57 protein-coding genes (2 of these 57 only partly in view) are annotated in these 55513 nt (G+C 66.1%); 29 read left to right on the top strand and 28 right to left on the bottom strand.

Going from position 1 to position 55513, the window contains the following annotated elements; translation table 11 throughout:
* The 7 genes from V5B60_RS13480 to V5B60_RS13450 all read right to left on the bottom strand — a co-directional run.
* Positions 1-204, bottom strand: the 5' portion of a protein-coding gene (locus V5B60_RS13480; RefSeq protein WP_332347542.1) for a DoxX family protein. It extends 342 nt beyond the left edge of the window; 204 of the gene's 546 nt are visible here — the first part of the coding sequence; the start codon lies at positions 202-204; the stop codon falls past the left edge of the window.
* Complete coding sequence (locus tag V5B60_RS13475) at positions 201-995, bottom strand: DNA-binding domain-containing protein (RefSeq protein WP_332347541.1); 795 nt, start codon at positions 993-995, stop codon at positions 201-203. The genes V5B60_RS13480 and V5B60_RS13475 overlap by 4 nt, the downstream gene beginning before the upstream one ends.
* Positions 992-1897 carry an MNIO family bufferin maturase gene (bufB, locus tag V5B60_RS13470; RefSeq protein ID WP_332350565.1) on the bottom strand — a complete coding sequence of 302 codons (906 nt, stop codon included), beginning with the start codon at positions 1895-1897 and terminating at the stop codon, positions 992-994. Before bufB ends, V5B60_RS13475 begins: the two co-directional genes overlap by 4 nt.
* Positions 1898-1935: 38 nt before the next feature.
* The gene (locus V5B60_RS13465; RefSeq protein WP_332347540.1) at positions 1936-2247 is read right to left on the bottom strand and encodes a BufA1 family periplasmic bufferin-type metallophore; all 312 of its coding nucleotides are present in this window, start codon (positions 2245-2247) and stop codon (positions 1936-1938) included.
* Positions 2248-2815: 568 nt separating this feature from the next.
* Positions 2816-3418, bottom strand: coding sequence for a PEP-CTERM sorting domain-containing protein (locus tag V5B60_RS13460; RefSeq protein ID WP_332347539.1), 603 nt, complete (start codon positions 3416-3418; stop codon positions 2816-2818).
* Between the two features lie 397 nt (positions 3419-3815).
* A complete protein-coding gene (locus V5B60_RS13455; RefSeq protein ID WP_332347538.1) occupies positions 3816-4517 on the bottom strand; it encodes a pirin family protein in 702 nt (233 codons plus the stop codon).
* A 71-nt stretch (positions 4518-4588) separates the two neighbouring features.
* Entirely contained in the window at positions 4589-5395 is an 807-nt protein-coding gene (locus V5B60_RS13450; protein ID WP_332347537.1) for a DODA-type extradiol aromatic ring-opening family dioxygenase, read from the bottom strand.
* Positions 5396-5869: 474 nt separating this feature from the next.
* On the opposite strand from V5B60_RS13450, the gene V5B60_RS13445 reads away from it, so the two are divergent.
* On the top strand, positions 5870-6502 hold the full coding sequence (locus V5B60_RS13445) for a choice-of-anchor C family PEP-CTERM protein (RefSeq protein ID WP_332347536.1): 633 nt from the start codon (positions 5870-5872) through the stop codon (positions 6500-6502).
* Between the two features lie 145 nt (positions 6503-6647).
* The gene (locus V5B60_RS13440) at positions 6648-7010 is read left to right on the top strand and encodes a M10 family metallopeptidase C-terminal domain-containing protein (RefSeq protein WP_332347535.1); all 363 of its coding nucleotides are present in this window, start codon (positions 6648-6650) and stop codon (positions 7008-7010) included.
* On the opposite strand, the gene V5B60_RS13435 is transcribed toward V5B60_RS13440, so the two are convergent.
* Positions 7002-7382: a VOC family protein gene (locus tag V5B60_RS13435; protein ID WP_332347534.1), complete on the bottom strand. Its 381-nt coding sequence runs from the start codon at positions 7380-7382 to the stop codon at positions 7002-7004. The two genes, V5B60_RS13440 and V5B60_RS13435, sit on opposite strands and share 9 nt — an antisense overlap.
* Before the next feature lie 1072 nt (positions 7383-8454).
* Between V5B60_RS13435 and V5B60_RS13430 the strand changes: the two genes are divergently transcribed.
* The 7 genes from V5B60_RS13430 (at position 8455) to dsbD (ending at position 13651) form a co-directional block, all read left to right on the top strand.
* Positions 8455-8940, top strand: coding sequence for a DUF4124 domain-containing protein (locus V5B60_RS13430; protein WP_332347533.1), 486 nt, complete (start codon positions 8455-8457; stop codon positions 8938-8940).
* A gap of 550 nt (positions 8941-9490) precedes the next feature.
* The gene (locus V5B60_RS13425) at positions 9491-9700 is read left to right on the top strand and encodes a hypothetical protein (protein WP_332347532.1); all 210 of its coding nucleotides are present in this window, start codon (positions 9491-9493) and stop codon (positions 9698-9700) included.
* 92 nt (positions 9701-9792) lie between these two features.
* Complete coding sequence (locus V5B60_RS13420) at positions 9793-9936, top strand: hypothetical protein (protein ID WP_332347531.1); 144 nt, start codon at positions 9793-9795, stop codon at positions 9934-9936.
* Between the two features lie 85 nt (positions 9937-10021).
* Positions 10022-10489 (top strand): hypothetical protein, encoded by a 468-nt coding sequence (locus tag V5B60_RS13415; protein ID WP_332347530.1) that lies wholly within the window; start codon positions 10022-10024, stop codon positions 10487-10489.
* A 158-nt stretch (positions 10490-10647) separates the two neighbouring features.
* Positions 10648-11412: a class II aldolase/adducin family protein gene (locus V5B60_RS13410; protein ID WP_332347529.1), complete on the top strand. Its 765-nt coding sequence runs from the start codon at positions 10648-10650 to the stop codon at positions 11410-11412.
* Between the two features lie 122 nt (positions 11413-11534).
* A complete protein-coding gene (gene cutA, locus V5B60_RS13405) occupies positions 11535-11867 on the top strand; it encodes a divalent-cation tolerance protein CutA (protein ID WP_034939103.1) in 333 nt (110 codons plus the stop codon).
* A gap of 17 nt (positions 11868-11884) precedes the next feature.
* On the top strand, positions 11885-13651 hold the full coding sequence (gene dsbD, locus V5B60_RS13400) for a protein-disulfide reductase DsbD (RefSeq protein ID WP_332347528.1): 1767 nt from the start codon (positions 11885-11887) through the stop codon (positions 13649-13651).
* A 7-nt stretch (positions 13652-13658) separates the two neighbouring features.
* Here the strand turns inward: dsbD and V5B60_RS13395 are convergent, their stop codons facing one another.
* Positions 13659-15116, bottom strand: coding sequence for a hypothetical protein (locus V5B60_RS13395; RefSeq protein WP_332347527.1), 1458 nt, complete (start codon positions 15114-15116; stop codon positions 13659-13661).
* Entirely contained in the window at positions 15079-16986 is a 1908-nt protein-coding gene (locus tag V5B60_RS13390) for a potassium transporter Kup (RefSeq protein WP_332347526.1), read from the bottom strand. Before V5B60_RS13390 ends, V5B60_RS13395 begins: the two co-directional genes overlap by 38 nt.
* A gap of 192 nt (positions 16987-17178) precedes the next feature.
* Here V5B60_RS13390 and V5B60_RS13385 point away from each other — a divergent pair, with 192 nt between their 5' ends.
* Positions 17179-18555: a CorA family divalent cation transporter gene (locus tag V5B60_RS13385; RefSeq protein ID WP_332347525.1), complete on the top strand. Its 1377-nt coding sequence runs from the start codon at positions 17179-17181 to the stop codon at positions 18553-18555.
* Between the two features lie 18 nt (positions 18556-18573).
* Here V5B60_RS13385 and hemL read toward each other — a convergent pair whose 3' ends face one another.
* The 3 genes from hemL to thiD are packed head-to-tail and all read right to left on the bottom strand — an operon-like array spanning position 18574 to position 21341.
* The gene (hemL, locus tag V5B60_RS13380) at positions 18574-19854 is read right to left on the bottom strand and encodes a glutamate-1-semialdehyde 2,1-aminomutase (RefSeq protein ID WP_332347524.1); all 1281 of its coding nucleotides are present in this window, start codon (positions 19852-19854) and stop codon (positions 18574-18576) included.
* Positions 19826-20488 carry a thiamine phosphate synthase gene (gene thiE, locus V5B60_RS13375; protein ID WP_332347523.1) on the bottom strand — a complete coding sequence of 221 codons (663 nt, stop codon included), beginning with the start codon at positions 20486-20488 and terminating at the stop codon, positions 19826-19828. Before thiE ends, hemL begins: the two co-directional genes overlap by 29 nt.
* Positions 20481-21341 carry a bifunctional hydroxymethylpyrimidine kinase/phosphomethylpyrimidine kinase gene (gene thiD / locus V5B60_RS13370; RefSeq protein ID WP_332347522.1) on the bottom strand — a complete coding sequence of 287 codons (861 nt, stop codon included), beginning with the start codon at positions 21339-21341 and terminating at the stop codon, positions 20481-20483. Before thiD ends, thiE begins: the two co-directional genes overlap by 8 nt.
* 117 nt (positions 21342-21458) lie before the next feature.
* Between thiD and V5B60_RS13365 the strand changes: the two genes are divergently transcribed.
* The 6 genes from V5B60_RS13365 to V5B60_RS13340 all read left to right on the top strand — a co-directional run bounded on the left by V5B60_RS13365 (position 21459) and on the right by V5B60_RS13340 (position 30728).
* Positions 21459-21647, top strand: coding sequence for a rubredoxin (locus V5B60_RS13365; protein ID WP_332347521.1), 189 nt, complete (start codon positions 21459-21461; stop codon positions 21645-21647).
* A 131-nt stretch (positions 21648-21778) separates the two neighbouring features.
* A complete protein-coding gene (locus V5B60_RS13360; RefSeq protein ID WP_434735379.1) occupies positions 21779-22138 on the top strand; it encodes a response regulator in 360 nt (119 codons plus the stop codon).
* A gap of 50 nt (positions 22139-22188) precedes the next feature.
* On the top strand, positions 22189-22551 hold the full coding sequence (locus V5B60_RS13355) for a response regulator transcription factor (RefSeq protein ID WP_332347519.1): 363 nt from the start codon (positions 22189-22191) through the stop codon (positions 22549-22551).
* Between the two features lie 15 nt (positions 22552-22566).
* Positions 22567-23073 (top strand): chemotaxis protein CheW, encoded by a 507-nt coding sequence (locus V5B60_RS13350; RefSeq protein ID WP_332347518.1) that lies wholly within the window; start codon positions 22567-22569, stop codon positions 23071-23073.
* A 72-nt stretch (positions 23074-23145) separates the two neighbouring features.
* Complete coding sequence (locus V5B60_RS13345; RefSeq protein ID WP_332347517.1) at positions 23146-25320, top strand: methyl-accepting chemotaxis protein; 2175 nt, start codon at positions 23146-23148, stop codon at positions 25318-25320.
* Positions 25321-25346: 26 nt separating this feature from the next.
* Positions 25347-30728, top strand: a complete 5382-nt coding sequence (locus tag V5B60_RS13340; protein ID WP_332347516.1) for a hybrid sensor histidine kinase/response regulator — start codon at positions 25347-25349, stop codon at positions 30726-30728.
* Here the strand turns inward: V5B60_RS13340 and V5B60_RS13335 are convergent.
* A complete protein-coding gene (locus V5B60_RS13335; RefSeq protein WP_332347515.1) occupies positions 30694-32154 on the bottom strand; it encodes a cryptochrome/photolyase family protein in 1461 nt (486 codons plus the stop codon). The genes V5B60_RS13340 and V5B60_RS13335 overlap by 35 nt on opposite strands.
* A gap of 47 nt (positions 32155-32201) precedes the next feature.
* Here V5B60_RS13335 and V5B60_RS13330 point away from each other — a divergent pair, with 47 nt between their 5' ends.
* The 5 genes from V5B60_RS13330 to V5B60_RS13310 are packed head-to-tail and all read left to right on the top strand — an operon-like array spanning position 32202 to position 35965.
* Positions 32202-32762 (top strand): YqgE/AlgH family protein, encoded by a 561-nt coding sequence (locus V5B60_RS13330; protein WP_332347514.1) that lies wholly within the window; start codon positions 32202-32204, stop codon positions 32760-32762.
* Positions 32755-33210: a Holliday junction resolvase RuvX gene (gene ruvX, locus V5B60_RS13325; protein ID WP_332347513.1), complete on the top strand. Its 456-nt coding sequence runs from the start codon at positions 32755-32757 to the stop codon at positions 33208-33210. The genes V5B60_RS13330 and ruvX overlap by 8 nt, the downstream gene beginning before the upstream one ends.
* An 18-nt stretch (positions 33211-33228) precedes the next feature.
* Positions 33229-33753: a bifunctional pyr operon transcriptional regulator/uracil phosphoribosyltransferase PyrR gene (gene pyrR, locus V5B60_RS13320; protein ID WP_332347512.1), complete on the top strand. Its 525-nt coding sequence runs from the start codon at positions 33229-33231 to the stop codon at positions 33751-33753.
* Entirely contained in the window at positions 33746-34705 is a 960-nt protein-coding gene (locus V5B60_RS13315) for an aspartate carbamoyltransferase catalytic subunit (RefSeq protein WP_332347511.1), read from the top strand. The genes pyrR and V5B60_RS13315 overlap by 8 nt, the downstream gene beginning before the upstream one ends.
* A gap of 3 nt (positions 34706-34708) precedes the next feature.
* Positions 34709-35965 carry a dihydroorotase gene (locus V5B60_RS13310; RefSeq protein WP_332347510.1) on the top strand — a complete coding sequence of 419 codons (1257 nt, stop codon included), beginning with the start codon at positions 34709-34711 and terminating at the stop codon, positions 35963-35965.
* A gap of 33 nt (positions 35966-35998) precedes the next feature.
* On the opposite strand, the gene V5B60_RS13305 is transcribed toward V5B60_RS13310, so the two are convergent.
* The 4 genes from V5B60_RS13305 to V5B60_RS13290 are packed head-to-tail and all read right to left on the bottom strand — an operon-like array spanning position 35999 to position 38327.
* Positions 35999-36289: a DUF167 domain-containing protein gene (locus V5B60_RS13305; protein ID WP_332347509.1), complete on the bottom strand. Its 291-nt coding sequence runs from the start codon at positions 36287-36289 to the stop codon at positions 35999-36001.
* A 3-nt stretch (positions 36290-36292) separates the two neighbouring features.
* Positions 36293-36832, bottom strand: coding sequence for a YggT family protein (locus V5B60_RS13300; protein ID WP_332347508.1), 540 nt, complete (start codon positions 36830-36832; stop codon positions 36293-36295).
* Positions 36832-37647: a pyrroline-5-carboxylate reductase gene (proC, locus tag V5B60_RS13295; RefSeq protein WP_332347507.1), complete on the bottom strand. Its 816-nt coding sequence runs from the start codon at positions 37645-37647 to the stop codon at positions 36832-36834. Before proC ends, V5B60_RS13300 begins: the two co-directional genes overlap by 1 nt.
* Positions 37644-38327, bottom strand: coding sequence for a YggS family pyridoxal phosphate-dependent enzyme (locus V5B60_RS13290; RefSeq protein ID WP_332347506.1), 684 nt, complete (start codon positions 38325-38327; stop codon positions 37644-37646). Before V5B60_RS13290 ends, proC begins: the two co-directional genes overlap by 4 nt.
* A gap of 69 nt (positions 38328-38396) precedes the next feature.
* Between V5B60_RS13290 and V5B60_RS13285 the strand changes: the two genes are divergently transcribed.
* Together V5B60_RS13285 and V5B60_RS13280 are read left to right on the top strand one after the other, a co-directional pair.
* A complete protein-coding gene (locus tag V5B60_RS13285) occupies positions 38397-39443 on the top strand; it encodes a type IV pilus twitching motility protein PilT (RefSeq protein ID WP_034939169.1) in 1047 nt (348 codons plus the stop codon).
* A gap of 26 nt (positions 39444-39469) precedes the next feature.
* Positions 39470-40609, top strand: a complete 1140-nt coding sequence (locus V5B60_RS13280) for a PilT/PilU family type 4a pilus ATPase (protein WP_332347505.1) — start codon at positions 39470-39472, stop codon at positions 40607-40609.
* 42 nt (positions 40610-40651) lie between these two features.
* Here the strand turns inward: V5B60_RS13280 and V5B60_RS13275 are convergent, their stop codons facing one another.
* Genes V5B60_RS13275 through V5B60_RS13265 form a run of 3 tightly spaced genes read right to left on the bottom strand, consistent with a single transcriptional unit; the run spans position 40652 to position 43081 of the window.
* Positions 40652-41791, bottom strand: a complete 1140-nt coding sequence (locus V5B60_RS13275; RefSeq protein WP_332347504.1) for a THUMP domain-containing class I SAM-dependent RNA methyltransferase — start codon at positions 41789-41791, stop codon at positions 40652-40654.
* A 19-nt stretch (positions 41792-41810) separates the two neighbouring features.
* Positions 41811-42227 (bottom strand): CopD family protein, encoded by a 417-nt coding sequence (locus V5B60_RS13270; protein WP_332347503.1) that lies wholly within the window; start codon positions 42225-42227, stop codon positions 41811-41813.
* Positions 42221-43081 carry an NAD-dependent epimerase/dehydratase family protein gene (locus V5B60_RS13265; protein ID WP_332347502.1) on the bottom strand — a complete coding sequence of 287 codons (861 nt, stop codon included), beginning with the start codon at positions 43079-43081 and terminating at the stop codon, positions 42221-42223. Before V5B60_RS13265 ends, V5B60_RS13270 begins: the two co-directional genes overlap by 7 nt.
* A gap of 84 nt (positions 43082-43165) precedes the next feature.
* On the opposite strand from V5B60_RS13265, the gene V5B60_RS13260 reads away from it, so the two are divergent.
* Together V5B60_RS13260 and V5B60_RS13255 are read left to right on the top strand one after the other, a co-directional pair.
* Complete coding sequence (locus V5B60_RS13260) at positions 43166-44239, top strand: CDP-6-deoxy-delta-3,4-glucoseen reductase (protein ID WP_332347501.1); 1074 nt, start codon at positions 43166-43168, stop codon at positions 44237-44239.
* The gene (locus tag V5B60_RS13255; protein WP_332347500.1) at positions 44232-45407 is read left to right on the top strand and encodes an EAL and HDOD domain-containing protein; all 1176 of its coding nucleotides are present in this window, start codon (positions 44232-44234) and stop codon (positions 45405-45407) included. Before V5B60_RS13260 ends, V5B60_RS13255 begins: the two co-directional genes overlap by 8 nt.
* A 102-nt stretch (positions 45408-45509) precedes the next feature.
* Here V5B60_RS13255 and V5B60_RS13250 read toward each other — a convergent pair whose 3' ends face one another.
* The 5 genes from V5B60_RS13250 to V5B60_RS13230 form a co-directional block, all read right to left on the bottom strand.
* Positions 45510-46214, bottom strand: coding sequence for an ABC transporter ATP-binding protein (locus tag V5B60_RS13250; RefSeq protein WP_332350563.1), 705 nt, complete (start codon positions 46212-46214; stop codon positions 45510-45512).
* A 24-nt stretch (positions 46215-46238) separates the two neighbouring features.
* Positions 46239-47009, bottom strand: a complete 771-nt coding sequence (locus V5B60_RS13245; RefSeq protein ID WP_332347499.1) for an ABC transporter ATP-binding protein — start codon at positions 47007-47009, stop codon at positions 46239-46241.
* Between the two features lie 2 nt (positions 47010-47011).
* On the bottom strand, positions 47012-48088 hold the full coding sequence (locus V5B60_RS13240) for an ABC transporter permease subunit (protein ID WP_332347498.1): 1077 nt from the start codon (positions 48086-48088) through the stop codon (positions 47012-47014).
* Entirely contained in the window at positions 48085-49008 is a 924-nt protein-coding gene (locus tag V5B60_RS13235) for a branched-chain amino acid ABC transporter permease (RefSeq protein ID WP_332347497.1), read from the bottom strand. Before V5B60_RS13235 ends, V5B60_RS13240 begins: the two co-directional genes overlap by 4 nt.
* 169 nt (positions 49009-49177) lie before the next feature.
* Positions 49178-50386 carry a branched-chain amino acid ABC transporter substrate-binding protein gene (locus tag V5B60_RS13230; RefSeq protein ID WP_332350561.1) on the bottom strand — a complete coding sequence of 403 codons (1209 nt, stop codon included), beginning with the start codon at positions 50384-50386 and terminating at the stop codon, positions 49178-49180.
* On the opposite strand from V5B60_RS13230, the gene V5B60_RS13225 reads away from it, so the two are divergent.
* Entirely contained in the window at positions 50286-50624 is a 339-nt protein-coding gene (locus tag V5B60_RS13225) for a hypothetical protein (protein WP_332350705.1), read from the top strand. The two genes, V5B60_RS13230 and V5B60_RS13225, sit on opposite strands and share 101 nt — an antisense overlap.
* Here V5B60_RS13225 and V5B60_RS13220 read toward each other — a convergent pair.
* Together V5B60_RS13220 and ilvD are read right to left on the bottom strand one after the other, a co-directional pair.
* On the bottom strand, positions 50611-50916 hold the full coding sequence (locus V5B60_RS13220) for a c-type cytochrome (RefSeq protein WP_332347496.1): 306 nt from the start codon (positions 50914-50916) through the stop codon (positions 50611-50613). The two genes, V5B60_RS13225 and V5B60_RS13220, sit on opposite strands and share 14 nt — an antisense overlap.
* 191 nt (positions 50917-51107) lie before the next feature.
* Positions 51108-52964 carry a dihydroxy-acid dehydratase gene (gene ilvD / locus V5B60_RS13215; protein WP_332347495.1) on the bottom strand — a complete coding sequence of 619 codons (1857 nt, stop codon included), beginning with the start codon at positions 52962-52964 and terminating at the stop codon, positions 51108-51110.
* Positions 52965-53047: 83 nt separating this feature from the next.
* Here ilvD and lgt point away from each other — a divergent pair, with 83 nt between their 5' ends.
* The 3 genes in view from lgt to V5B60_RS13200 are tightly spaced (at most 50 nt apart) and all read left to right on the top strand, a layout consistent with a single transcriptional unit that may run on beyond the window.
* Entirely contained in the window at positions 53048-53845 is a 798-nt protein-coding gene (gene lgt, locus V5B60_RS13210) for a prolipoprotein diacylglyceryl transferase (protein ID WP_332347494.1), read from the top strand.
* 37 nt (positions 53846-53882) lie between these two features.
* The gene (locus V5B60_RS13205; protein WP_332347493.1) at positions 53883-55268 is read left to right on the top strand and encodes a malonyl-CoA decarboxylase; all 1386 of its coding nucleotides are present in this window, start codon (positions 53883-53885) and stop codon (positions 55266-55268) included.
* A gap of 50 nt (positions 55269-55318) precedes the next feature.
* Positions 55319-55513, top strand: partial view of a VOC family protein gene (locus tag V5B60_RS13200; protein WP_332347492.1) — the beginning only. Its footprint extends 279 nt past the window's final position; only the first 195 of its 474 coding nucleotides appear in the window; it begins with the start codon at positions 55319-55321; its stop codon lies beyond the right edge, outside the window.

The raw sequence follows: 55513 nt of genomic DNA, 5'->3' as shown, positions 1-55513 counted from the left end.
CGAATCGGCAAGCCGTGGCCAGCCGAACTCGAACTCGCCGCTGACGAAATTGATGGCCATGCCCTGCACCTTGGTCTGGCCGGACGCCCAGAAGGTGGCAGCGAGCGCGAAGCGGGCGAGGAAGGCGATCAGCGAGTCGGGAATGCGGCTGAGCTGATCGACGGACTTGCGCACCAGGCAGCGGTCGGAATGGTGGGCGGTCATGGTTGTTCTCCTTGCTGTTCAGGGGACTGCCCGATGCCGACCAGCAGATCGTGTCCGATCAGGAGGCCGAGGGCGGGCGCGGGGTCGAAGGGCGCCTCTGCCATTGAGGCTTCCAGCACGGCGTCGCCGAGCGCCGCGCCGAGCTGCAGCGCGGCGATGAAGCGGCCGGCTGCCCGCGGCACCGTCATCACGGCAAGCGACAGCCCCTGGCGCAGCACCAGCGCGCATTCCGGTTGCAGCGGGTCAATGGTGGCGAGGTCACCGCCGCCCTGGTGCGCGCCCCACAGCGAAACGATGGCAAACGGCGAGTCGATCAGCCGCAGCGAGGGCTGCAGGTGCAGGCGCAAGCTGGGCAGAATCAGGGGCTCGGCAAGGCACGCGGCGACATCGGCCAGTGCAGCCGGTGCAACATCGGCGGCGTGGAAGGCAAGCACGCGTGCGTATTCCAAGCGCGCGATGTCGGCGAGGTAGGGCACGCTGGCCGCGGGCGGAAAGGCGGCGGCGAAATCGGCAAAGGCATCGCCATACCAGGCGAGCACCGGAGAACGCGGCGGCGACCGGCGCACGAACTCGCTCGCCATGGCGCGGAAAAAGCTTTCGCCGACCAGTTGTCGAACGACCGGGAAGGTCTCCGACAGGGCGTCGATCAGCGAGACGGTGACGTTGTTGCGGTAGACGGCGAAGCGCTGCGCCGGGTCGGAGCCATTCCAGCTGACGAGGCCGTCCGGCGCCGGCTGCCCCGGGTCGAGCAGCGCGGCGGCGAATGCGCGATTGTCGGCGACGCGGGTCATGCCGCCTGCGCCCGCAGCGGGGGAAGCGCACGGCACGCGTCGAGCCTCCGGCCGGCCGCCAGCGCCTCGGCCAGCAGCACCGGAAAGGCAGGCAGGTCGTTGTCGCGCTCGAGCAGCGTCGCCACCGGACCGATGAGCCGCAGCGCTTCGTCATACAGCGCCCATACCGCTTCGGCCACCGGTGCCCCGTGGCTGTCGATGAGGAGTGGCGCGCCAAGGCTGTCGACCTGCCGCGCGAAACCGGCGAGGTGGATTTCGCCGACCGCCGCCAGCGGCAACGCCCGCAGGTAGGCCTGCACGTCGCGCCCGTGGTTGGTGCACGAGACGTAGGCGTTGTTCAGGTCGAGCAGCAGGCCGCAACCGGTGCGTGCGACGACTTCGCCGATGAACGTGGCTTCGTCACGATCGGAGGCGGCAAACTCGACGTAGGTGGCAGGGTTCTCGAGCAGCATGCGGCGCCCGAGGCGGCTCTGCACGCGGTCGATGTGCTCGCAGACGCGCCGCAGCGTCGCCGCATCGAACGGTGCCGGCAGCAGATCGTTGTAGAACGTGCCGCCGTGCGACGACCAGGCCAGGTGCTCGGAGAACGATTCCGGCTGGTAACGGCCGATCAGCGCGGCCAAGCGGTCGAGGTGGAGTTCGTCGAGCGGCGCCTCACCGCCGATCGACAGGCCGACGCCATGGATCGACAGCGCATGGTCGGTGCGGAGGCGGCCGAGGTAATGGTGGAAGGGTCCGCCCGGCACCATGTAGTTCTCGGCGTGGATCTCGAAGAAGCCGAGCGCCGGTTTCGTTTCGAGCACGTCGAGGAAGTGCTCGGGCTTGAGCCCGAGGCCCGCTGCGGCGGGCAGCGAGGGCTCTCCGCAGCGGGCGGCGGCAAACGCCGCCCGTGGCTTGCCCACGTCAGACACGAAAAGGCCCCGGATCCCGGATCGGCCGCTCAGGCCTTCTTCTCCTTGAATTCCTTGAGCTGCCCCGTGCCGGTCGGCGAGGTCGGTGACGCGGTCTTCTCGCAGGTGCCCGCGGGGACGTAGGTCCAGGCATTGCCCTGGTAGTCCTTCGTCGAGCTGCCCGCGCACGAGGTACCGGCCCCGGCCTTGCAGTCATTCTTGCCCTTCATGGCGACGCCGTAGCACTTCTCCTTGGCCGCATCGGCGGCGATCGCCGGTGCGGCAGCCATGGTCAGGGCAGCGCCCAGGGCAAGGGCAAGAGCGGCAGCGGAAGCGTGGCGGGTGGTGTCGTTCTGGTGCATGGTGAGGCTCCTTCTCGATCGGTCAAATGGGTCGATGGACCATTCGCGGCAGCGTGGTCCGCTCATTGGACGAACTGATCGACGAATCCTTACAGATGCCGAGTGATCGCGGCGTTCCGTCAGCGTGCACGCGCTGCCGGAACGAAGTGAGGCGATGGCTTGGTCTCTCGTGGTGTCGCCGCTTGGAGTCAACGAGTGGCTTCGGCGCCGGTCGAGCGTGTGGTGCCGGAAATCTGCCGTGATCACGGCCGCGAGAATCGTGGCGGCGCAGTGGAGATGGAGGGCCTTGGCAAGGATGCCGAGGCTTTGCCTCTGGACAGGTTGCCTTGGCAAGAGGCCATGCCCATTGCTGGCGAATGCGCGGGCCTCCAGCCTTGTCCGGGGTGATCGCAGCGTCGAGGGGGGAACGGAGGACCAGGGGCAAGTGCTACGTGCTGTCAGCGCCCCCCGGCCGTTTCGGTGACTTCAGCCCGGAGCGGCGGCGCGCCGGTCTCCACTTCGGCGCGGCCGCCGCGGGCCAACCCGGGCGCATCCGCGCCGTCGAGGGGCGATCGCTCAGGGCGTACGGTCAGTTGCGCCGACGCCTGGCGGCGATGCCGGCGACAACCGCGGCGGCCAGCAGGCCGAGCGTGCCGGGTACCGGCACGTCATTCGACTCGACCGTGATCACCACGTTGTCGAGAATGGCGCCCATGTTGTCACCACCGTCGTTCGCGAACGACAGGCTGTAATTGCCCGACGATCCAGGCGTGAACAGCAACGACAGATTGGCGTACGCGGTCTGCGAGGCCGGCATGCTGAAGCCCAGTACCGATGTCCCGAAAGTGACCGTCCCCGTCTCGGTACCCGCGCCGCGACGGTTTCCGGCAAGATCGAAGCTCAGCGTGTAGGTGTTGCCGCCAGTGAGCGAAAACACCCGCGACAGGACTCCCGCGTCGCTGCTGCTGCCATCGAGGTCAATGCACTTCTCGGCGCCCACCGGAGCACACAGTCCGGGAAAATAAGCGGGACCCACGATGTCGACGGTGCCACCCGACACCGTCCAACCGCTCGGTGCGACATTGGGGCCCACACCGTTCGACTGGAAGTCATCGCTGAAGAATGGCGCTGCATGCGCGCTACCGGTAACGGTCGCGGCAACGACAGCAGCGACAAGAAGCTTCGATTTCATGGATGTTGACTCCTCAAGAAAGCAATCATGGCTGTCCGGCCAAGCCGTGATGAACAGCCCAGGAAATGTTACGGGATTCGTCTTAGCAAGTTCCGGGCCAGCCACTCAACCGCTCATCAATTCCCATTATCTCAGTGGCTTGGATACGGGTTCGGGCAGCGCCTGCGCTGTGCTGTAAAGGAATCCGACACATGCCATGCGGCAGACCGTGATTTTTTTCTCGTCACGCGACCGCGTCGCCGCGGCGACGAAGACGACCTCGCCTGGCGCCCGTGGCACTGCCGTGATGCACATCGATTGGCCCGAGCGCTCACCGCTTCCTCGCGTCGGGCCATGGCGGGAGTGGAAGGCGATGCCCATCCCGCTCGCGGCGAGCCTCGTGGTCGGGGTGGTGAAATCAGGGAGCGAGATCGAAAACCAGGACTTCGGCAGCGTCCCCTTCGCCGAGAGCGAGATGCTCCTCAGCGGCCAGCAAAGCGGCATCACCGGCCTGCAGCAGATGCCCATTGACGACGAGCCGACCACGGACGACATGCACGTAGGCCTTGCGTGTCGGGTCGAGCGCCAGGCGCGCCGACTCGGCGCCGTCGAAAAGCCCGGCGTGGATGGCGGCATCGGCATGGATGGTCAGCGAGCCGGCAGCGCCGTCCGGCGAAGCGGTCAGGCGCAGGCGGCCGCGCTTCTCGCTGGCCGGGAAGTGCCGCTGCTCGTAGCCCGGTTCGATTCCCTCGCGGCGCGGCTCGATCCAGATCTGCAGCAGATGGGTGGCCTGGTCCGGCGCGTGGTTGAACTCGCTGTGGCGGACACCTCGCCCGGCGCTCATGCGCTGCACGTCCCCCGGCGCGATGTCGGTGCCGTTGCCGAGGCTGTCCCTGTGCCCAAGCAGCCCGGCGGTGACATAGGTGACGATTTCCATGTCGCGGTGGCCGTGCATGCCGAAGCCGCCGCCGACGGCGATCAGGTCGTCGTTGAGGACGCGCAGCTTGCCCCAGCCCATGTGCGCCGGGTCGTGGTAGTCGGCAAACGAGAACGAGTGATGGCTTTGCAGCCAGCCGTGGTCGGCGTGGCCGCGATCTTCCGCCTTGCGTATCTGCAACATGGGCTTCTCCTGTGGTGGCAGCGGCGAGGCGCTGCTGATGGATCGATGGCAGTGCTGGCGGCATCACCGCATCACCGCCCGGAGGGGGCAAAGGAATAGGCGTCCATGGCAATGACGAAATCGTCGACGCCGGCGTGGATGCGCTGCACGCGCGGCGAATCGCCGCCCGCCCCGAGCGCGACGAAGAGCGGCAGCAGGTGCTCCTCGCTCGGGTGAGCGGCAACGGCGCCCGGTGCCAAGTGGCGGTAGTCGAGCACGGCGGCCGTGTCAACCGCCTGCAGGCGCTCGGCCAGCCACGCCGGGAACTGGCGGACATGGTCCGGGATCGGGCCGCCGTCGCGTGCCGCCCGCTGGTATTCGTGCAGGTTGTGCGTGACGTTGCCGGACGCGATGACCAGGAAACCGCGTCGCAACAGCGGGCTGAGCGCCCTGCCGAGCAGCCAGGCCTGTCGCGGACCGCCACGGCTCTGGATCGACAGCGGGATGACCGGCCAATCCGCCTGCGGAAACATCAGGCGCAACGGCACCCAGGCGCCATGGTCGAGGCCGCGCGCCGGAGCACGTTCGGCCGCCATCCCGCTGCCGCGGATCGCCGCCACGACTTCCTCTGCCGCCTCGCGGCTGCCGCTGGCGGGATACCGGATTGCGTACAGTGCCGGCGCGAAGCCGTGAAAGTCGTGCAGGGTCTGCGGGCGCTCGGCGAAACCGACCGTCGGCAAGGCCGTATCCCAATGAGCGCTGACGATGACGATCGCGCGTGCGGGCGGCAGGGTGCGCGCCAGGTCGGCGATGGCCGCGCCGGCAGCGCCGGGGTGCAGCGCGAAGGTCGGCGCGCCGTGCGGTACGAAGAGGGCGGGTTGCGTGGCGATCGATTCCATCTGGCAGGGTCCTGATGCGACGGACGGACTGTAGCCCTTCCCGAGCGGCCAACATAGATGACGATCGGGAAATCATCATTGCTGCGACAGCAACAACCGGATCACGTGCCGTTTCGATGGCGGTGACTGGTGGTGGGTGGTGCTGCGCGGGCAGGAGCGAGCGACGGAACCCGGCTCGCGGGCCACCGCGAACGTGCGAGACGGCGCCGCGTCGCGTCTGAATGAGCCCCGCCGTGAGCTTTCGCACGCAGCACCAACGGGAAAGGACGGATGCTGCGAGCCATGGCCTCGGATGGCGTTTCGCGAAGGCCCTGATTTCCCGCCGCAACCTCCTGAGCATCGGTCGAACGTGGCGAGCAAGCGCGCACCGCGTCTGCGCTGCGCCCGCTGCTCGCTGCCGAACGGGTCATGCCCCGCGCAGCGGAGCGGCAGGAGTCGCGATTTCTTTCACGACACGACAAAGGAAGATTCCGGATGAACATACGTACCATCGCCCGCCTGCTGACGCTCGTCGGCGCCCTGTCGGCCAGCGCTCTGGCGCAGGCTGCACCGTTCCAGAACGGCAGCTTCGAAACCGCTCCGATCAACCCGGGCACGTTCACCACACTCGGACTCAACAACAGCCAGATCACCGGCTGGACCGTCAGCGGCGGCAACATCGACTACATCGGCACCTACTGGCAGGCAGCCCAGGGGAACCGCAGCATCGACCTCGCCGGCAACACCCTCGGCACGATCAGCCAGACTTTCGACACCCAGGTCGGCTGGCTGTATACCGTCCAGTTCGCGATGGCCGGCAACACCGACGGCGGTCCGGCAACGAAGCTGTTGAAAGTCGTCGCCGGCGACGAGGACGACCAGTTTTCGTTCAACCAGAGCGGCAAGTCACGATCGAACATGGGCTGGCTGGACTACAGCTTCCAGTTCACTGCCGACGCGGCGCAGACGACGCTGAGCTTTTCGGCGCTCAACGGCACCTGCTGCTACGGCCCCGCGCTCGACAACGTGCGCATCACCGCCCAACCGGGCTCTGTGCCGGAGCCTGCCTCGGCACTGCTCGTCGGTCTGTCGCTCGCCGGTCTCGGCTGGTCGCGCAAGCATCGGTAGGGCATCCAGCGGCGGCCGCCGATCGCCACGGGGCTTGTCGAACAGGCGACCGGCAAGCCCGTGAGGGTCCATACCGGCACACCTTCTGCCCCCACCCGCGCGCGCTGCCGCCGGTCTCCCCAGTCCGGCCAGCAGCGAGGCCAGGGTGCCCGGCTCGGGGGTTGGCAACGACACCATTTCAGCTGCGGGCGGTGACGATCTGCCCGACGGCGGTGCCGGGAGCGACACGCTGCTCGGCGGTCTCGGTAACGACACGCTCACAGGCAGCAGCGGCGCCGACATCTTCCGGTTCGATACCCTGCCCCACTCCGCAACCAACCGCGATACGATCAGCGACTTCAGCGTCCTCGACGACACGATCGAACTCGATAACGCCATCTTCACCTCGCTGTTGAGCCCCGGCACCCTGGCTGCCGGCTCGTTCCGCTCGGGCGATGGTTTCGCGAGCGCCGCCGACGCCAACGATTACTTGTCAGGCGGCGCAACCCGACCTTGCGAGCTACGGTAGGTCTTCGTGAAGACAGAGGTAGTTGCCTTCTGTGTCCTTGAACCACGCAGCCTTCTCGGAACCGAGTACACAGACATGTTCCACGGTCTTGAAGCCCGGCAGGTCGTAGTCTTCGAACACCACGCCTGCCCGCTTCAGTTCAGCGACGCTCGCGGCGATGTCGGCGACTCGGAAGCTGATTGCCGTGTGTTCGGCCTTGGTCCCCTCCGGCTTGGGGAACAAAGCCAGCGTGGTCCCGCCCACCGCATACTCAAACTTGCCGTCGGGCTTGAAGTTCCCTGGCTTCAATCCAAGGCTGCCCTCGTAGAAGGATCGGGCCCGGGCCATGTCCTTTACCGGAAGCATGGTGGTCACGGATGCGTTGGCCAGCATATGCACTCCTTTCGCTCCAAATGGCTGCACCCGACCCAGAGCAACCTCCTGGAACATCGGCAGTCAGTTACGCAGCTTAGCTCCAGCGGCACCTTTGCGCTACTCCACCAAGCGCCGCCCCGCGCTCGAGCCAACCCGCTCCGGCATGGCACTTGGCCCGCGAGGCGCTTTGCTTCCTCATCCGCCTCACGGGCCATGCGTCACGCCTGCGCGTGTGGCTCAACTCGTACGATCGACGACAGCGGTTCCGGCGCCCTGTACTGCGACGCCAGCGGCAACGCCGGCGCGAGCCCGCTGCAGATCGCCACCCTTGCTGCGGGTCCCATGCTGAGCAACCTCGACTTCGTCGTCATCTGTTCCCTGCCGCCCGGCAGGCCCCGGTGCGGTGTGCCGGGCGGCAGCGACAAGTCCGACGGCAGCGAGCAGAGACCAACACGCGACCGTCCCCGGAATGGTGATGATGGCAGTGTCGATCTTCGACGCGCATGTGAGCAACTTGGCGATGTCGTGCGACTGACTCTCGCTCAGTTTGAACTGCGGTATCAAGCGGCGGCGAGCGACACCCTCGGCCGGACAGCTGTGGAGGAAGGCCATGGCCAAGGCCTTGCCTGCCGACGACGCGGGGAATGACTGGCTCCTTCGGAAGACCCGCCGGTACATGGCCCACGATGCTGCGCCGCGCGAATTCCGGCGCCGACCGGTCGTGCTGAGATTCGACCTCGAACCAGAGCAGCCGGGCGTCGGGCGCGATGCCGCAAGCGGCAGCGCCGCCCCCCCGCCGCAATGCTGCGGCACCGACGAGACACGTTGTCGCACCCCGAGAAGCGTCCGCCATACGGCCGATCTGTGTCCGACCAGAGCACGTCCGGAGGAACTTGACGCCGCTACCGGGCGATTCTATGCTGCTCATGACCGCAGTGATTTTTCCGGGTGTCGGATGCGGCACCGCCACTCCGGGCGCCTTGCCGTTGCGCCGGAGGATTCCCGCGACGTGGCGGTCCTGTCGTTGGGCTCGTCGCCGCCAACGGTCATGGCCGCCTTCGTGCCATCCGGGTCGCCAGAGAGGTGATGGATGTATCCGCAAGCCCTGCTCTTCGCCCTGCTCGTCGTGACGACGGCGGTATCGGGTGGCGAGGTTTACAAGTGGGTCGACGAGAAGGGCGTGACCCACTTCTCGGAATTGCCGCCACCGGGACAGCAGGCGGTGAAACCCCGGCAGCCACTGGCAGCACAAGGGCAGCCGCAAGCAGCCCCGGCCAGTGCCGACGATGGCGCCAGGCCGGCGGGCAAGACGTGGCAGGAGAAGGAAACGGAGTTTCGCCAGCGGCAGATCGAACGGGATGCCGCTGCCCGCAAGCAGGAGGAGCAGGACGCGGCGGCGAAGCGACTGCAGCGCGACTGCCTGCTCGCCCGAAAATCTCTCGAGAACCTGCAGAATGCCAACGCCGTCGCCCGCTACGACGACCGCGGCGAGCGCGTCTATCTTGACGACAGGCAACGGGCGGCGCTGATCCAGCAACACGGGCAGGAGATCGACGCACGCTGCGCCGGCAGGTAGCTGCAAGTCACTGGCTGCCGGCAGCCGGTCCTCCCCCGCCATTGAAGATCGGCAGCGAGCAGGTCGGGCTGCTTCCGACGGCCCGCAGTGCGTCGCAGGATGCTCGGCAGATTCGATTCGAGGAGCAGACCGGCTACCTGGTCGAACGCCTGATCATTCGTCACCAGCACGGCGTCGACGCTCAGCAGCCGGCGCGATCTCCGCAGGCAGGACCTGTCTTCTCCTGCCACGGACCGTCGGGGTACACTGGCCGAATGTTCTATCTCGACCCGTTCGCAGCCCTGCAGGAACATCGCGTTGACTACGTTCTGGTGGGCGGCCTGACATTGAACGTCCATGGTCTCGAGCGTGCAACGATGGCTGTCGACCTGATGCTCGCCCTCGATGAAGACAATCTCGCGCGCTTTGTCACGGCCGCCGGGGAACTCGGCCGTACGGCGATATCGCTGGCGAGCATCGACGACCTGATCCGCCTCAAGCGAGCGACAGGCCGCCAACGCGACGCCGCCGATGCCGAGGCGCTGCTTCGCTCGCAGGCATTGGGGCGCGCGTGCAGGCGCCGGCCAGGATTGATGCGGCGGACTTTGCCTACGAGACCTCGGACGAGCGCCTGCTTGCCTACAGCGCGTTGCCCATCATCGACCGGCTGCGCTGGCTCGACGAGATTCGCCAGTGCACGCTGGCCGTGCGCGCCGCACCTGAATCTGTCGCGCGGCGTCAGACTCGCGGGGAACAGGAATCCAGCGAGTCCTTTCGGTGAATCCTTTGGTCCCCACCGGGCGAAGCAATGGCGTTCCCCAGATGTGGACAAGACCAGTTGGGCGAATTCCGTTGCTTCGCCATTCATCTTCATTGTCCGAACAACGGCGCATCGTCGCCAAAGTCGACGAGTTGCTGGCTCTCGTCGACCGCCTCGAGTCCGACCTTGCCGAATCGCGCGCGCAGCAGGAACGTCTCGCCACGACGCTGATCGAACCGGCATTGCAGGCTGCCTGAAAACAGCTCCAGCATGGGCCTCTCGACCGCAGCAGCGCCGAAGCCACGTTCACATCAACGATGGACCCCGCAGGTGCGACCTGCCATGCCGAAGGTGGAACCTTCCATCGCCAGCATGCAACGACCGACCTCACACATGGAAACTTCCATCGACAGGGTGCAGACTTCGATGCCGCAGGTGGAACCTTCCATCGCCCAGACGCAGCGACGAACCCCCTCGATACCAGCCTGCACCGATCTGGTGCAGACTTCGATGTCGCAAGCGGAACTTTTCATCTCTGCGATGCAACAGCGAAGCTCGGCGACGCAAGCTCGCATCGCTTTGGTGCAAAACTCGGCGCAGGCGATTCACTCGATGAACACGCGCGACGGAATTTTTCAATGGCAGCACGCAACGATGAGCCCGCAACAATGGAAAGTTGTGTCGAGCGCATGCGAGGATGGTCCCGGTGGATTGAAGATTCCATCCGCCGGCTCACGTGCCGGTCGCCGGGGAGCGGCAGCAATCCCGCTGCCGCATGCCGCCGCTGGCGCAGGAAGCGGCCAAGCCTGAGCGGAACGGCAGCGCCGGCTGGTGGACGGCGGATCGCTGGCGCCGTCGCCGGCGTCGGCCGGCGGCCGGCGGCCGTTGCGCTGCCGCCCCCCAGCTCGGCGCAGCCAGACGCCGGCGCGAGCGATACGACAGAACGAGAACCGAACGAGGAGAAAACGATGAACCTTTCCGCAAGCACCCTCCGCTCCCGCTGCAGCGATGCCGAATGGCAGCAGCGCGTCGATCTCGCCGCCTGCTATCGCCTGGTGGCGCTGTTCGGCTGGGACGACCTGATCTTCACCCACATCTCGGCCCGCGTCCCCGGCCCCGAGCACCATTTCCTGATCAATCCCTACGGGTTCATGTTCGACGAGATCACCGCATCGAGCCTGGTCAAGGTCGACGTGCACGGCAACAAGCTCGACGACACGCCACACGAGATCAACCCGGCCGGCTTCACCATCCACAGCGCGGTGCATGCGGCGCGTGACGATGCCATCTGCGTCCTCCACCTGCACAGCGTCAACGGCGTCGCGGTCTCGGCACAGGAGGCGGGCGTGCTGCCGCTGTCGCAGCACTCGATCTTTGTTCTCTCGTCGCTCGCCTACCACGACTACGAGGGGGTGGCGCTGGTCGATGACGAGAAGCCACGCCTGGTGCGCGACCTGGGCGACCGGCGTTTCCTGATGCTGCGCAACCATGGTCTGCTGACCGTCGGCCGATCGGTCGCCGAAGCCTTCGTCGCCATGTACTTCTTCGAGACGACTTGCCGCATGCAGGTCGGCGCGATGAGCCGTGGACAGCCGCTGCGGTACATCGCGCAACCGATCATCGACGGCGCGCAGGCGCAGTGGGAGCAGGTGACGCGCGGTGCCGGTGGCGGACTGGCGTGGCCGGCGCTGCTGCGCCGCCTGGCGCGCACCAATCCGGGCCATGATTCCTGAGACGAAGTGCAGGCGGCGCCAAAGAGCGCGGCAGACGGCAGGAGCGAACGTGCCGTCCTGACGATCAGGATGCACAGGGCAGGCACCGGCCTGGCTGCAGCGGTCACCGCCGATGCGGTAGAATGCGCCGCGTGACCGCCCTCCTCGTCCTCACCAATCTGCCCGACCAATCGGCCGCACGGTCGCTGGCGGAACGGCTCGTCGAAGCGCGCCTCGCTGCCTGCGTCAACATCCTGGCCCCCTGCCGCTCTGTTTACCGCTGGCAGGGAAAGGTCGAAACAGCCGACGAGGTGCCACTGCTGATCAAGACCAGCGCGGCGCGCCTCGCCGAGCTGACGGCGGCGATCCGCGCCAGCCATCCGTACGAGTTGCCGGAAGTGGTCGCGCTCGACATTGCCGCTGGCCTGCCCGAGTATCTCGCCTGGGTGGCGGCCGAAACCGCGCCGTCGACCTGAGCAATCCGAAGCTGCCAATGCTCCGCTGCCTGCTCTCGCTCCTGCTGCTGCTCGCCACGCTGGCCCAGGCGGAAGAGTTCCTCGACCCGGCGGTGGCCTTCAAGCCGAGCGTGCGTGCGCTCGACGGGCAGACGCTCGAGGTGCGCTTCAGCATCGCCAAGGGATATTACCTGTACCGCGACAAGTTCCGCTTCGCCGTCGAACCGGCGACGATCCGCCTCGGAACGCCGCTGCTGCCACCGGGCAAGGAAAAACACGACGAGACCTTCGGCCGTGTCGAGGTATTCTACGACCAGGTGCTCATCCGGCTGCCGGTCGAGCGCGACAGCCCGGGGCCGCTGCCGCTGACGCTGCGCGTGACCTCGCAGGGTTGCGCCGATGCCGGCATCTGCTATCCGCCGCAGCAGCACACGCTCGCCGTCGAGCTGCCCGATCCGGCGGCGGTGGGCGCGGTCGCCGCACCGGCAGCCGCCGGCACAGCCGGCGACGAGTCCGGCCGCATTGCGCAATTGTTCCGGCATGCCGGCTTCTGGTTGCTGATCGGCAGCTTCTTCGGTTTCGGTCTGCTGCTGTCACTGACCCCCTGCGTCTTTCCGATGATCCCGATCCTCTCGGGGATCATCGTCGGCGCCGGGCGCGACGGTCATGGCGTCTCGCATGCGCGCGGCTTCCTGCTCTCGCTGGCCTACGTGCTCGGCATGGCGGTGACCTACGCCGCCGCCGGTGTCGCCGCCGGCCTCACCGGCACCCTGCTCGCGACGACGCTGCAGAATCCCTGGGTCCTCGGCGCCTTCGCCGCCGTCTTCGTTCTCCTCTCGCTGTCGATGTTCGGCTTTTATGAGCTGCAGCTGCCGAGCATCGTGCAAAGCCGGGTATCGGTGGAAGCGAGCCACATCCGCGGCGGCTCGCTGCCCGGTGTCGCGGCGATGGGCGCGCTGTCGGCACTGATCGTCGGCCCGTGCGTCGCCGCGCCGCTGGCCGGGGCCCTGCTCTACATCGGCCAGAGCGGCGATGCGGTGCTCGGCGGCGCGGCGCTGTTCTCGCTGGCGCTCGGCATGGGTGCGCCGCTGCTCGTCGTCGGCGCCAGCGCCGGCACCCTGCTGCCGAAGTCGGGACCTTGGATGGAGGCGGTGAAGAAGGCCGTCGGCGTCATCCTGCTGGCGACCGCCGTCTGGCTGGTGTCGCCGGTGATCCCGCCGGTGCTGCAGATGCTGGCCTGGGCGCTGCTGCTGATCGTGCCGGCGATCTACCTGCACGCGCTCGACCCGCTGCCACCACACGCGAGGGGCTGGCAGCGCTTCTGGAAGGGAATCGGCATCGTCATGCTGCTCTTCGGCGCCGCGATGCTGCTCGGCACGCTCGCCGGTTCGCGTGACCCGCTGCAACCGCTCTCGGTGCTGCGCAGCAGCGCCGCCGGCAGCGATGCCCGGCACCTGCCTTTCGAGCGCGTGCGCACGGTCGAGGAACTCGACAGCCGGCTGGCCAGCGCCGGACGGCCGGTGATGCTCGATTTCTATGCCGACTGGTGCGTCTCGTGCAAGGAGATGGAGCGCTTCACCTTCGCCGATCCACGCGTGCAGGCGAAACTGGTGGGCTGGACCCTCCTGCAGGCCGACGTCACCGCCAACTCGGCAGCCGACCAGGCCCTCCTGCAACGCTTCAAGCTCTACGGCCCGCCGGGAATCATCTTCTTCGACCGGCAGGGACGGGAGATCGAAGGCATCCGCGTCGTCGGCTTCCAGAGTGCCGAGGAGTTTCTCGGCCTGCTGGCGCGCCTGAACTGACTCAGTCCTACTGCAGCGCGCCCGGCGACAACGGCTTGCCCGGCAGCAACGGCAGGGTCTTCGCCGGCAAGCGGAACTCCGCCGTTGGCGCCAGGCTCTGGCCACGGGCAAATCCCGGCGCCTTCGCCCTGCCGCGCAACGGCGACGCCTGCGGCAGCACGAAAGGCAGGCCATCGACGTCGACCAGGGTCGCGGCCTCGACGGACTGGTTGCCATCGTGGCGTCCCGTGCCCTGCGGCGCGAAGATGCCGCGGCCGACGAGCAGGTTGTTGATCGCCCAGACCTCGGTCACGGCCGGCAGTCGCTCGCTCCAGACCTGCAGGAAGCGCCCGCCGGGCGTGTCGTCGACGAGGGTGTTGTGCGCCAGATGAAGCGCATTGTCCGGCCAGCGCTCGCCTTCGGCGCCATAGGAAACGACGACCGGGTTGTCGGTCGTCGCGCTCTGCCCGATGATGTTGCCGATCACCCAGGCGATTCCGCCGTTGGGAAATTCGAGCTCGTACGAGGCGCTGCCGCCGACCCCATCGACCAGCAGGTTGTAGAGGATCGAACTCTCGCGCGCCCGCGACTTGATCAGGTGTCCGAGGTAACCCTGTTGAAAACGGCTACCGCTGACCTTCAGGCGGGCGATCGTGCCAGCGTAGAGCAGATGGTGCAGCGCACCGGCATGGCGGGGAGCAGCACCGAACTCGCTGTTTTCCACTTCGAGGACGGCGTCGGCCGCGTTGCTCGTGAGAATGCCCATCTCGTTGTCGAAGAAGGCGCAGCGGACGACCTTCAGGTGGCCGCTCTCGAAACGGATGCCGGCGCCGTTGCCGGCAGCGACGCGCACGCCGCGGAATTCGAGGTTGTCGATCGTCATCTGCGCACTGCGCACCACCCACAGTGCCTTGCCCTCGGCGCTGTCCCCATCGGCGATGAGGACCGGCCGCCTACCGACGCCGCGAATCGTCAATCGGTCCTGCGTCCACACCACGGCCTGCCGTCGGTATTCGCCCGGGCGAATCTCGATCGTGTCGCCGTCGCGCGCCAGCCGCGCCGCTTCGCTGATGCTGCGCACCGCTTCCCGCTCACCGACGACGATCGTCCGGCCGCTGCCGGCAACCCCCGGCTGGCCGTCGGCGGCCACGCGCTGACTGCCGGCGCGCCTGGCGGCAGGCGTCTCGACGGGGGACGAAGCGGCTGCCGGGCTGGCCGCCGGAGGCCGCACGACCTCCAGTTGCCCCTGCTCGTTGCGGCGAATCGTGCCAAGCTCGGTCGGCGCCGGCGGCAGGTTGTCGGCCGACAGCGGGCTGCCGATGGCAGCCAGTGCAAGCGCGGCGGCGGCGAGCCACCAGATCGGACGAGCCGGTCGCGCGTCGCGAGCGGCTGCGGCACACCCGGCCGGCGTGTCCGCGAGCGCTGTCGCATGATTTGCCGACGCGTCGTCAGCACAGCTCGACCTGCGCCCCGAGCTCGACGACACGGTTTGGCGGCAGCTTGAAGAACTCGGTCGCGGTATCGGCATTGCGGAACATCCAGTTGAACAGGGTCTGCCGCCAGTTTGCCATACGCGCCTGCTGTCCGGGGGGCAAACGGACGACCGTGTCGCGCCCGAGGAAGAACGAGGTGGACATCATGTCCAAGGCGAGTCCATCGGCGGCGCAGAGGGCGAGCGCACGCGGCAGGTCGGGTTCGTCCTTGAAGCCGTAGGCGACATGGACGCGGTGGAAGCCCTGGCCAAGCGCCTCGACGCGGACACGCTCGGCCTCGGCGACGTGCGGCACATCGGCAACCGCGACGTTGAGGACGACCACCCGCTCGTGCAGCACCTGGTTGTGGTTCAGGTTGTGCAGCAGTGCACGCGGCACCCCTTCGGGATGGGAGGTGAGAAAGACGCCGCTGCCGCGCACCCGCTGCGGCCCGTCGACGGCAATGCCGGCGATGAAGTCGGCGAGCGGAATCGACTGCTGTCGCTGCCTTTCGGCAAGCAGCCGGCGGCCGAGCCGCCAGGTCGACAGGAGAACGAAGACGGCGGTACCGACGGCCAGCGGGAACCAGCCGCCATCGACGATCTTGATCACGTTGGCGGCGAAGAAGGCGAAGTCGACGACGACGAAAAAGACGAGAAAGAGTGCCGCGCGCGGCCAGCTCCACTGCCACAGGGCACGCACGACGACGAAGGCAAGCAGGGTGTCGATCATCATCGTCAGGGTGACGGCGATACCGTAGGCCGACGCCAGGTTGGACGACGAGCGGAAGCCGAGGACGACGACGATCACCGTCAGCAGGAGCAGCCAGTTGATGTTCGGGACGTAGATCTGGCCCTTCTCGCGCTCCGAGGTGAAGCGTACCTGGATGCGTGGGCAGTAGCCGAGTTGCATGGCCTGGCTGGTGAGCGAGAAGGCGCCCGAGATCACCGCCTGCGAAGCGATCACCGTCGCCGTCGTGGCGAGGACGACCAATGGCAGAACCAGCCGCTCGTCGGGGACGAGGCGGAAGAAGGGACTGGTGATCGCCTGCGGGTCGGCGAGGATCAGCGCGCCCTGGCCGAGGTAGTTCAGGTAGAGCAGCGGGAAGACGAGGGCAAACCACGCCCATTTGATCGCCCGCCGGCCAAAGTGTCCCATGTCCGCGTACAGCGCCTCGCCACCGGTGATCGCGAGGACGACCGAGCCCAGCGCGAGGAACGCCATGCCCGGCTGCCCGAGGCAGAAGGACAGCGCGTACCAGGGGTTGATCGCCGCCAGCACAGACGGGTTCTGGATCACGTTCCACAGCCCGAGCAAACCGAGGGTCAAGAACCAGAGCATCATCAGCGGACCGAAGAGGGCGCCGACGGCGGCGGTGCCATGGCGCTGGAAGACGAAGAGGAGGACGAGAATGACGACGGTGATCGGCAGCACCCAGGGCTTGAGCAGCGGTGTCGCCACTTCCAGTCCCTCGACTGCCGACAGCACCGACATCGCCGGCGTGATGACCGCATCGCCGTAGAACAGTGCGGCGCCGAAGATGCCCAGCACCGACATCAGCCAGAGAATCCGCGGCGTCGCATTCGCGGTGCGCAGTGCCAGCGCCGTCAGCGCCATGATGCCGCCCTCGCCGCGGTTGTCGGCCCGCATGATGAAGAGGACGTACTTCAGCGAGACAGTGATCGTCAGCGCCCAGAAGACCAGCGACAGGATGCCCAGGACGTTGCCCGCGCTGGGCGGCAGCGGGTGATGGCCGCCGAACACTTCCTTCATCGTATACAAGGGGCTGGTGCCGATGTCACCAAAGACGACGCCCATCGCAGCCACGGCAGTGGCCGCCAGTCCCGATCGCCGTTCGCCGCCCGCTGCTTCCTCTGCAACCATGTCGGCTCCCGGCCCAGTCACCACGACGCACCTCCGAAGCCCGTCCACCATCATCCGCGTCCGGCGACGAGCCAGCACAGCCGGCGCTTCGGGCGATCAGCCCAAGGGGCGGCAAAAGGTCCACCGGCCTGCTCCGGGAGCGTACAATCCCGCTTTTTCCCCCCTGCGCCCAGCCCGATCAGGAGGACCGCGATGAGCCAAGAATACACCAGGCCGGCCGAACCGGAAACCCTGCAGCAACGGCTCGCCGAGGTGCACCTCACCGAGGTGCGGTCGCTGCTGTCGCTGCAGAAGCTGGTCGAGGATCTGGTCCGCGAACAGGGGACGGCAGAGGAAGACGGCGTCGACAGCGAGGTCGAGCAGCAGTACCGTCGCGAACTGCGGCAGAAACTGAAGCTGATGCCGGCGCGGGAGGTCGCCTACATCATCGAATCACTCGATGCCTCCGAGCGTCTCGTCGTCTGGGAGGAAGTCAAGGAAGGCGCCGACGCGATTCTCGCCCTGCTGCCCGATGAAGTGCTCGAGGAACTGATCGACGACAGCCACTACCGCAACGAGAAGATGGCGATCACCGCGTTCGAGCTGCGCGACGGAAGGCTGCACCAGATTTCGGTCAGCGGCCCCGATGACCTGGCGAACGTCAAGCCGATCTGGGTCGACCTGATCGCCCCGACGAAGAAGGTCCGCGGCTGGATCAACCAGCTGTTCGACATCGATGTGCCGGACCCCGGCAACCTGACCGACCTCGAGGCGAGCGCCCGTTTCTACGTCGACGATGAAGGGCACACCCACCTGCACTCGGACTTCCTGCTCGATACGCGGGAGGAGTCACGCAACGTTCCGGTGGCGATGATCCTGCACGAGCAGGTGCTGTTCACCGTGCGCAGCGAGGAACTGCCGGTCTTCCGCCTGCAGCGGGCACGCGCGCGCACGCGCCCCGGCTACGTCAGCAACGGCACCGACGTGCTGATCGATCTCTACGCCGCGGACGTCGAGTACTCGGCGAGCGCGCTCGAGGACATGTACGGCGAACTCGATCGCGTCGGACGGCAGGTGCTGCGCTCGCACACCAGCGACCAGGAGGCGTCGAGAATCCTGGTGGCGATCTCGCAAGCCGAGGATCTCAACGCCCGCACCCGCCGCAGCGTCCTCGATGCCCGCCGTGGCCTGTCGTTCCTGTTGCGCGGCAAGTTCCTCAGCGAGGCGCAACACGCCGATGTGCGCGAGATCCTGCGCGACATCGAATCGCTCGACGGCCACACGGCCTTTCTCTTCAACAAGATCAACTTCCTGATGGACGCCACCGACAGCGCGATCAACATCAACCAGAACAAGGACATCAAGCGGCTGACCGTGCTCAGCGTCATTTTCATGCCGATCAACGTCATTGCCGGCATGGGCGGCATGTCGGAGTTCTCGATGATGACCGAGGGAATCCCCTGGCCGATCGCGTACACCGGCTTCGCCTGCACGATGGTGGCGATCGGCGCCCTGACCTACTATGGTCTGCGCCACTTCGAACGGCGCCGCATCAGCGCCCAGCAGCAGACACACCACCACGCGGACTGAGTCGCAGCGCGACGGGCCTCACCAGGCGCGGAAGACCTCCGCGGCGGCGGCGACGGTCGCCGCGATGTCGTCGGCCGAGTGCGCCGCCGAGACGAAACCGGCCTCGAACGCCGACGGGGCGAAATAGTGGCCGGCGGCCAGCATGGCGTGGAAGAAGCGCCGGAAATCCTGCTGCTCCGACTGCAGCACCTCGGCGTAGCTTTGCGGGCAAGCGGGACGGAAATAGATACCGAACATGCCGCCGATCGACTGTGCCGAAAAGGGCACGCCGTGCCGCCCCGCCGCAGCGACGAGACCATCGCAGAGGCTGCGCGTGCGGGCTGCCAGCTGCTCGTGGAAGCCTTCCGTCTGCAGCAGCCGCAGCGTCGCCAGGCCCGCGGCCACGGCCACCGGGTTGCCGGAGAGCGTGCCCGCCTGATACACCGCGCCAAGCGGCGCGATGCGGCTCATGATGTCGCGCCGGCCGCCGAAGGCACCGACCGGCATGCCGCCGCCGATCACCTTGCCAAGGGTCGTCAGGTCGGGAGTGACGCTGTAGAGGCCCTGCGCCCCCTGTGGGCCGACGCGAAAGCCGGTCATCACCTCGTCGAAGATCAGCACCGCACCGTAACGGCTGCACTCCTCGCGCAAGGTCTGCAGGAACGGTGGGCGCGGCGCGATCAGGTTCATGTTGCCGGCGACCGGCTCGACGATCACCGCCGCGATGCGGTCGCCATGGGCCTTGAAAGCGGCAACGACCTGCTCGCTGTCGTTGTAGTCGAGCACCATCGTGTGCTGCGCGAGATCGGCGGGAACGCCGGCCGAGCTCGGATTGCCCAGGGTGAGCAGACCCGATCCGGCTTTCACCAGCAGGCTGTCGGAATGACCGTGGTAGCAACCCTCGAACTTGAGCAGCAGGTCGCGGCCGGTGTGGCCACGCGCGAGACGAATGGCGCTCATCGTCGCTTCGGTTCCGGAGCTGACCAGGCGCACCATTTCCAGCGCCGGCAACAGCTTGCAGAGAAGCTCGGCCATGTCGACCTCGCTCTCGGTCGGCGCGCCAAACGACAGGCCCGCGAGAGCTGCCTCGCGGACGGCAGCGACGACCTCAGGATGGGCATGGCCGAGGATCAGCGGCCCCCATGAGCCGACATAGTCGAGGTAATTGACGCCGTCGGCGTCGGTGACGCGCGCGCCGGCACCAGCCACGAAGAAGCGCGGCGTGCCACCGACCGAGCGAAAGGCCCGCACCGGCGAATTGACACCACCCGGAATGTGCGCTTGCGCACGTTCAAACAGCTGCTGGTTGCGGGAACTCACGTCGCTTGTCCTCGAACAGGGATTGGTAGGCTGCGGCACGCGCCTCTACGTCGGCGGCCGCGAAAAGGTCACTGATCACTGCCAGCATGTCGGCGCCGGCAGCCAGCAAGGCCGGCGCATTGCCGATCGTGATGCCACCGATGGCGCAGCTCGGCACACCGAGCTCGCTGCGGCAGCGGGCAAAAAGCGACAGCGCCGCGGCCGGCGCCAGCGGCTTGGTCGTGGAGGGATGCACGGAACCGAAGGCAACGTAATCGGCCCCGGCCGCAACCGCGGTCCGCGCACGCGCGAAATCGCCGTAACAAGAGGCGCCGAGCAGGCAGCCGGCGGGCAGTGCCTGGCGGGCGGCATGCAGGTCGCCGTCAGCGGCTCCCAGATGCACCCCGTCGGCTGCGACCGCCAGTGCCAGCGCCAGATCATCGTTGATCAGCAGACGGGCACCGAACTGGTGACAAAGCCGGCGCAGTGCGTGCGCAGTCACCAGCCGGTTGGCGGCGTCGACATCCTTGTCCCGATACTGGAGAAAGGCCGCCCCACCGCGCAAGGCCGCTTCGACGAGCGCAAGGTCGCCAGCGGCCGTGAGCCCGGGCGGGGTGATCGCGTAGAGGCCGCGCAGGGGCTGCCGTTCAGTCATCGAGTAGCCGAGGGCGTTGACGGGTGGCGAAGAAGCGATCGGGAATGAACTGGCCCATGCCGGGGCGGAAGCCGGACGCCAACGCCCGCCAGGTGTAATCCTGTGCGGCAGCGACGGCATCATCGACTGCCCGACCACTGGCCAGATTGGCGGCAATCGCCGAAGCAAGCGTGCAGCCCGACCCGTGGTAGCTGCCGGGCAGGCGATCCCAGGCATCGCTGCGCACCAGCCCGACTCCCTGCCGATACAGCGCGTTGATCACGCGCTCGGTGTTGACATGGGTACCGGTCAACAGCACGTGCCGACATCCGAGGTCGAGCAGCTTCTGCGCGCAATCGCCAAGGGGCAGTTCCGAGCCATCGCCACCCGCGTCGTATCCCCCCGTCGCGGACACGAGCCTATGAGCCTCCAGCGAGTTGGGTGTGAGGATCGTCGTCACCGGCAGCAACAGCTCGCAGAGGCCGGCGATCATTTCATCATCCGCCAGTTTGTCACCCCGACCGGAAGCGAGAACGGGATCGACGATCAACGGCAAGGCAGGATAGTCGGCGACGATGCCGGCGATGACGGCGATATTCTCGACGCTGCCGGCAAGGCCGACCTTGAACGCCGCCACCGGCATGTCCTCGAGCAGCGTCCGCGCCTGTGCCTCGACGCAGTCCGCAGCAACCGCGAGAAGGCTGCCGACGCCGACCGTATCCTGCACGGTCAGTGCCGTGATCACCGACAACGGGTGGCAACCCAACGCCGAGAGGGTCATCAGGTCGGCCTGCATCCCCGCCCCGCTGGATGGATCGCTGGCGGCAAAGCTCAGGACAATCGGCGGCAACGGCGTTGCAGGGCGGTGGTTCATGAACTCAAGGTGGGCTCGGCTGTCGGCATCGGAGGAGAAACCCTTGGCAGCAACGCCGGTGATTGGCTAAAATCGTCGTGTTTCCCCGACGATTTTACTCGAAATTCCCGACGCGCCATGCACAGCGACAGCAACGAGCCGTATCAGACTTGGATGTGTCTCACCTGCGGCTTCATTTACGACGAAGCGGCCGGCCTGCCGGACGAGGGAATTCCGGCCGGCACTCGCTGGCGCGACCTGCCGATCAACTGGGCCTGCCCGGAATGCGGAGCGCGCAAGGACGACTTCGAGATGATCGAGATCTGAGCACAATGCGGTATAGTGCCGACGGCACGCAACGATCAGGATTCCGGGGCTTGGGCTGTTGATGACGATGACCCGGAACGTATTGGAGGAGCGAGTTGGCTGAAGCGGACAAGCTGCGCGGTGTCAAGGTGATGGTCATCGACGACAGCAACACGATCCGGCGCAGTGCCGAGATTTTTCTCGTGCAGGCAGGCTGCCAGGTGCTGCTCGCCGAGGATGGCTTCGACGCACTGGCGAAGGTTGCCGATCACCAGCCGGCGGTGATTTTCTGCGATATCGTCATGCCGCGACTCGATGGCTACCAGACCTGTGCCCTGATCAAGAAGAATCAGCGTTTCCGCTCGACCCCGGTCATCATGCTGTCGTCGCGCGACGGTCTCTTCGACCGCGCCCGTGGCCGCATGGTCGGCTCGGACCATTACCTGACGAAACCGTTCACCAAGGACAGCCTGCTGCAGACCGTCGCCGCCTTTGCGCCGGCAACGGGCTGAACGAGCGGCAGCGTGTCCACCGCTACGGGTACCTGCAGAGGCCAGACGCAATGACCATCAGAAGGATTCTCGTCGTTGACGATTCACCGACCGAACGCTATGTCCTCAATGAACTGCTCACCGGCAACGGTTATCAGGTCATTACCGCAGAGAACGGTGAAGAGGGGATCGCCAAGGCCCGCAGTGAACTCCCCGACCTGATCCTGATGGATGTCGTCATGCCCGGACTCAATGGCTACCAGGCGACACGGACCCTGACACGCGACCCGGCGACCCGCAGCATACCGGTCATCGTGTGCACGACGAAGGGCCAGGAGACAGACAAGATCTGGGGTTTGCGCCAGGGCGCCCACGATTACATGGTCAAGCCCGTCAATGGTCAGGAGTTGCTGGCCAAGATCGCAGCCCTTTGAAATGGTGGCCGACGAATGAGCAAGAAGATCCGGCTGCATGAGTTCCAGTCCTATCTGGCGGCACGTCTGGCCGGCACGAGCGCACAGACGGCGGCAGGATTGCTCGGCGTCCAGGCTGGCCCGGACTACTGGCTGCTCGACCTGGCGGACTCGGGCGAGATCGTGCCGCTGACGTCCCTCACCACGGTGCCGCTGACCAAAGCGTGGTTCGCGGGATTGGCCAACATACGCGGCAACCTGTACTCGGTGGTCGACCTGTCGGCCTTCGTGGGCAAGGAAGTGACACCCCGCAGCACGAGCTCGCGGCTGCTCCTGATCGGCACCCGACATGGCAGCAACGCGGCACTGCTGGTGAACCGCATGATCGGCCTGCGCAACGTCGACGCGCTCACTCCGGAAGCCGCCGCCGACGGCCCGGCCTGGGCGCCGGAGATCTATGCGGACAACGAGGGCCGCCGCTGGAAGAAGCTCAAGGTACGCGAACTGCTGGCCGACGAGAACTTCATGGACATCGCCGCTTGAGGCGGCCGCAGATCACGCGAGACGTGACGACGAGTCCTTGCTTCGTCGCGGCAACGTAACCGGAGGAGGAAGATGACGTTCAAACTCAAGCTGCCGGCCTTCCTGTCCCGCCTGCAGGACGCGGCGGGCGAGACGGTACCGACCCGGACGATTGTCGATTCGGGCGCACCGGTGAAAAGGAAGCGACCGATTCCTTGGTCGACGGCCTTGCTGAACCTGTCGCATCTGCCGGTGGTCAAGCGGCTCCAGCTTCTTGGCGGTGCCCTCGTTCTCGTCATGCTGCTGGTTGCCGTCGTCGTCTATCGCGACAACCGGCAGGCGGGCTACGCCGCCGCCTACATCGCGACGGCTGGCGACATGCGCATGCTCTCGCAGCGACTGGCCAAGGCTTCCAGCCTGGCCTTGCTGGGGGACCCGGCAGCGTTCAGACAGCTGCGCGAGTCGCGTGACACCTTTGCCGGAAACCTCGAAAGACTGAGCAACGGCGGCGAGCTGGCGTCCGGCTGGGTGCCGCCGTCACCGGCCCGCGTTCAACCGCAACTCCAGGAGCTGGCTGCGGTCTGGGACAAGACCGACCGCAATGCCGCGCGCCTCCTGGAAATGGAGAAGAACCTCGTTTCACTGGGCAAGGAGGTCGCATCGATCAACGATCGCAATCCGCAGTTGCTCGACCTGGCTGAACAGCTCGCCGCTCTGAAGCTGCAGGGCAATGCGAGTACGCGGGACATCGCGGCGGCCAACCAGCTCGTGATGCTGACGCAGCGGATCGCCAAGAATGCGAACGCGCTCCTGCTCGGCGATGCGATCGACCCGGAAGTGGCTTTTCTCCTCGGCAAGGACACCAACACCTTTCGCGATATGGTTCATGCCCTTGGCAAGGGCAGCGAATCACTGCGCATCGCCGCTACGACCGACCCAGAAACCAAGGCCAAGCTGGGCGAACTCGACGCCAGCTTTGCCGATTACCGGGCGGCAGTGGGTGGCATCCTGGGCAACATGCAACGCCTGATCATCGCCAAGCAGGCCGGCTCGCAGATCTTCCGCGACAGTGAGGAACTCCTGCAGGTGACTGACCTGCTCGCACAGGCATACCAGGATCGCGGACTCGATCGCGCCCTCTACGGCCTCATGATGGTCGTTCTGATCGCCCTCGCGATCGGCTTGGCAGTGCTGCTGGCGAGAACCTACCTTGCCGAGAGTACGCGACAGGCTGAGGAAGCCGAGCGCGGCCGGCGCGAGACCGAAGCCATCAACCGGCAGAATCAGGACGCGATCCTGCGCCTGATGAATGAGCTGGGCGATCTGGCGGACGGCGACCTGACGGTAACCGCGACGGTCTCCGAAGACATCACCGGCGCCATCGCCGACTCGATCAACTACACGATCGAGGAACTGCGGCTACTGGTGGGACGCATCAACGATGCCGCCGGCCGCGTGACACTGGCAACCGAGCTGGCGCAGCAGACCTCGACCGAGCTGCTCGCCGCTGCCGAGCGCCAGGCGGCGGAAATCAAGGCGGCCGGCCAGTCGGTTCTCGGTGTGGCGTCCACGATGACCGGCGTTTCCGGCGACGCCAAACAATCGGCCAAGGTCGCACGGCAATCGCTGGCCGCCGCCGGCAAGGGAGCGCAGGCGGTCGAGGACTCGATCACCGGCATGAACCGCATTCGCGAGCAGATCCAGGAGACTTCGAAGCGCATCAAGCGTCTCGGCGAGTCGTCGCAGGAGATCGGCGAGATCGTCGAGCTGATCTCGGACATCACCGAGCAGACCAACGTGCTGGCGTTGAATGCCGCAATCCAGGCGGCCTCAGCCGGAGAGGCCGGACGTGGTTTCACGGTCGTCGCCGAGGAAGTGCAAAGGCTTGCAGAACGCTCGGCCGAAGCGACGAAGCAGATTGGAGCGATCGTCCGAACCATCCAGACCGATACTCAGGACACGGTTTCGGCGATGGAGGAGTCGACGCGCGGGGTCGTCGAGGGCGCGCGCCTGTCCGACGCCGCTGGCCAGGCCCTGGCAGAGATCGGCGCGGTGACGAGAACGCTGACCGACCTGATCGAGAACATCTCCGGCGCGACGCGCCAGGCCGCCGACTCGGCAACGAGGGTCGCACGCAAGATGCAGGAGATCCTCCTGGTCACTGGGCAAACGACTGCTGGAACCCAGAAGACGGCAACAGCGATCGGCGAGTTGGCCGGACTGGCAACCGAACTGAAGGGCTCGGTTGCCGGGTTCAAGGTCTCTTGAGTGCCTGATTGGAGAGGCTGCCCCGGATGAATGCCCCGACTGACTTCGACATCGGCCCGCTGACCTGGGTCAAGAGTGAGATCGACCTCGCGCTGGAACGAGCCGAGCAGGCATTGCCAGCGTTCGCTGCCGACGCTGCCGACGCTGCCGACGCTGCCGACGACGAGAGCAATCGCAAGCAGATCAGGTTCTGCCGAACGCACCTGCACCAGGTACAGGGAGCGCTGACGATCGTCGGTCTCGACGGCGTCACACAAGTGGCAGAGGCCATGGAGTTCCTCCTCGAAGCGATGGAGAAGCAGGAACAGCCTGTCGATGCAGCTGCGGTCAGCTTGGTGAATCGATCGCTGACGGCACTCCGCCATTATCTCGACGACCTGATCAGCGGTCAGCCCAACCAGCCGCTGCGACTGCTGCCGCTCTATCGTGAGCTGCAGGAGGCACGTGGTCAGAGCCGGGTCATGGCCAGCGATCTCTTCTTTCCCGACCTGCGCGTCCGACCGCCCGCGCGCAGCACGGCGACGCCGAAGCTCGAACGCAGCGAGTTCGAGCACCGCCTGCGGCAGCAGCGGGCACATTTCCAGCGCGGTCTGCTGGCGTGGCTGCGCGCGCCAAGGGAGCGTGCGGGGATACCCGAGATGCTCAGCGCCGTCAAGCGCATCGAAGCCATCCAGGACCTGCCATCGGCGCGGGCTTTCTGGTGGGTCGCAACGGCTTTCCTGACCGCACTGGGTGAAGGTGGCCTGCCCCCGGATGCCGATGCGAGACAGTTGTGCAGTCGTATCGACCTGCAGACCCGGCGCCTGCTGGAAGGTTCGAGCAACGTCGCTGAACGCCTGATGCGTGACGCGCTGTATTTGGTCGGTCTCGCCCGCAGCAGCCATCGAACGGTGCAGAAGGTCAAGCAGGCATACCGGTTGCCGGCCCTGATGGCGGCTGAGGTCGCGCCGGCACCGGTCGCCGAGGATGCGGTCAGACGTCGTCTGCGCGACGTGATCACCGCCACCGAAGAGGCGTGGAACCGGTTCTCGGCGGGCACCGCTCAGGCCCTGCCCCTCTTCCGTGCCCACGCGGCGACTCTGACAACGGTTGCCGAGGAGGTCGGGCAACCCGACTTCCTGCGCCTGACTCGGGCGATCGCCGAGGTCGCAACCTTCCTCGGGCACTCCCCGGCGCGCCACACCGATGCGCTGGCCATGGAGAACGCAACGGCCATCCTCCTCGCCCAGAATGCGCAGGAGAACCTCCAGTACCTGGGCAGCAGCTTCGCGCACCAGGTGGACGTGATGGCTGCGAGAATTCACGACTGCATCGCTGGTACGCCGCTGCCACCGGAGTCGGAGCTGCCGGCACTCGACGAGATGTCGCGCCAGGCACAGGAAAAGATGCTCGTCGGGCAAGTCGCACGCGAGATCACGAGCAACCTCGCGCAGATCGAACAGGTACTAGACGGCTTTTTCCGCGACGCGGACAAACGAGGGGACCTGGTCCAGCTCGATGCGCCTCTGCGGCAGGTCATCGGTGCGCTGGCGATGATGCGGCACGAGGGCGCCGTTGCCGTTCTCCGTCACTGCACGGCTGAAGTAGCACGCTTCTCCAACCCGGCATACGAGCCGCAACAGACCGACTTCGAGCGGTTGGCCGAGCAGCTGTCGCTGGTCGGTTTCTTCGTCGACGCCATGCAGACAGGGGCCGGGGACTTCGACGCGTTCGTCAGCCGCATGCGTGCAGGAGGCGAACCGGCTGCGATCGAGACCGAGGTGGCAACGGTCGAGCAGGAGGTCGAACAACAGAAGCGCGAGGCGCATGCGCTGCTCGTCGCCCTCAAGGAACAGCCCAGCGACGCCGCACTGCGGCAAGAGGTGGCGCAGAACCTGACAGCGTTGCAGAAGGACGCCGACCTCGTTGCCGACAAGGAACTGGGGCAGCAGGCAAAGCACGTGCTCTCGGCGCTGGCTGCCGGCGGCGACGCCGCGTCACAGATCGACGCCGCGATGGCGACCCTGAAGCCCGAGGTTCCGGTCGCGCCGCCGCCATCGGCAGAAACCATCCAGCTCTCGCAGGCGACGGCGGCAGAGGTCGATGCCGAGTTGCTGGGAATCTTCCTCGAGGAAGCCGACGAAGTCCTGAGCAGCATCCAGGACAACCTGGGCCTGCTGCACAAGGAGCCGCACGACGTCGAGGTCCTGACCGCTCTCCGACGCTCGGTACACACGCTCAAGGGCAGCGGCCGCATGGTCGGGCTGAAGGACTTCGGCGAGGCCGCGTGGTCCGTGGAGCAGGTCCTGAACCTTTGGTTGCGACAGGAACTGGAGGTGACACCGCAGATTCTCGACCTCCTCGGCCAGGCCTATGGAGCGTTTTCCGCCTGGGTCGAGCATCTGAAGACCGGACTTGGCGAAGTACCCGACGTGAGCCGCATGTGCATGCTGGCCGCCGCCCTGCGCGACGGCGACGGGAGCGGACTGGCTGCTGCCGAGGGCCTCGTCCCGACGGCGGGCATCGCCGAACGGCCTGACAGCGAGGTCCCCGAGGCGGCGCCGGCCGTCGCCAGCGGGCCGGCGGCAGCGCCGGATCGTCCCCGCCTGTCGATCGCACCGGCATTGGCCGGCATCTTCCGCGATGAAGCAGCGGGCCACCTCGCCACGCTGCAGCGCGAGTTCTGTCGCCTCGAGGAAGACTTGGCGGCACCATCCAGCCATGAGATGTATCGCGCCGCGCACACCCTCGCCGGCATCGCGGGAACCGTCGGACTGGCAACCATCAAGCACCTTGGACACGCACTGGAACTGGCTCTCGTGCGGCGCAATCATGCCGCAGGTCGCGACAGTCTGGAAGCCTTCGAGACTGTCCGCCAGGCGATTGCCGAACTGGCGCTGATGCTCGCCGACGTCGCCCGCGAGCACGAGCCTGAGCCGATCCCCAGCCTGCTGGCAGCTCTGGATTCGCTGTACCCGGAACTGGCCGTGCCCGAGACCGTCGAAACGGCTGCGACCCCGGACGAGGAACAGACCGCCACAGAACTCGCCCTGGCGATGCCGGCCGTCGTACCGGCAGCAATCGCCCCGCCGGCGGCCGCCACCGAGGCAGAACTGCCGCTCGTGCAGGACGAGTTCGACGAACAGCTGCTGCCACTCTTCATCGAGGAGGCGATCGACCTCAACCAGAGCATCGCCGCACAGCTGCGTGCCTGGCGCAGCAACCCCGCCGATTCCGAACCCATACGCCGGCTCGCACGCCTGTTTCACAGTCTCAAGGGCAGTGCGCGCATGGCCGGTGCGATGAGTCTCGGCAACCTGACGCATGCGATCGAAACGCGCATGAAGGAGGCGCAGGACGCCGGTGCTGCACCGATCGAACTGATCGACGACATCGACAATGCCTTTGACGTGATCGTCCAGGTGGTCGAAAGATTGCAGCGCGGTGAAACGGCCGATACACCGCTCGAGATTTCCGACGCTGCAGCGCTCGAGATGGGCGGCGAAGCGTCCGCCGACACCGCTGCGGTTGAAGTCGAGCCGGCAGTCGCCGGCGTACCCCGCCCCGAGGCACAGGAAGCCGAGGCCGATGCTGCCGCACAGCGGGCGAACCTGCGCGTGCGCGCCGACCTGATCGACCGGCTGGTCAACGAGGCCGGAGAATTGTCGATCGCCCGCCTGCGCATCGAAGGCGAGATGCGCGGCATCAAGGCTTCGCTCCTCGACCTGACCGAGAACGTGATTCGTCTGCGCCGACAGTTGCGCGAGATCGAGATACAGGCCGAGCTGCAGATGCAGTCGCGCACGGCCGTAACCGACGAGCAGCATGCCGACTTCGACCCCCTCGAATTCGACCGCTTCACCCGCTTCCAGGAACTGACCCGGATGATGGCCGAATCGGTGAACGACGTCGCCACCGTGCAGCAGAACCTGCTCAAGAACCTCGACGACGCGAACGCGGCGATCATCGCCCAGGCCCGCCTGAATCGCGAGGTGCAGCAGGAGCTGATGTCGGTGCGCATGGTTCCGTTCGCCAGCATCGCCGATCGTCTGTATCGCATCGTTCGCCAGGCGAGCAAGGACACTGGCAAGCGGGCGAACCTCGAGATCCGCGGCGCGCAGCTCGAACTCGACCGCAGCGTCCTCGACAAGATGCTGGCGCCCCTGGAGCACGTGCTGCGCAATGCCGTGGCGCACGGGCTCGAGGATGCGCCCATGCGTCGCGCCCGGGGCAAGGCGGATATCGGTGAGATCACGCTGACCCTGGTGCAGGAAGGAAACGAGGTCATCCTGTCGATCACCGATGACGGTACCGGCCTCGACCTCGAACGGCTGCGGGAACGGGGCCTGCGCTCGGGTCTTCTGAGCGAGGAGGATGCCGCCGACGCGGAACGGGTGATCGACCTGATCTTTGCCCCCGGCATCTCGACAGCCAGCCAAGTGTCGCAGCTGGCCGGTCGCGGCATCGGCATGGACGTCCTGAAGAGCGAGGTGACGAGCCTCGGTGGTCGCATCGAAGTCCTTTCCAGCGCCGGCCAGGGAACCACCTTCCGGCTCTACCTGCCACTGACGCTGGCCGTCACCAAGGCTCTTCTGGTCCGCTCCGGCGACCGCCAGTACGCCATCCCGGCCGCCATGATCGAGCAGGCGCTCGACCTCAAGGAAAAGAGCCTGGCACGAATCCGCGACGGTCGCCAGGCGGTGTGGACCGGCAACCGCTATCCGTTCAGCTACCTGCCGCATCTTCTCGGCGAACCGCAGGCGCTGCCCGAGAAGCACGTCCAGTACTGGGTCCTGCTGCTGCGCAGCGGCAGCAAGCGCGTCGCACTGCAGGTCGACGAACTGCTCGGCAACCAGGAAATCGTCGTCAAGAACATTGGCGCCCAGCTGGCGCGGGTGATTGGCGTCGATGGCGCCACGGTCCTCGGCAACGGGCAGGTCGTGCTGATCCTGAATCCGATCGCCCTCGCCAGTCGTGACCGCCTGCCACCAGCAGTGTCACCGGTGCCGACGGTGCGACAACCACTGGCTGCCGATCGCAGCACGGCGACGGTCCCGACCGTCATCATCGTTGACGACTCGCTGACCGTGCGCAAGATCACCAGCCGGCTGCTGGCACGCGAGGGTTACCAAGTCTTGACCGCCAAGGACGGCGTCGACGCCCTCGAGCAGATGGTCGCCGTCGTTCCGGATGTGATGCTGGTCGATATCGAGATGCCGCGCATGGATGGTTTCGAGCTGACGCGGAACGTGCGCGCCGACAAGCGGCTGGGATCTGTCCCGATCATCATGATCACCTCACGAACGGCGGAGAAACACCGGCAGTACGCGCTCGAACTCGGCGTCAATCATTATCTGGGCAAGCCTTTCCAGGAGGACGAGCTGTTGCGCCTGGTCAGCGGTCACGTCCAGGAGCTCCGCCACGCTTGACCACGGCGTAGCGCTGCAGCGTCCGGCGCCGGGCGTCGTCGTGGTCAACGATCGGTGCCGGTGTCTGCTGCCCGACGTGAACGCCACATGCAGCCTGCGCCGCCGCGCTCATCCGCCAGGGCGCATGGATGAAGCGATCTGGGACGCTGGCCAGTTCAGGCAAGTAGCGGCGGATGAACCTGCCGCCGGGATCGAAGCGCTCGGATTGCGTGACGGGATTGAAGATCCGGAAGTAGGGCTGCGCGTCGCAGCCGGTCGATGCCGCCCACTGCCAGCCGCCGTTGTTGGCCGCAAGATCGAAGTCATTGAGCTGACGGGCGAAATAGGCCTCGCCCCGGCGCCAGTCGATGCCGAGATCCTTCGTCAGGAACGACGCCACCAGCATCCGTAGGCGGTTGTGCATGTACCCGGTGCGGTTGATCTGGCGCATGCCGGCGTCGACCAGAGGGTAGCCCGTCCGCCCGGCGCACCAGTCGGCGAATGCCTGCTCGGCGGCAGCGCCCTGTTCCCAGGTGATGGCGTCGTACTCCGACCGGAAGGAGCGCTCGACGACATGCGGAAAGCGGTCGAGAATCATGAAGTAGAAGTCGCGCCAGACGAGTTCGGACAGCCAGGTGGCTGCACCCTCGGCCCCCGGCCGCAGGGCGCCGACCGTGACCGCCAGTGCAACGAGCTGCCGCACCGACACGGTTCCGAAACGCAGGTGTACCGAGAGGTAGGACACCCCCTTGACCGCCGGAAAGTCGCGCTGCTGGCGGTAGAGATCCAGGCGCCCGGCGAAATCCTGCAGCCGCTCACGGCCACCGGACATGCCGGGAGCAATTCCCAGTGCTCGCAGCCCGGTTTCACCAAAGCCGAGCTCGGCGAGCGCAGGCACACCAACCGCCAACGGCGATGCCACCAGCCGGCCACCCTGTCGGCCGTGAGGCTGCCAGTCGTCCTCGCTCAGCCGCTTCAGCCAGGCATTGCGGTATGGTGTGAAGACCGTATGCGGTCGCCCGGCCTGGGTCAGGACCTCCTCGCCGTCGAACAGCACCTGGTCCTTGAACAACTCGAAACCGATGCCCTGCGCGCGCAGTGCCATCGCCACCGCTGCGTCACGTTGCTTCGCCTGCGGCTCGTAGTCCCGATTGGCGAACACCGCCGTCACCGCCAGTTCGCGTGCCAGAAGAGGAATCTCCGCACGCGCCCAGCCGTGGCGGACGAGCAGCGCGCCGCCTTGCGCCCGCAGCGCATGGTCGAGCTCGAGCAAGGATTCGCGGATGAACTCGACACGCCGATCAGGCGTGTGGCGCAGCGGATCGAGGATCTCGCAATCGAAGACGAAGGCGCAGTGTACGCGTCTGGCGCGCCGCAGCGCCTCGCACAGCGCTGCATGATCATGATCCCGCAGGTCACGCCGAAACCAGACAAGTATGGAGTCCACCGCCGATTACCTTTGTGTCGGCTGCCAGCGCCGATTAGAATGAGAACATGCAGAGCATCGATCTGACTGATCATTTTCTCATCGCCATGCCAGCGATGGTGGACTCCTATTTCGCCAAATCGCTCGTTTACGTGGCCGAGCACAACCCGCGAGGCGCCCTCGGGCTGATCGTCAACCGACCAATCGACATGAGCCTCGGCAGCCTGCTCGAGCGGATCGAAGTGCCGCTGCAGGCAGAGGGAATCGCCAACCTGCCGGTGTTCTTCGGTGGCCCGGTACAGACCGACCGCGGTTTCGTACTGCACCGACCGATCGGCCACTGGCAGTCCACGCTGGTGGTCAATGAGCATGTCGGTTTGACCAGTTCACGCGACATCCTGCAGGCAGTCGCCCTGCACGGGCAGCCGCGCGACCTCATGGTAACGCTCGGCTATGCGGGCTGGGCCGCCGGCCAGATCGAGCACGAACTGGCGCAGAATGCATGGCTCACGGTACCCGCCGAGCTGCGCATCCTGTTCGAGCTGCCATACGAGGAGCGACTGCCGTCAGCACTCGAACTGCTCGGCGTCAGCCTGACCAACCTCGTCGACGAAGCGGGACATGCCTGACACGGCTGCACGACGGAGGGGCACGGTCCTCGCGTTCGATTTCGGCGAGAAGCGCATCGGCGTGGCGGTTGGCGACTGGCAGCTGCAGCAGGCGCATCCGCTGACGACGATCGATGCCGAAGCGAGCAACACTCGCTTTGCCGCCATCGCCGCACTGATCGCCGAGTGGCAACCGGACAGTCTCGTCGTCGGCCGCCCGCTCGCGCTCGATGGCACATCGCATGCCATGACCGCGCGCTGCACACGCTTCGCCAACCAGCTCCGCGGCCGCTTCGGCCTCGCCGTCGAGCACGCCGACGAACGGCTGACCTCGGCGGACGCCGCCGCGCGCCTGCGCGCAGCTGGACACGGCGCCCGCCAAGCACGGCGGCACCTCGATGCCCTCGCCGCCCAACTGATCCTGCAGGACCATTTCGACGCCGCGACGCGCGATCGTCTGGCCTGCTGAGCGACCGCGGAAACACAGATGAACGCCGAGAAGACAAGCAATACCGTCGCATTACCCGACGCCGAAGCGCTTTGCGTTCAACTCGCCGAGCTGATCCGACCGCAGCTGCAACCGGAAACGGTCCTGGTCGGCATCCACAGCGGCGGCGCCTGGGTTGCCCAGCGCCTGCACACGCTGCTCGGTCTGGATCGCGAAATCGGCCTGATCGACGTCTCCTTCTACCGTGACGATTACGGTGCCCGCGGTCTGCATCCGCGGGTGCAGCCGAGCTCGATCCCGTTCGACGTCGAGGGCCGCAGGCTGATCCTGGTGGACGACGTCCTGTACACCGGCCGCACGACCCGCGCTGCAATCAACGAGTTGTTCGATTATGGCCGCCCGGCAATGATCCAGCTCGCCGTCCTGGCCGATCGTGGTCGCCGCCAGCTCCCCATCTGCGCCGACTTCTGCCCGTGGCGAGTCGATCTCGACCCGTCCTCCGAACTGGTTCTCTCACAGGACGACAACGGAGGGCTGCAGTGGAGCCTCGACGAGCATGCGTAATCCCCAACTCAACGCCAACGGCGCGCTGACCCACCTGCTGTCGATCGAGGGCCTGCCGCGCGAGGTGATCACGCACATTCTCGACACCGCCTCCAGCTTCCTCAAGGTGTCGCATCGCGAAGTCAAGAAGGTCCCCCTGTTGCGTGGAAAGAGCGTCTTCAACGTCTTCTTCGAGAACTCGACGCGCACACGCACCACCTTCGAGATCGCTGCCAAGCGCCTTTCGGCAGATGTCATCAATCTCGACGTCACCCGCTCATCGACCGCAAAAGGCGAAACCCTCCTCGACACGGTCGACAACCTGGTCGCCATGCACGCCGACATGTTCGTCGTCCGGCATGCGGCGAGCGGCGCCCCGCACCTCATCGCCGACCACCTGCGCCGCCTCGGGCGCGAGGACGTACACGTCGTCAACGCCGGCGACGGGCGCCACGCCCATCCGACGCAAGGCCTTCTCGACATGTACACCATCCGTCACTACAAGCAGGAGTTCACCAACCTCGTGGTGGCGATCGTCGGCGACATCCTGCACTCACGCGTGGCCCGCTCGGACATTCACGCCCTGACCACGCTCGGTGCTGCCGAGGTGCGCGCGGTCGGCCCGCAGACGCTGCTGCCGACCGCTATCGAGAAGATGGGGGTGCGCGTCTGTCACGACCTGCGCAGCGCCATCCGCGATTGCGATGTGGTGATCATGCTCCGCCTGCAGAACGAACGGATGAACGGTGCCCTGCTGCCGTCGGCGCGCGAATACTTCCACTGCTACGGGCTGACACCGGCGGTCCTGGCGCTCGCGCGCCCGGATGCCATCGTGATGCATCCGGGACCGATGAATCGCGGCGTCGAGATCGACTCCGACGTCGCCGACGGACGACAGGCAGTGATCCTGCCACAGGTGACTTTCGGCATCGCCGTGCGCATGGCCGTGATGGGCATTCTGGCGGGGAACTGAGGCATGGACGAGGAAGCGCTGCACATCTGCAACGGTCGTCTGATCGATCCCGCCAACGGGGTGGACGCACCACTCGACCTGTTCATCGCCGGCGGTCGCGTCGCAGCGATCGGTCAGCCACCACCAGGCTTCACGGCGCAGCGCGTCATCGACGCCGGCGGCCTGATCGTCTGCCCGGGACTGGTCGATCTGTCGGCGCGCCTGGGCGCCATCGAGCCCGAATTGGCGGCGGCCGTCGCCGGTGGCGTCACCTCGCTCGCCTGCCCGCCCGACAGCAAACCGCCGCTCGACGAACCGGGGCTGGTCGAACGACTGGTCAGGCGCAGCGCCACCGTCGGTCTGGCGCGCGTCCATCCGATCGGCGCCCTGACCGAGCAACTCGCCGGCGAGCGACTTGCCGAGATGAACAGCCTCGCGCGTGCCGGCTGCATTGCCTTCTCGCAGGCCAAACGGGCGATCGTCGACACGCAGCTCCTGTTGCGGGCCATGCAGTATGCAGCCACCTTTGGCTATGCCGTTCGCTTGCGCCCACAGGATGACTTTCTTGCCCGCGACGGCGTCGCGCACGATGGTGAAGTCGCGTCGCGGCTTGGCCTGACCGGCATCCCGGTGGTCGCCGAAAGCATCGCCACCGCAACCGCCCTGCAACTGGCGGCGCATACCGGCGTTCGACTGCACCTGTCCCGCCTCTCGTCGGCGGCAGCGATCGGGCTCGTGCGGGCGGCCAGGGACACCGGCATGCGGGTCAGCTGCGACGTCGCGGTGCACCACCTGCATCTGTCGGAGATGGACATCGGCTTTTTCGACAGCAACGCACGCTTCGACCCGCCGCTGCGTTCGGCGAGCGACCGCGACGCGCTGCGCAGCGCGGTCGCCGACGGGCTGGCGGCGATCTGTTCCGACCACACGCCGGTCGATGCGGACGGCAAGCAGCTGCCGTTCGCCGAGGCCCTGCCCGGTGCGACCGCCGTCGAACTGCTGCTGCCGTTGACCCTGCTCTGGGCCAAGCAGTCCCGGCTGCCGCTGCTGCAGGCCCTCGCCCGCATCACGTCGGACGCAGCGGCGATCCTCGGCATCGCGGCGGGGTCCCTTGCCGTCGGCGAAGCGGCCGACGTCTGCCTCTTCGATCCCGACGAATCCTGGCGCATCACCCCCGAAACCTTGCGCAGTCAGGGCAAGCACACGCCCTATCTCGGCTATGAGCTCAGCGGCCGTGTCCGCCTGACACTGGTCGGCGGCAAGGTCGTCTTCGAGGGCTGAGACGGCCCCGCCAAGCGCCCGCCGCCAGCGCTCTCATTCGCCGCACAGGCGCAGCACGGCGTCGGCCGGTGCTCCGGCGACCAGCAACAGCTTGCGCCGCGACCTCTCGCCGCTGCGGATCGCCACCGCCGACCGTGGCACGTCGAGCCGTTGTGCGATCAGGTCGACCAGGGCCGCATTCGCGCGACCATCGACGGCCGCTGCCGCGAGACGAACCTTCAGTGCATCACCGTGCTCACCGACCACCTCGGTGCGTTTCGCCCCGGGTTGAACATGCAGCGTCAGGCTCAGCGTTCCCGCGACCTGCCGCGCCCATTGGCCCACGAGCTAGAGGAACATCAGGAGCAACTGCGCGAGGACGATGGCGACCAGCGGCGACAGGTCGACGCCGCCAATCGTCGGCAACAGGCGCTGGATCGGACGCAGGACCGGCCGGGTCAATTGTGATACCGGCTGCCCCAGCGGCGAATACGGGCTGATCCACGACAGCACCGCCTGCAGCAGCAGCGCCGCGATCAGCAGGTAAATGGCAAGACGCAGCGTCGCCAGCAAACCATACCAGAAGACGAGCGGCAGCCACGCCCCGACGGCAGCGCCGTCAAGGCCCCCACGCAGGATGAACACCGCCGACGCATAGACGACCTGCAGCAGGCATGCCGGCAACAGGCTTGCCAGATCCAGGCCGTAGAATCCGGGCAGGGCCCGGCGCAGCGGCCTGACGAGCCAGTTGGTCAGCGCGACGACGAAAGTGCCAAGCTGATTGTTGAAGGACACCCGGCAGGCCTGCATGAAGAAACGCAGCAGCAGCGCGACGGTCAGGAACGACACCAGCGCATCGAGCAGGAAGAGGCCGGCAGCGACGATCATCAGCCATCCTGGCCGAGCAGCTCACCAAGCTCGCGGCCGCGCGAGTTGGCGGCAAGAACGCCGGCGATGAACCCTTCCTTGACACAGCGCTGCTCCATCGTCCGCAGCGCCGCTTCGGTCGTGCCACCCTTCGAAGTCACCCGCTCGCGCAGCACACACGCCGCCTCGTCCGACTGGGCCGCGAGTCGTGCGGCGCCGAGAACCGTATCGATCGACAACTGCCTCGCCTGTGCGGGCGTCAGGCCAAGATCTCCGGCTGCCTGCTGCAGCGCCTCGATGAACAGGAAGACATAGGCCGGCCCACTTCCCGAGATGGCGGTCACTGCGTCCATCTTCTCCTCATCGGCAATCCAGAGCGTGCTGCCGACGGCCTGCAGGATCCGTTCTGCGCCAAGCCGCTCGGCCATCGAGACGGCTGCCATGGCACACAAGCCGGTCACGCCGGCGCCGATCAGGGCCGGCGTGTTGGGCATCGCGCGCACGATCCTGCCATAGCCCCCGAGCCAACGCGACACATCCGCCAGACGCAGACCGGCGGCGATGCTGATGACCAGTTGTTGCCTGAGGAACGGCAGCAGCGGCGGACAGGCCTCGCGCATCTGCTGCGGCTTCACCGACAGCAGAAGGGCGTCGCAGTCGAGCGCCGCCGCACTGGCAGCCTCATAGCAGCGCACGCCGTAGGCCACGCGCAGCCGCGCCCGTCCTTGCGCACCGAGCTCGATGACCGCGATGTCCGAAGCAGCAAAGCCGGTCTTCACCAGCCCGCCGATCAGCGCATTGGCCATGTTGCCACCACCAAGGAAAGTGATCTTCATCGTCTCTCACCAAAAATCGCCGTACCCACGCGCAGCAATGTCGCACCTTCCGCTATGGCCGCCTCGAGATCGTGCGACATGCCCATCGACAGCGAATCGAGCACCAATCCATCGGCTTGCAAACGCTGCAAAAGTTCCCGCAGGCGACGAAAGGAGGAGCGTTGTGCCGCGAAGTCGCTGCTTGCTTCCGGAATCGCCATCAGGCCGCGCAGGCGGAGTCGCGGCAGCGCCGCCACCGCCTGCGCGAGAGCCGGCACAGCCGACGGCGGAGCACCTGCCTTGCTCGCCTCGCCACTGATGTTCACCTGCAGGCAGACCGACAGCTCGCGCATCGTCGCCGGACGCTGCGCGGCAAGCCTTTGGGCGATGCGCAGCGAATCGACGGAGTGCACCCAGTCGAAGGATTCTGCCACCAGACGGGACTTGTTGGCCTGCAGCGCGCCGATGAAATGCCACTCGATCTCCAGGTCGCGCAGTTCATCGATCTTGCCCACCGCTTCCTGCACGTAGCTCTCGCCGAAGGCCTTCTGGCCGGCGGCAGCCAGCTCGCGCAGCGCCGCTGCCGGCCAGGTCTTGCTCACGGCGAGCAGCCGGATGGCAGCCGGCTCGCGGCCGTAAAGCCGCGCCGCGTGGGCGATTCGGGCGCGGACGGCTTGCAGCTTGGCGGGAAGTGTGGTCATAATCGGGCGTCGCGCAGATTGTTCGCAGTATAACACCGCGCCCTGCCCACCGCCCGAGGACCGAACCGGATGGACATCACCGAACTCCTGGCTTTCAGCGTCAAGAACAAGGCTTCCGACCTCCACCTTTCTGCCGGTCTGCCACCGATCATCCGCGTCAACGGGGATGTCCGGCGGATCAACCTGCCGGCGATGGAGCACAAGCTCGTGCACGGCATGGTGTACGACATCATGAGCGACGCGCAGCGCAAGCAGTACGAGGATACCCGCGAGTGCGACTTCTCCTTCGAAATTCCCAACCTCGCCCGTTTCAGGGTCAATGCCTTCGTGCAGAATCGCGGCGCCGGTGCCGTCTTCCGGACGATTCCGTCGAAGGTCCTGACCCTGGAGGACCTCAACTGCCCGCGCATCTTCAAGGACATCTCGGAGTATCCGCGCGGAATCGTCCTCGTCACGGGGCCCACCGGCTCCGGCAAGTCGACCACCCTGGCGGCGATGATCAACCACGTCAACGAGAACGCCTACCACCACATCCTCACAGTCGAGGACCCGATCGAGTTTGTACACCAGCCGAAGCGCTGCCTGATCAACCAGCGCGAAGTCGGACCGCACACACTTTCCTTCCAGAACGCGCTGCGCTCGGCACTGCGCGAGGACCCGGACGTGATTCTCGTCGGCGAGATGCGCGACCTCGAAACCATCCGGCTCGCACTGACCGGCGCCGAGACCGGTCACCTCGTCTTCGCCACCCTGCATACTTCGAGCGCAGCCAAGACGATCGACCGCATCATCGACGTCTTTCCGGCGGCCGAGAAGGAAATGGTGCGCTCGATGCTCTCCGAGTCGCTGCGGGCGGTCATCTCGCAGACCCTGCTGAAGACCAAGGACGGACAGGGACGCGTCGCGGCACACGAAATCCTGATCGGAACGCCGGCCATCCGCAACCTGATTCGCGAGAACAAGGTGGCGCAGATGTACTCCTCGTTGCAGACCGGGCAGCAGTTCGGCATGCAGACGCTCGACCAGGCATTGATCGAACTCGTCCGGCGCAACATCGTCTCGGCACCGGAGGCACGCATGAAGGCGGCCAACAAGGACGCCATCCCTGGCGCATAGCCAGTCGTTCAGTCAGGAGGAACAGCATGGAAAACGATCAGGCTTTGAAGTTCATGCATGAACTGCTGCGCCTGATGGTCCAGAAACACGGATCAGACCTCTTCATCACGGCGAACTTCCCGCCGGCGATCAAGGTCGATGGCAAGGTGATCCCGGTGTCGAGCCAACCGCTGCTGCCGCAGCACTCGGCAGAACTGGCGCGATCGCTGATGAACGACCGCCAGGCATCCGAGTTCGAGGCGACCAAGGAGTGCAACTTCGCCATCTCGCCCTCCGGCATCGGTCGCTTCCGCGTCAATGCACTGGTGCAGCAGGGCCGTGTCGCAGTGGTCTGCCGGACGATCAATCTCGCCGTTCCGACGCTGGAGGAACTCGGGCTGCCGCCGGTGCTCAAGGACATCGCGATGACGCTGCGCGGTCTGGTCATCTTCGTCGGCGGTACCGGCACCGGCAAGACGACCTCACTGGCGGCACTGGTCGACCACCGCAACCAGAACAGCCAGGGACACATCATCACCATCGAGGATCCGATCGAGTTCGTGCACGAACACAAGAAGTCGATCGTCACGCAGCGCGAGATCGGTGTCGATACCGATACCTGGGAAGTGGCACTCAAGAACACCCTGCGCCAGGCACCGAACGTCATCATGATGGGGGAGATTCGCGACCGGGCGACGATGGACTACGCCATCGCCTTTGCCGAGACCGGGCACCTCTGCCTCGCGACGCTGCACGCCAACAGCGCCAACCAGGCCATCGACCGGGTGATCAACTTCTTCCCCGAGGAGCGCCGGCACCAGTTGCTGATGGACCTGTCCCTCAACCTGCGTGCGCTCGTGTCGCAGCGTCTGCTGCCGAAGAAGGACGGCAAGGGGCGCGTGCCGGCGATCGAGATCATGCTCAATTCGCCGCTCATTTCCGACCTCATCTTCAAGGGCCAGGTACAGGAGATCAAGGATGTCATGAAGCGGTCGCGCGAGCTGGGCATGCAGACCTTCGACCAGGCGCTCTTCGACCTCTACGAAGCCGGCCTGATCACCTATACCGATGCCCTGCGCAACGCCGACTCGCTCAACGACCTGCGGCTGCAGATCAAGCTGCATGGCAAGGAGTCGAAGGACCGCGATCTCACCGCCGGGCTCGGTCACCTCGGCATCGTCGAATGAAGGCTCCGCCGCGCCGGCTGGCGGTCACGCTGCGGCGAGCCGTCAGCCGCGGTTGCTGCCGGCAACCATGCGGAACTCGTAAAGCCGGCACTCCAGAGCGCCGTTGAACAACGGCGTCCTGCGGCTGGGTGTCAGCCGCACCATCCGAGGCAGGCGGGTATCGGCGCTGATCAGGCAGCAGGTCCAGCCGGCGAAATGGCGCTTCAGGGCACTGCCCAGCAAGGGGTAGAAACGCGCCAGCTCGTCGTCGTCGGAAACCCGCTCGCCGTACGGCGGATTGCTGACCATGATGCCCCTCGCGGCCGGCGCCTCGATCTCGAGCAGATCGCCGGCAGCGAGACGCACCGCCGGCAGCAGCCCGGCGCGATCGAGATTGGCAAGGGCTGCGCGCACGGCCACCGGCGAGATGTCGCTGCCGAAGATGGCCCTCTCCGTCACCGCACGCTCCCCGGCTCGTGCCCGCTCAAGAAGGCCCTGCCAGAGCTCCGGCTGAAACTGCCGCAGGCGCTGAAAGGCGAACTCGCGCCGAGCGCCCGGCGCCCAACCGAGCGCCATCTGCGCCGCCTCGAGAAGAAAGGTGCCACTGCCACACATCGGGTCGAGCAACGGCACACCCGGCTGCCAGCCACTGAGGCGAAGGATGCCGGCGGCAAGGTTCTCCTTCAGCGGCGCGTCGACGGTCTTCTGCCGGAAGCCGCGTTGATGGAGCGGTGCGCCCGAGGTATCGACATACAGGGTGCATTCGCTCTGGTTGAGGAAAGCCTGAATCCTGACGTCGGGCTGGCGCGTATCGACGCTCGGGCGGCTGCCCGAGTCGCGTCGGAAACGATCACAGACAGCGTCCTTGATGCGCAGCGTGATGAACTCGATGCTCCTGAGCGGACTCTTCTGCGCCGTGACATCGACCCGGATCGTCTGCCGCGTCAGGAACCAGCGTGGCCACGGCGTCTCCAGTGCCAGACGATAGACGTCGTCCTCGCTGGCATAGGGCGCCCGCGCCACCCGCCAGAGGACGCGGGTGGCAATCCGCGAGTCGAGATTGGCGCGGTAGCAGACCGGCCATTCGCCGCTGAAATGCACCCCGCCGGCAATCGCTTCCAGTTGGCCGGCGCCGGCCGCCAGCAGGTCGTCGGCCAGCAGATGTTCCAGGCCGCGTGGGCAACTGGCAAAAAATCGTTCCATCGTCGTTCGCCGCTCCAGGCTAGAAAGGCTTGACCACGGCGAGGTAGGTCGCTGCCAGCAGCAACAGCACCGGCAACTCGTTGAACCAGCGATACCAGACGTGCCCGTGCCGATTTCGCCCGGCCGCGAAGTCGCGCAGCAGGCGGCCGCAGTACGCATGATAGGCGACCAGCAACAGCACCAGCGCCGTCTTCGCGTGCAGCCAGCCGCCACCAAAGCCAAAGCCGAACCACAGCCAGAAACCCAGGGCGATCGCCAGCACGCCGATCGGCGTCATGAAGCGATACAGCTTGCCGGCCATCAGCAGCAGTCGCTGCCGCTCGGCCTCGCTGCCCGCAGGCACCATCGCCAGGTTCACGAAGATCCGCGGCAGGTAGAACAGCCCCGCGAACCAGCTCACCACCATCCACAGATGCAGCACCTTGACCGTCAGCATCGACCGCTCCTCTCTCTCGCCGCCGCCGCAACGCCATCAGCCACCAGCGGAAAGCGCAGGCGCGCCTGCAGTTCAACCCGGGCACGCCGGTTCAGCAGGCGGCGCGACTCACTCATGAACGACAACTGCAGTGGCGACAGCAGCTCTTCCGCTTCACACCGCGACACCCGCGGGACCTTCGGCAACCCGAAGTGATCGGCAACGAGGTCGAAGTACTCGCCCATCTTGATGCGCGAATCGTCGGTCGCGTTGTACGTCCGGTTGCTCCGTCCGTAACGCAGTGCGGCACAGGCCAGCAGCGCCAGATCCTCGGCATGGATGTGGTTGGTATACACATCGTCGGCATCGCACAGCGCCGGGCTGCCTTTGCGCAGCCGCTCGATCGGCAGACGGTCGGCGGCGTAGATGCCGGGTGCCCGCAGGATGCTGACGACGACGCCGCTCCGGCCAAAAAGGCGCAAGCGCCGCTCGGCATCCAGCCGGCGGCGAGCGCGGGTGGTCGTCGGTCGCAGGCGCCGCGTCTCGTCTACCAACTCCCCGGCACAGTCGCCATAGACACCTGTGGTGCTTATGTACACGATTCGCTGTGGTAGACTCCTGCCCCGAGCCAGAGCTGCCAGCAGCCAGCGGGTGCGGGGGTCGCGGATGGCGCCAGGCTGGCGCTCTCCGGCAGGCGCCGGTGGCGGCGCCAGATGGACCACGAGGTCGGCCAAGCCGGCGAGTCGCTGCAGGCTTCTGGGCTGATCGAGGTCGGCGACGACCGGTCTGGCCCCGTGTTCTCGCCAGAAAGCGCACTGCTCGCGATCACGTACCAGCGCCAGTACGCGGTAATGGCCGAGCAGATGGGGAAGCATGCGACGCGCCACGTCACCGCAACCAACGATCAATAGTCTTCGCACCACATGATTCTACCGGATCGGGACCCGCACGGAGAAGCAATGGATCATCAGGTGGTTGTCAAGCCAAGCGGACATGTCTTCTCCGTCTCTGCCGACGAAAGCATCCTCGCCGCCGCACTCCGGCAAGGGCTGAACCTTCCCTACGGCTGCCGCGACGGTGTCTGCGGCAGCTGCCGCGGCCGCGTCCTGAGCGGCGAGGTGGCCCACGGCAACGCGTCGACCGCCGTTCTCGGCGAAAGCGACCGTCTGGCCGGGTTCGCCCTCCTTTGTTGCGCGACAGCAAGGACCGACCTCTGCATCGAGACCCCGGAAGTCAGGGCGCTCACCGACATACCCGTCCGCACCCTGCCGGCACGCGTGCACCGGCTGCTGCGCGTCGCGCCCGAAGTGATGATCGTCGAGCTGCGCCTGCCGAGCAGCGAGCGGCTGCAGTTTCTCGCCGGCCAGTACGTGGACATCCTGCTCAAGGACGGCAAGCGGCGCTCATTCTCGCTCGCCAATGCGCCGCACGACGACAGCGTCCTGCAGCTGCATGTCCGCCACGTGCCGGGTGGGCGGTTCACCGAACACGTCTTCAACAGCATGCGTGAGCGCGACCTGCTGCGCCTGCGTGGTCCCTTGGGCAGCTTCTTTCTGCGCGACGACTCGCCGAGGCCGATGCTCCTGGTTGCCGGTGGCACCGGCTTCGCGCCGATCAAGGCGATCGTCGAACATGCGCTGGCGCAACGCAGCACGCGACCGATGGACATCTACTGGGGTGCGCGCCAGCGAGCCGACCTCTACCTTCTGCAACTCGCGCGGCAATGGGCAGCGGAGCATCCCTGGATTCGCTTCGTCCCGGTCCTCTCGGAGTCACCGCCTGCCGACCGCTGGCATGGCCGCACTGGTCTGGTGCATGCGGCGGCGATGTACGACCACCCCGACCTGTCGCAACACCAAGTCTATGTCTGCGGCGCGCCGGCCATGGTTGCTGCCGCCCGCACGGATTTTCTTGCCCACTGCCAGTTGCCGACCGAAGAATTCTTCGCCGACTCCTTCGACTACGCTGCCGATACGCAACTGGCCATCGCTACCGGCCCTGCGCCGGAGATGAACGGATCACCGCATGACTGAGGTCTTCATATCGCGCCAGCCGCTGGTCAACCGACAGAACCGGATCATCGCCACCCGCCTGTTGCTCCATCTCACCGCCGACGACGGCATGCCGGCCGCCGTGATGGCGCTCGACTCTCTCGCCAGCGTCTGGCCCATCGGCGGCAAGCCACTTTTCGTCAGTTGCCCGGCGGCCGCCATCGATGCTCGCCTCCTCGACTGGTCGGCACCCGAAAACGCGACGATCGAGTTGCCCGCGACATGCCTGCTCGGCGAGCACGGACCGGATCTGATCGCCGCCATCCAGACCTGGCAACCGACGATCTGCCTGCATTTCGATCCGCAAGCGGCGCGAGCGCTGTCGCTCGGACTGCAATGCCGCTTCATCGGCTTCGACACGGAATGTCTGAACAGCGCCCAGCTCAAGCTTCTCGCCGCCCGCACAAGGAGCCACGGCATGGGCATCGCCTTCAAGGTGCCGACGACGGCCGACTTTCGCGCCAGCATGGACGCCGGCATGACGGCAGCTGCCGGCTGGTTCTTCACCACCCCCAGCGGCGTCCCGGCCAAGACACTGAGCGCCAGCCAGGCAAACATCATGCGCCTGGTCAATCTGGTGCGGAACAATGCCGAGATGCGGGAGATCGAGGTGGCGCTGAAGCAGGATGTGGCGATCTCCTACAGGCTGCTGCGCTACATCAACTCGGCTGGCTTCGGTCTGTCCTGCGAAATCCAGTCGTTTCGCCATGCGGTGACGATGCTCGGCTACGACAAGCTCAATCGCTGGCTGTCGCTGCTGCTCGCCACTGCCAGCAAGGATCCGCTGGCACCGGCACTGATGCACACTTCGCTCGTGAGAGCTCGCCTGATCGAGTTGCTGGCCACCGGTCTGGTCGACAAGTCCGAATACGACAACCTGTTCATCACCGGTGCATTCTCCCTGCTCGACGCGTTGCTCGGTCTCACCATGGAGCAGATTCTCGAAGCGATGCGCTTGCCGGAGCCAATTACCGACGCGCTGCTCGGCAACGGCGGGCGCTACCAGGCCTTTCTTGACTTGGCACTGGCCAGCGAAGCCGGTGATGGACCTGCCATCGCCGAGCAGGCGGGAATGCTCGGACTGACCGCCGCACAGTTCAACAGCGCGCAACTTCAGGCACTGGCATTCGCCGACGCAATGGAGTTCTGAAGGCGCCGGCGCCCCGCGAGGGGCAAGCGGACGCCAGCCGATGAACCCTGCCAGGCCAATCGCCGGAACACTTCCGACAGCCAGCCACGACGAACGTCGGGGCTATTCGCCCAGATACGCGGCGCGCACCTTCGGGTCGGCCAGCAGACGGGTGGATTCGTCAGTCACCGTGATCTCGCCACTTTCCATGACATAGCCGCGCTGACTCACCTCCAGCGCCAGTTTGGCATTCTGCTCGATGAGCAGGATCGTCATGCCCTCGCTGGCAACGGCACGGATCACCTCGAAAATCTTCTGCACCATGATTGGCGCGAGCCCCATCGACGGCTCGTCGAGCAACAGCAGGCGCGGCTTGCTCATCAGGGCGCGACCGATCGCCAGCATCTGCTGTTCGCCACCCGAGAGCGTTCCCGCAACCTGTTGCGCCCGCTCCTTGAGGCGCGGGAAGAGGCCGAGCACATGTTCGAGGTCACGCGCGACCGCCGTCTTGTCGTTGCGGGCGTAGGCGCCCATGTACAGGTTTTCGAGGGTGGTCATGCGCGGGAACACCCCCCTGCCCTCGGGCACCAGGGCAATGCCCTCGGTGACGAGGCAATGCGGTGGCACCTGCAGGAGTTCCTTGCCACGGTAGCGCACGTCGCCGCCGGCAGGCTCGAGCAGGCGCGCCAGCGCCCGCAACGTGCTGCTCTTGCCGGCACCGTTGGCACCGATGAGGGCCACCATCTCGCCCTCGCTGACGTGAAAGCTGATGCCACGAACCGCCTGAATGCCGCCGTAGGAGACACGCAAGCCGTTGACTTCCAGCATGTTCATCCGTTTCCTTCGCGTCGCCTAAGCACCGAGGTAGGCCTCGATGACGCGCGGATCCTTCTGCACCACTGCCGGCACGTCCTCGCAGATCTTCTCGCCGTAATCAAGGACCGCAACCCGGTCACACAGTCCCATCACCAGCTTGACATCATGCTCAATGAGCAGAACCGTCACGCCGTCGCGCCGGATTCCCTCCACGAGTACGCGCAATGCCTCGGTTTCGGTACCGTTCATCCCGGCCGCCGGCTCGTCGAGCGCCAGCAGCTTGGGTTCCGTGGCAAGCGCACGCGCAATCTCAAGCCGTCTCTGGTCACCGTACGACAGGTGCCGCGCATAATCATGCGCCCGCTCCTGGATACCCACGTAGTGCAGCAGTTCGTCGGCGCGCCGCGCAATCGCCTCCTCTTCGGCACGCGTCGCCGGGTTTCGACTGATGGCGCCGAAGACGCCGGCGCGGGTGCGCAGGTGGCGCCCGACCATGACATTCTCGATCGCCGTCATGTTGCCGAACAGCCGGATGTTCTGGAACGTCCGCGCGATACCGACTGCGGCGGCCTTGTGCGGGGCATCGGCCGCGAGCCTCACGCCGTCGAAAACGAAGTGACCGCTTTCGTTCCGGTAGAGACCGGTGAGGCAATTGAAAAAGGTTGTCTTGCCGGCGCCATTCGGTCCGATCAGGCCATAGATCTCGCCGCGGTGGATGGTCAGGGAAACGTCGTGCAGCGCCTTGACGCCGCCGAAGTGTTTGGCGACCTCGTGTGCCGCGAGAAGAATCTGCCGCTGCTCTGCCATGCTCAGTCCGTCGCCTCACTGAGTTCGCGGCGGCGCAACGACGAGGGCCACAAGCCCGCCGGGCGGAAACGCATCACGAGCACCAGTGCCAGACCGAAGACGAGCATGCGCAGGCTTTCGGGATCGATGATCATGCGCCCGAAGACCGCTTTCTGCAGCGGCTCGATGCCGTAGCGCAAGGCCTCGGGCAGCCCGGTCAGCAGGACTGCGCCGAGAATCACGCCCGGAATGTGCCCCATGCCGCCAAGAACCACCATCGCCAGGATCGTGATCGACTCCATCAACGAGAAGCTCTCGGGACTGACGAACCCCTGCATGGCAGCAAACACTCCTCCGGCTATGCCGCCGAAAGAGGCCCCCATGGCGAAAGCCAGCAACTTGATGTTGCGCGTGTTGATGCCGCAGGCCTTGGCTGCCACCTCATCCTCGCGAATTGCCTGCCAGGCCCTGCCGATGCGCGAATTTTGCAGGCGGATGTTGATGACGATGACCAGCGCCGCCAGCGCAACGAGCAGGAAGTAATATTTCTGCGGGCCGGAGAGGGAAATGCCGAAGAGGCTGCTGGTCTTGGCAAAAGAGAATTCGCCGATGCGGATCGGGTCGATCAGCGTGATCCCCTGCGCACCGTTCGTGATGTTGATCGGTGCGTTGAGGTTGTTCATGAAGATGCGGATGATCTCGCCGAAACCGAGCGTGACGATCGCCAGATAGTCGCCGCGCAACTTCAGCGTCGGCGCGCCCAGAAGGACGCCGAAGAGGCAGGCGAGCGCCGCGCCGAGAGGCAGGATCACCCAGAACGGCAGGTGGATACCAAAATGTGGCGATGCCAGAAGTGCGTAGCAATAGGCCCCGACCGCGTAGAAGGCAACGTAACCGAGGTCCAGAAGACCGGCGTAGCCAACGACGATGTTGAGGCCGAGCGCGAGGAAGACATAGAGAATCGCGAAGTTGGCAATGCGGACCCAGGCCTGGCCTCCGAGAGCGGCGACAAAGGGCACCGCCAGCAGGACTCCGAGGAGCAGCAGCAACCCCAGCCACTGCTGCAGCCCGCGCGGACCGCGTCTCGACTCGCCGCTCATGCCCGGTCTCCCGTGCGCTCGCCGAACAGTCCGGAAGGACGGAACATCAGCACGACGATGAGCACCATGAAAGCGAAGATGTCCTGATAGTGGCTGCCGAGGAAGTTGCCCGTGAGGTCACCGATGTAGCCAGCGCCCAGCGCCTCGATGATTCCGAGCAGCAGACCGCCGGCCATGGCACCCGCCATGTTGCCGATCCCGCCGAGCACGGCCGCGGTGAAGGCCTTCAGGCCCAGCATGAAACCCATCTGGTAATGAGCGATCTCGTAGTATGAACCGACCATGCAGCCGGCCAGCGCTCCGAGAGCGGAGCCGATGATGAAAGCCATGGCGATCACGCGATCGATGTCGACGCCCATCAGCAGCGCCACATGCTGGTTCTGCGCCGTCGCCCGCATCGCCATGCCCATGCGGGTGCGCTGCACGAGGTAGGTCAGTCCGATCATCACCAGCGCGGCGAGAACGACGATCGCCACTTGCACGTTGGTGAAACTGGCGCCACCGACCTCGTAGATCCGCTTGTCGATCATCGGCGGGAAAGTGATGTAGTTGCGGCCCCAGATGATCATCGCCACGTTCTGCAGAACGATCGACATGCCGATTGCCGTGATCAGCGGCGTCAGTCGCGGTGCATGACGCAGCGGACGATAGGCGACGCGTTCGAGGCCCCAACCCAGGACCATGCACGCGACGACTGCGATCAGCAGACCAACGGTGAGAATCAGCAGCGGCGGCATGCCGCTCCCGGCCAGCGAGACGATGACGGTGAACGCGACCATCGTGCCGATCATTACGACTTCACCGTGGGCAAAGTTGATCAGGCCGATGATGCCATAGACCATCGTATAGCCGAGCGCGACGAGCGCATAGACGGCGCCGAGCGTGAGGCCGTTGATGAGTTGCTGCAGGAGAGTGTCCATGGTCAGGCTTTCCGCAACGAAGCGCTTTGGGCGAACCAGGGTATCCGACTCATGGAACTGTTGCCCGGCAACCCGGAATCCTTCCCGGAAGCGCCGAGCAACGGCGGACACGGCCAAACGGAGGGAATGGCTCGCGCCATTCCCTCTCTGCCGGTTTGCCCGGCAAGCCTTACTTCTTGGCTTCCGGAGCTGCCGCCGGCGCTGCTGCGGGTGCGGGAGCCGCCGCCGCGGTACCACCCTCGGACTTCAGCGTGACCAGCTTGCCTTCCTTGATCACGAAAACGGTGATCGCGCCGTTCTTGATGTCACCCTTCTCGTCGAACTCGATCTTGCCGGTGACTCCGTCGTAGGCGGTCTTGCCGACTTCCGGCAGGTACTTGACCGGGTCAGCCGAATTCGCCCGCTTCATCGCATCGACCAGCACCATCACCGCATCATAGCTGTACGGCGAATAGATCTGGATCTGGCCGTACTTCTTGGTGAAGTCCTCGACGAACTTCTGGCCGTTCGGCAGCTTGTCGACCGGCAGACCGGCTTGCGTGCAGATGACGCCTTCCGAGGCGGCACCCGCGAGCTTGATCAGCTCCGGCGAGCAACCACCGTCACCGGTGGTGAACTTCGCCTTGATACCGAGTTCCTTGATCTGCTTGAGCATCGGACCACCGACTGCGTCCATGCCGCCGAGGAAGATCACGTCGGGATTCTTGGCCTTGATCTTGGTCAGGATCGCCTTGAAATCGGTCGCCTTGTCGGTGGTGAACTCGCGCGCGACAATGGTGGCACCCGCGGCCTTGGCAGCCTTCTCGACCTCGTCGGCGAGACCTTGGCCATAGGCGGTCCGGTCGTCGATGATCGCCACCTTCTTCGCACCCATGTCCTTGACAGCGTAGGTGCCGACCACCGAACCCTGCTGGATGTCGTTGGCCATGACACGGAAGGTCGTGTTGAAGCCCTGTTGCGTGTACTTGGGATTCGTCGCCGAGGGTGAAATCTGTGGCAGACCCGCCTGGTTGTAGATCGCCGAAGCGGGAATCGTGGTACCCGAGTTCAGGTGCCCAACGACACCGGCCACCTTCGCGTCGACCAGCTTCTGGGCCACCACGGTACCGGTCTTCGGATCCGCCTGGTCGTCCTCGCCGAGCAGCTCGAACTTGACGATCTTGCCGTCGATCTCCAGCTTCTTGGCGTTGGCGTCGTCGACGGCAAGGCGGGCGCCGTTCTCGTTGTCCTTGCCAAGGTGGGCGATCGGCCCGGTCAGCGGGGCGACGTGGCCGATCTTGACCACCATCTCCGGCTTCGGCGCAGGTGCCGGCGCAGCGGCCGGTGCCGGCGCTGGTGCAGCAGCCTTGGGTTCCTCCTTCTTCCCGCAGCCGATCATCGCCACCGAGGCGGCCAGCGCCACCAGTACACCAGGAATGTGTGCATGTTTCATGGGTTCATCTCCAGTATTGTCTTCTTACGGGGCCAGCGAACGCGCGATTGTCCAAGCCCATCAGGAACTTGTCAACCAGCATATGGAACCCGGAAACGCCATTTCACTCGTCATCGATGCGGCAGAAACGAAAAACCGGCACCTGGCCGGTCTTTCTGCTGCCTCAGCCTTCACTTCAGGCTGAGAATCCACTTGACGAGCTTGTTCGCCTCGTCGGGGGTGACGGAGGGATTCGGCGGCATCGGCACCGGCCCCCAAACACCCTTGCCGCCCTTGATCACCTTCTCGGCGAGCATGGCTTCATCCTTGGCCGTGTACTTCTTGGCCACATCCTTGTACGCCGGGCCAACGACCTTCTTGTCCACCGCGTGACAAGACAGGCAGTTCTTCGACTTGGCCAAGGCCTCATCAGCCTGGACAGCACCCGCAGACATCACGCCGGCAGCCGCCAGCAGGCACGCGTAGATCGCTTTCATGCTCACACTCCGTTCAGGTAAAGGGATTGAAACGCCGCGATAGTATTTCAGTTTGGCCCGCTTGCAAAGCATCGCGAGCCGGCCGAGTCCGTTCCGCAAACAGAGCGCCCGTGACCAGCCGGGTTAACGCGGCACGCTGTCGGGCGTTGACCTCACCAAGGCAACGACAGAGCACCCGCGACCGGCCGTCATCAGGCGCCGCGCAGCTGTCCGATATCGCGGACGGCGCCAGTGGCGGCCGAGGTGGCCATCAGCGCGTACGCCTGCAGCGCACGCGAAACGACGCGCGCGCGGGCAGCCGCCGGTTGCCAGGCAGAATCGCCGCGGGCATCCATCGCCGCCCGTCGCCTCGCCAGCTCGGCGTCAGCGATGGCCAGATGGATGCGACGGCCGGGAATGTCGATCTCGATCAGGTCGCCCTCTTCGACGAGGCCGATCGCCCCGCCTTCGGCGGCCTCGGGCGAGACATGGCCGATCGACAGGCCCGACGTGCCGCCGGAGAAGCGCCCATCGGTCAGCAGCGCACAGGCTTTGCCCAGCCCCTTCGACTTGAGGTAGGAGGTGGGATAGAGCATCTCCTGCATTCCCGGGCCTCCCTTTGGCCCTTCGTAGCGAATCACCACCACCTCGCCGGCACGCACCTGGTCACCAAGGATCGCCTGCACCGCGTCGTCCTGGCTTTCGAAGACCCGTGCCCGCCCGCTGAACACCCAGATCGCCTCATCGACGCCGGCGGTCTTGACGATGCAGCCATCCACGGCAATGTTGCCGTAGAGAACGGCAAGACCTCCGTCCTGCGAATAGGCATGTGGCTGGCTGCGAATGCAGCCACCGGCACGGTCGAGGTCGAGGTCCGGGTAACGACGGCTCTGCGAGAACGCCGTCTGCGTCGGAATGCCCCCGGGTGCGGCGCGATAGAACTCGCTGACCACCGCCTCCTGCGCGCGCAGGACGTCCCAGCGATCGATCGCTTCGCCCAGCGTCGCCGCATGGACGGTCGGCACGTCGCGATGGATCAGCCCTGCCCGGTCGAGTTCGCCGAGAATCGCGAAAATGCCGCCGGCGCGGTGCACGTCCTCCATGTGGTAGTCGGGCGTCGCCGGCGCGACCTTCGCCAGACACGGCACCCGGCGCGAGATGCGGTCGATGTCGGCCATCGTGAAATCGACGCCGCCTTCCTGCGCCGCAGCGAGAATGTGCAGCACTGTGTTGGTCGAGCCACCCATCGACACGTCAAGCGCCATCGCGTTCTCGAAGGCAGCCAGGCTGCCGATCGAACGGGGCAACACCGCAACGTCATCGCGCTCGTAGTACCGGCGGCAGAGATCGACGATCCGCCGGCCGGCCTCGAGGAACAGTCCGCGACGATCGGCGTGGGTGGCCAGCAGGCTGCCGTTGCCGGGCAAAGAAAAGCCGAGCGCTTCGGTGAGGCAGTTCATCGAGTTGGCGGTGAACATGCCGGAGCAGGAGCCACAGGTCGGGCACGCCGAACGCTCGAAGGCGTCGACCTCGGCGTCGGAGCAGTTGCTGTCGCCGCCCTTGACCATCGCGTCAACGAGGTCGATCGCCACCACCTTGCCACCCCACTGTACCTTGCCGGCCTCCATCGGACCACCGGAGACGAAGATCGTCGGGATGTTCACGCGCATCGCCGCCATCAGCATGCCCGGAGTGATCTTGTCGCAGTTCGAGATGCACACCATGGCATCGGCACAGTGGGCATTCACCATATACTCGACCGAATCGGCGATGAGGTCACGCGAGGGCAGGGAATAGAGCATGCCGTCGTGCCCCATGGCGATTCCGTCATCGATCGCTATGGTGTTGAATTCCTTCGCCACGCCGCCGGCAGCCTCGATCTCGCGCGCCACCAGCTGCCCGAGGTCCTTGAGGTGCACGTGTCCGGGGACGAACTGCGTGAAGGAATTGACGACCGCGATGATCGGCTTTCCGAAATCGCCATCGGCCATCCCGGTGGCACGCCAGAGGGCGCGCGCGCCAGCCATGTTGCGACCGTGCGTCGAGGTGCGGGAACGATAGTGCGGCATCGCGGATCTCCATTCGGGAACCCGCCTCGAGGCGACGGGCTATAATGCCGATTCTATCCGAAAGCCCTCGGGGTGTTGGCGCCGTGTTGACCCATCCGCAGTTCGACCCAGTCGCCGTCTCGCTCGGCCCACTGCGTGTGCACTGGTACGGTCTGATGTATCTGGTCGCCTTTCTCCAGTTCTGGTGGCTCGGCAAGTACCGGCTGCTGCATCAGCCGCAGTTAGCCCGCGCGGGCTGGACCGTCCGGCAGCTCGACGACCTGCTCTTCTACGGCGTCCTCGGAGTGATCGTCGGTGGCCGCCTCGGGCAGGTGCTGTTCTACGAGCCGGGCTACTACCTGACGCAGCCGCTGCAGATTCTGGCCATCTGGCGCGGTGGCATGTCCTTTCACGGCGGCCTGCTCGGCGTGCTGGCGGCGATGGCGCTGTACGCGCGCAAGAGCGCTCGCCACTGGCTCGAAATCACCGACTTCATCGCGCCGCTGGTGCCCCTCGGACTCGCCGCCGGGCGCATCGGCAACTTCATCAATGGCGAGCTGTGGGGCCGCGCAGCCGATCCTTCACTGCCCTGGGCGATGGTCTTCCCGGCAGTGGACGAACTGCCGCGCCATCCCTCGCAGCTCTATCAGGCCGGACTCGAAGGCCTGCTGCTGTTCGTCGTGCTCTGGCTGTACGCCCGCCGCGAGCGGCCACACGGCGCCGTCTCGGGCGCCTTTCTCGTCGGTTATGGAATCCTGCGCTGGCTGGCCGAGTATTTCCGCTCGCCCGACGCCGGGATTTTCGGCTTTTCCCATACCGTCAGCATGGGGCAGTGGCTGTCACTGCCGATGGTCGCTGCCGGCATCCTGTTGATCGTCGCCGCGGGCCGCCAGCGCGCCTGAGCTGCCCCGTTGCCGGGCCGCGGCCAAGGAGAATGAGATGGCAGAAGGTATCGTGGTTCGCGGGCTGCGCCGTGTGCGCACGCTGCTCGCCGAAGGTGGTGCCGCCCGCGGCCTCGCGGGCAAGCAGCTGGTGCAGGTGCGCGCGCTGCTGCATGAGTGCGCCAGCGGCGTCGGTGGCGAGATCTCGGCCAGGCAACGCGCCGCCCGTCTCGCCGGCGCGTACCAGCATCTCGACGACGAGGGGCGGGCCACCTTCCTGCGACTCGTTGCCACCGAGTTCGGACCCGACCCGCAGCGCGTCGCCGAGGCGCATGCCGGCTACCAGGCTGCCGTCGGCAGCGACCAGCAATGGGCGGCCGAATCGGCGCTGCGCAATGCCATGCGTTCGACGCGCCTGCGCATCCTGACGCAGTTCAACGCCCTGCCGCAGGGCGTCAAGTTCCTCGTCGACCTGCGCGCCGACCTCCTGCGCTATGCAACGCAGGATCCGGCGCTGCGCTCGCTCGATCGCGAACTCGAATCGCGGCTCGGTGCCTGGTTCGACGTCGGTTTCCTGGAGCTGCAGCGGATCACCTGGAACTCACCGGCCGCCCTGCTCGAGAGACTGATCGAGTACGAAGCGGTGCATGAGATCCGTTCGTGGAGCGATCTCAAGAACCGCCTCGACTCCGACCGCCGCTGTTACGCCTTCTTCCATCCGCGCATGCCGATGGAGCCGCTGATCTTCGTCGAGGTGGCGCTCGTCGATCGCTTGGCCGACAACGTGCAGACCCTGCTCGACGAGCACGCGCCGGTGTTCGACGCGCAACGCGCGACCACCGCGATCTTCTACTCGATCTCGAATACGCAGGCCGGCCTGCGCGGTGTCTCGTTCGGCAACTTCCTGCTCAAGCGGGTGGTCGACGACCTCAAGCGCGATTACCCGCGGCTGGTCAGCTTCGCCACCCTGTCGCCGTTGCCGACTTTCCGTCGCTGGACCGAGAAGAACCCAGAGGCTTGGGCAAAAGCGTTCAGCGCCGCCGACCTCGAACGGATCGGACGCCACCTGCCGGCGGACACCCTGCCACCAGCAAGCGCCAGCGACCTGCAGAGCCTGCTCGCCGACAGCCGCTGGAGCCAGGACCCGCGCCTGACGCGCGCCCTGCAGCACGGGCTGCTGCGTCTGGCGGCGCGCTACCTGCTGGCGACGGCCAAGGGCGGCCGCCCCTACGACCCGGTCGCCCGCTTCCACCTCGGCAATGGCGCCCGCATCGAGCGCCTCAACTACCTGGCCGACACCTCGCCGCGCGGCCACAAGCAGTCCTACGGCCTGATGGTGAATTATCTGTACGATCCTGATACCATCGAAGCCAACGTCGAAGCGTTTTCGCGCAGCGGCGAGATTGCAGCCGCTGCAGCCATCCGTCGCTCTGCCCGTGACTGAGATCCCGCGGCCGGAGCGTCTCCTGTTCCTCTCTCGAGAAAGTACAGCACATGAGCCAACGTCCGTTCAAGGTCCTCGGAATCCAGCAAATCGCCATTGGCGGTCCCGACAAGATGAAACTCCGGCAGCTCTGGGTCGACATGCTCGGCCTCGAAATCACCGGCAACTTCGTCAGCGAGCGCGAAAACGTCGATGAAGACATCGCCGCCATGGGCAAAGGCCCGTTCAAGGTCGAAGTCGACCTG

Source organism: Accumulibacter sp. (assembly GCF_036625195.1).
Classification (GTDB): domain Bacteria; phylum Pseudomonadota; class Gammaproteobacteria; order Burkholderiales; family Rhodocyclaceae; genus Accumulibacter.
The sequence above is the reverse complement of the archived record's forward strand: the minus strand, read 5'-3'. Positions and strand labels throughout refer to the sequence as shown.

What these genes read in the sequence shown, in the direction of transcription:
- V5B60_RS13475 (WP_332347541.1), bottom strand. Translation starts at nt 995, where the DNA reads ATGACCCGCGTCGCCGACAATCGCGCATTCGCCGCCGCGCTGCTCGAC.
- V5B60_RS13465 (WP_332347540.1), bottom strand. Translation starts at nt 2,247, where the DNA reads ATGCACCAGAACGACACCACCCGCCACGCTTCCGCTGCCGCTCTTGCC.
- V5B60_RS13460 (WP_332347539.1), bottom strand. Translation starts at nt 3,418, where the DNA reads ATGAAATCGAAGCTTCTTGTCGCTGCTGTCGTTGCCGCGACCGTTACC.
- V5B60_RS13455 (WP_332347538.1), bottom strand. Translation starts at nt 4,517, where the DNA reads ATGTTGCAGATACGCAAGGCGGAAGATCGCGGCCACGCCGACCACGGC.
- V5B60_RS13450 (WP_332347537.1), bottom strand. Translation starts at nt 5,395, where the DNA reads ATGGAATCGATCGCCACGCAACCCGCCCTCTTCGTACCGCACGGCGCG.
- V5B60_RS13445 (WP_332347536.1), top strand. Translation starts at nt 5,870, where the DNA reads ATGAACATACGTACCATCGCCCGCCTGCTGACGCTCGTCGGCGCCCTG.
- V5B60_RS13435 (WP_332347534.1), bottom strand. Translation starts at nt 7,382, where the DNA reads ATGCTGGCCAACGCATCCGTGACCACCATGCTTCCGGTAAAGGACATG.
- V5B60_RS13430 (WP_332347533.1), top strand. Translation starts at nt 8,455, where the DNA reads ATGTATCCGCAAGCCCTGCTCTTCGCCCTGCTCGTCGTGACGACGGCG.
- V5B60_RS13415 (WP_332347530.1), top strand. Translation starts at nt 10,022, where the DNA reads ATGCCGAAGGTGGAACCTTCCATCGCCAGCATGCAACGACCGACCTCA.
- V5B60_RS13410 (WP_332347529.1), top strand. Translation starts at nt 10,648, where the DNA reads ATGAACCTTTCCGCAAGCACCCTCCGCTCCCGCTGCAGCGATGCCGAA.
- cutA (WP_034939103.1), top strand. Translation starts at nt 11,535, where the DNA reads ATGCGCCGCGTGACCGCCCTCCTCGTCCTCACCAATCTGCCCGACCAA.
- dsbD (WP_332347528.1), top strand. Translation starts at nt 11,885, where the DNA reads ATGCTCCGCTGCCTGCTCTCGCTCCTGCTGCTGCTCGCCACGCTGGCC.
- V5B60_RS13390 (WP_332347526.1), bottom strand. Translation starts at nt 16,986, where the DNA reads ATGGTTGCAGAGGAAGCAGCGGGCGGCGAACGGCGATCGGGACTGGCG.
- V5B60_RS13385 (WP_332347525.1), top strand. Translation starts at nt 17,179, where the DNA reads ATGAGCCAAGAATACACCAGGCCGGCCGAACCGGAAACCCTGCAGCAA.
- thiE (WP_332347523.1), bottom strand. Translation starts at nt 20,488, where the DNA reads ATGACTGAACGGCAGCCCCTGCGCGGCCTCTACGCGATCACCCCGCCC.
- thiD (WP_332347522.1), bottom strand. Translation starts at nt 21,341, where the DNA reads ATGAACCACCGCCCTGCAACGCCGTTGCCGCCGATTGTCCTGAGCTTT.
- V5B60_RS13365 (WP_332347521.1), top strand. Translation starts at nt 21,459, where the DNA reads ATGCACAGCGACAGCAACGAGCCGTATCAGACTTGGATGTGTCTCACC.
- V5B60_RS13360 (WP_434735379.1), top strand. Translation starts at nt 21,779, where the DNA reads ATGGTCATCGACGACAGCAACACGATCCGGCGCAGTGCCGAGATTTTT.
- V5B60_RS13355 (WP_332347519.1), top strand. Translation starts at nt 22,189, where the DNA reads ATGACCATCAGAAGGATTCTCGTCGTTGACGATTCACCGACCGAACGC.
- V5B60_RS13350 (WP_332347518.1), top strand. Translation starts at nt 22,567, where the DNA reads ATGAGCAAGAAGATCCGGCTGCATGAGTTCCAGTCCTATCTGGCGGCA.
- V5B60_RS13345 (WP_332347517.1), top strand. Translation starts at nt 23,146, where the DNA reads ATGACGTTCAAACTCAAGCTGCCGGCCTTCCTGTCCCGCCTGCAGGAC.
- V5B60_RS13340 (WP_332347516.1), top strand. Translation starts at nt 25,347, where the DNA reads ATGAATGCCCCGACTGACTTCGACATCGGCCCGCTGACCTGGGTCAAG.
- V5B60_RS13330 (WP_332347514.1), top strand. Translation starts at nt 32,202, where the DNA reads ATGCAGAGCATCGATCTGACTGATCATTTTCTCATCGCCATGCCAGCG.
- ruvX (WP_332347513.1), top strand. Translation starts at nt 32,755, where the DNA reads ATGCCTGACACGGCTGCACGACGGAGGGGCACGGTCCTCGCGTTCGAT.
- pyrR (WP_332347512.1), top strand. Translation starts at nt 33,229, where the DNA reads ATGAACGCCGAGAAGACAAGCAATACCGTCGCATTACCCGACGCCGAA.
- V5B60_RS13315 (WP_332347511.1), top strand. Translation starts at nt 33,746, where the DNA reads ATGCGTAATCCCCAACTCAACGCCAACGGCGCGCTGACCCACCTGCTG.
- V5B60_RS13310 (WP_332347510.1), top strand. Translation starts at nt 34,709, where the DNA reads ATGGACGAGGAAGCGCTGCACATCTGCAACGGTCGTCTGATCGATCCC.
- V5B60_RS13300 (WP_332347508.1), bottom strand. Translation starts at nt 36,832, where the DNA reads ATGATCGTCGCTGCCGGCCTCTTCCTGCTCGATGCGCTGGTGTCGTTC.
- proC (WP_332347507.1), bottom strand. Translation starts at nt 37,647, where the DNA reads ATGAAGATCACTTTCCTTGGTGGTGGCAACATGGCCAATGCGCTGATC.
- V5B60_RS13290 (WP_332347506.1), bottom strand. Translation starts at nt 38,327, where the DNA reads ATGACCACACTTCCCGCCAAGCTGCAAGCCGTCCGCGCCCGAATCGCC.
- V5B60_RS13285 (WP_034939169.1), top strand. Translation starts at nt 38,397, where the DNA reads ATGGACATCACCGAACTCCTGGCTTTCAGCGTCAAGAACAAGGCTTCC.
- V5B60_RS13280 (WP_332347505.1), top strand. Translation starts at nt 39,470, where the DNA reads ATGGAAAACGATCAGGCTTTGAAGTTCATGCATGAACTGCTGCGCCTG.
- V5B60_RS13275 (WP_332347504.1), bottom strand. Translation starts at nt 41,791, where the DNA reads ATGGAACGATTTTTTGCCAGTTGCCCACGCGGCCTGGAACATCTGCTG.
- V5B60_RS13270 (WP_332347503.1), bottom strand. Translation starts at nt 42,227, where the DNA reads ATGCTGACGGTCAAGGTGCTGCATCTGTGGATGGTGGTGAGCTGGTTC.
- V5B60_RS13265 (WP_332347502.1), bottom strand. Translation starts at nt 43,081, where the DNA reads ATGCTTCCCCATCTGCTCGGCCATTACCGCGTACTGGCGCTGGTACGT.
- V5B60_RS13260 (WP_332347501.1), top strand. Translation starts at nt 43,166, where the DNA reads ATGGATCATCAGGTGGTTGTCAAGCCAAGCGGACATGTCTTCTCCGTC.
- V5B60_RS13255 (WP_332347500.1), top strand. Translation starts at nt 44,232, where the DNA reads ATGACTGAGGTCTTCATATCGCGCCAGCCGCTGGTCAACCGACAGAAC.
- V5B60_RS13250 (WP_332350563.1), bottom strand. Translation starts at nt 46,214, where the DNA reads ATGCTGGAAGTCAACGGCTTGCGTGTCTCCTACGGCGGCATTCAGGCG.
- V5B60_RS13245 (WP_332347499.1), bottom strand. Translation starts at nt 47,009, where the DNA reads ATGGCAGAGCAGCGGCAGATTCTTCTCGCGGCACACGAGGTCGCCAAA.
- V5B60_RS13240 (WP_332347498.1), bottom strand. Translation starts at nt 48,088, where the DNA reads ATGAGCGGCGAGTCGAGACGCGGTCCGCGCGGGCTGCAGCAGTGGCTG.
- V5B60_RS13235 (WP_332347497.1), bottom strand. Translation starts at nt 49,008, where the DNA reads ATGGACACTCTCCTGCAGCAACTCATCAACGGCCTCACGCTCGGCGCC.
- V5B60_RS13230 (WP_332350561.1), bottom strand. Translation starts at nt 50,386, where the DNA reads ATGATCGGCTGCGGGAAGAAGGAGGAACCCAAGGCTGCTGCACCAGCG.
- V5B60_RS13220 (WP_332347496.1), bottom strand. Translation starts at nt 50,916, where the DNA reads ATGAAAGCGATCTACGCGTGCCTGCTGGCGGCTGCCGGCGTGATGTCT.
- ilvD (WP_332347495.1), bottom strand. Translation starts at nt 52,964, where the DNA reads ATGCCGCACTATCGTTCCCGCACCTCGACGCACGGTCGCAACATGGCT.
- V5B60_RS13205 (WP_332347493.1), top strand. Translation starts at nt 53,883, where the DNA reads ATGGCAGAAGGTATCGTGGTTCGCGGGCTGCGCCGTGTGCGCACGCTG.